This window comes from Photobacterium sp. ABD4_091 (assembly GCF_056160145.1).
Genome location: NZ_JBSWWQ010000001.1, coordinates 2,220,997 through 2,278,667, shown reverse-complemented (window position 1 = coordinate 2,278,667; position 57,671 = coordinate 2,220,997). Strand labels below are relative to the sequence as shown.

Here is a 57,671-nt window from a genome sequence, read left to right as displayed (position 1 = left end):
ACAAGAAAAATGCGCCAAATAGGCGCATTTTTCTTCATATAAGGTAAAGCTTGCAAATCAGGCTACACTACCAAGCTCAGGCTCTTTCAGCACTTTTGAAGGAGATAATGCCAGTTCGAACTCATCTTGCAACAAACCTTCTAATTTTGGATAAAAATCCTCTAACGTTTGCTGCACCGCTTTCTCATGCTTTGCCGGTACCGGATCCTTGATCCATTCTCCGGCATCATCGTAACGGCCAAAGCCATAGTGGTATTCAAAGCCTTCATCGTTGGCTTCAATGATAAACCACCAGCCCCAGAATTCGCGCTCTTCGGGTGCTTTTTTAGCACTGACACAGCTCGATAGGCAGTCAAAGAAAAAATGCCCTTCGGAGGACAGAGGCTGGCGCAGGTAAGGTCCCAAGGCCGTCAGCTTAGTCATCAAACGCCCGTGCGGCGGGAAAGTTTTTTCTGTCGTCATAATTATCTCCATCCCTAGTAATCAATTACCTATTCCATTTAAGCCACAAATTGCTTGCTTGGCAACAATTTATTTACAAAACAGGCGTATTGATAACACCGCCTACTCTGCAAGCTTGTCTTTAAGCCAATCGACAACTGTTGTCATCGCCCGGTGATAGCCGTCATGCAGTGGCTTTTCAGGTAAGGTCACCGCCTTGCCGCCGCGGCTCGACATCGCAATCAGCTGGTTGTCGAATTCGGAGCAAACAGGATCGCCCTTGAGGCCAATACCCAGCATCGGTACCTCGGTTTTACGGCGGCCCAGCAAGCCCTGGTGCTTGAGAGACCAGGCCGGGAGGTGGGACACCAAGCTAGACTTCGACACACCATGTTTGCCAAGGCGCGAGGCAAGCATATCAAGGTACATCCGTGGCATTGCATCAAGCCGTTTTGGGTCGGCCAGCCCGCTATGAATAATACCGCCGATGCTGATACAAGTTTTCAGGCGGGTTGGCTCCAGGAAACCAAGCCTAATTGCTGCATTGCCGCCGAATCGAAGGCCCAGCATCGCAACACGGGTATGATCGACCCATGGTACCTCTTTTACCTGCTGCAACAGCGCTTGGTGCAAGCGGCTGGTATCTTCGGTAAGGGACCAATGGCTGCTGTGGCCAACAGACGGCATGTCGAGGGTGATCATTGCAAAGCCAGCCGGCCCGAGGTATTTCTGGTACAGGCGCAAAAGATCTGACTGCAGGGTATCCAGGCCGCCGCTAACAATTACCGTCGGCAATAACTTGTCGGTCCGAGGCAGGTGGATAAAGGCTTGGAAGGTTTTGTTTTCGTATTTGACATCAATGGTACGCATCTGGTGCTGCATATTGTCTATGGCATCGCGGTAGGCTTGGTTGGCTTGCAGTTCAGCCTGGGCTGCCAAGTCGTCCCCTTTCAGGTGTGGGTAGGCCGCGATACTATAATACATACTGGCTGTAATAAGCTGCTCGGCCGCTTTTTCCTTCTCCCCCTGCTCCAGTAAAGCCCGCGCCGCCTTGTGGTATAGCCCACCCGGCTGGCACCACTCGTAAACCCAGTTTCCGGGCTTGTAGCCTATAACGGTATCGAGCAGGTCATCCCTTGTACGCGCCGCCTCACTGTGCGCTATCCGGGCGAGGATAGCTTCTAGCTCAATCGGGTCGATCCCCTGCCAGATCCACTGCGGCCGTCGCATCACCCGATACCAACCTATTTCAGTATCACCATCCAGTGCACTGTGGATCGGGGTATCAACGACGTTAGCCAATTTCACCAGGCTCGAGGTTTCTTTGGAGGTTTGCCTTGGGGCAAAGAGCTTTTCGGAAAGGTTGGTTTTGGACGGTTCAGACACGTTCTGCTCCATATCGGTTCACACATACCTACAGTGCAGGCCCGAGCGCTTCCGGACTATACTTGAGCTCTTGTGGCAGATAACAGCAGCTATTCAATTCCGGTTCGGCCACAGGGATGTGCTTATTGTGGTTATATTTTTCAAGTATACCACCCAACAGATACTTACTGTATGAGCCGACAGACAAATCGCACTTGTTGCAGAAGCAGTACTGAAGATATTCAGGAGTAAGCTATGCTTTTACTTACCTATCAGTACTTCATACGGTGGTAAGTATGCGATACGTCCTATGTCTCTGTGCTTCACTTTTTTTCTCTTCGTCAGTCCTCGCTTTTGGTAGCGGTGGCTCCCTGGGTGGCAACCCCGGAGAGGCATCAGGTGGCGTCAATGCCAAAACCCCACTTTGCCTTGATGTAACAGGCGAGCGAATTCCCGACAGCTACCAAACCAAATACCAACGCCAATGCAAGATAACCGGTAATACCATGGTTGATCTCATCAACTACAACAACTATTACCGCAACAAACCCAATGGCGAATCCCTGTCGGACATTAAAGCCAAAGCCAGCTAATACCCCGGAACAGCAGGCATAAAAAAAGGAGCCGATGGCTCCTTTTTTAGTCGCTAAAAGCGGTATTATTTTTTCGCGATAGGATCAACGAAAGTCACGGCCATATCCCATGGCTGCTCGATCCAAGTTTCCTGCGGGATGTCTACCACGTAGTCATCAACCAGGTGCTTACCTGCAGGCTTCGCACATACAGTTACGAATTTCGCTTTCGGGTACATGTGACGGATCATTTCCGCTGTACCGCCAGTGTCCACCAGATCATCGATAACGATGAAACCTTCACCATCACCTTCTGCTTGCTTCAGTACTTTCATCTCACGCTGGTGATCGTGGTCGTAGCTTGAGATACATACTGTATCAACATAACGAATACCAAGTTCACGCGCCAAAATTGCAGATGGAACCAAGCCACCACGGCTAACGGCAATGATACCTTTCCACTGATCTGCAGGAAGCAATTTCTCTGCTAGCTGGCGGGTATACATTTGCATGTTGTCCCAAGTGATGATGAACTTATTACTCATATCCGATGAACCTCTGAGTCAGCAGAAAAACTGCTGTATGTATTTATTTACTGTTATAGAAAAATAATTTTAGCAACAAATAGGGCTGCAATAACCCAAACGCTAATATTTACATCGCGACCTTTGCCACTCATCGTCTTGACGGCAGCGTAGGTGATAAAGCCAAGGCCAATACCTTCAGCGATGGAGTATGTTAACGGCATCAGTAGGCAAACTACAACTACTGGTGCTGCTTCTGTTAAGTCACGCCAGTCAACGCTAACCAAACCAGACATCATCAGGATGGCTACGTAGAACAGAGCACCTGCTGTCGCATAGGCAGGCACCATACCTGCTAGCGGCGCAAAGAACAATGCCAACAGGAACAAAACGCCAACCGTTACAGCGGTAAGACCGGTACGGCCGCCCACAGCGACACCCGAAACACTCTCAACATAAGAGGTCGTGTTCGATGTACCCAATACCGCACCCACAGAAGTTGCAGTACTGTCTGCCAGTAACGCACGGTTCAGGCGTGGTAGCTTACCGTCTTTGTCGATAAGTTCTGCTTTCGTTGCCACACCGACCAAGGTGCCCGCCGTGTCAAACAAGTCAACGAACAAGAACGCGAACACAACCGAAATCAAACCTACTTCCAATGCACCTGAGAAGTCCATCTGCATGAAAGTTGGCGCAATGCTTGGTGGCGCCGAGACAATACCGCCGTACGCCACTTCACCCACCAGCACACTGATTGCGGTAACGGCCAAAATCGCGATAAGTACCGCCGCTTTGTAACCACGGTGTACCAGGGCAATTGTCAGGAAGAAGCCCAAAGATGCCATCGCAGCCGGGAAGCTGGTGAAATCACCCACTTGTACCAGCGTTGCCGGGTTATCGACCACAATGCCAGAGCTCTGCAGGGCGATGAATGCCAAGAATAAACCAATACCCGCCGAGATCCCGATACGCAGCGCATGAGGAATGGAGTTGATAATCCACTCGCGAACTCGCAGTACACTCAGGGCAATAAAGCACAGACCCGATAGGAATACCGCCGCCAGCGCAACCTGCCATGTATGCCCCATGCCTAAAACAACACCGTAGGTGAAGAAAGCATTCAGGCCCATACCCGGCGCCTGGGCCACTGGGTAGTTAGCCACAAAGCCCATGATGAAACAGCCCACAACCGCCGCCAGACAGGTCGCGACAAATACCGCGCCTTGGTCCATACCCGTCGCCGACAGCATAGATGGGTTTACAAAAATGATGTAAGCCATCGTCAAGAAGGTAGTCAGACCCGCTAGCAGCTCGGTACGGACATCGGTACCGTTCTCTTTGAGTTTAAAAAGTTTCTCAAGCATTGCTCTCGATTCCTTGGAGATATTAAGCAATTGATATTGGTTTAAGGGATGAGCCGAAGCCGTTTCTCGGTTTCCACACATCACGAATTTTCAAGAAATAGAAAACGATTGCGTCTCTATTTTGGGTGGCGATTATATGCTCGATAATTGTCAATTTCCAGTAAATAACGCAATTATCATCAATGAATTCAAACAACCGAATAAAAAACCGACCAAGCAACACCAACTCAAAATTTAATGCATTAAAAACAACACCTTATGAATTTAACAGCATGGCTACATTTTACCCATTTAATATTTTACACCTATGCGCAAACGTTAATATCAGCCATCAAATTGCATGAATTAACAGTTAACACCTGATGTAATCGAATACACCCAAAAGGCATAAAACAAAGCGATCGATAACACAGGGAAGCATGTCGTAAAAGAGGGGGGAAGGATTCAGGAAGATAAAAAAAACGCCACTCCAAATGGAAGTGGCGTCAAGAATGTAACTATAAACCGAACAGCGGTTTTAAGAGATTCTTAAACAAAGGGGGTGAACAAAAAATTGACCACTCAGACCTGCCCGGTAATGTAGAGCCAGGCAAACCACAGAATTAGTAACCGAACGAGCTTGGGTATTTAAAGTTACCGGTGTATACAGCGCGGTTGTTCCAAAACTTGTTTACAGATTCAAATACTTTCATTTTTATCACCTTAACTATTAAGCAATGACTACACGCATAACGTGTTTGGCCGTCTTGGCCTGACTTAAACTCGGTTCCTTGGAGGCGATATCTCGGGCTCATCCTAGAGCAAATTTTTGCGTCGTTCGTCTTCGTTCAGAAGATGGTGCAAATATAACCTTCGCGTAATAAACTTTCAAGCTTTTTCTTTAACTGTGTCACATTTTTCTGATTATTGAGCGATGAGTCAAAAAAATCTGTAATTAAATTACATAACGCCAGCTCACAGTTTCACCATTTCGCGACCAAAGTGTAACCCCACCCCTCTTGAATCGCTACATGCTTACAACATACCTTATTCAACTATGCGCAATAATAAACCACAAGGATAGAGGTATAACATGGCAGCATTTCCCCTTCTCAGAAAAGTCCCTATCGGTAAGCGGCTTTATCTACTGAGCGTTATCGTGACTGTATTGACACTACTGCCGCTGGCGCTGTTTGTCGCCAATTACCAAACCAATATCATGGAACAAAAAAGGCTCAAGACCCGCCATCTGGTCGAAAGTGCCCACAGCCTTATCGGTTATTTCCACTCTCTTGAGCAACAAGGCACCCTTTCCCGTCCCCAAGCCCAGCAGCAGGCAGTGGCAGCCCTTGCCACATTGCGCTATGAAGAAAAAGACTACTTCTGGGTCAATGACATGGCTCCGACAATGGTCATGCACCCTTTCAAACCCTCTCTCAACGGGCAGCGCTTGGACAATTTCAAAGACCCCAACGGCACCGCCCTATTTGTCGAAATGGCCAACACTGTCCGCCAGCAAGGTCAGGGTTTTGTCGATTACTATTGGGAAAAACCCGGGTTTAGCACCCCCGTTGAAAAAATCTCCTACGTAAAAGGCTTTGCGCCTTGGGGGTGGATTGTCGGCTCGGGTATCTACGTCGATGATGTCACCGCCCTTTTTTATAGCGAGCTTAAACAATTTAGCGTTTTCCTTCTCAGCGCTTTGGCATTGAGTGGCTTGCTCGCCTGGCTCATCTCCCGCTCGATTACTATTCCCTGCCAGGAAACAGCACAAGCCATGCACGATATTGCCGAGGGAAATGGTGACCTGACCCAACGCTTGCCAAGCCAAGGGGATGACGAGCTCAGCCAATTGGCCCGTTCGTTCAATACTTTCGCCAGTCGCCTATCAGATATGCTCCGAGACATGGCCCCTGTCAGCGATCAAATCAGTTCGGCTGCCAGCCAGCTCAACAGTGTCGCGATCGAGACGGCCGATAGTGCCAACCAAGCCTACCGGGGGATAGATAGCGTGGCTGCCGCCATGAACCAACTCCACGCCAACAACCAAGATGTTGCCCAATCAGCACAGCAAGCTGCTGAGACAGCCGAGACGGCCCAGCAACACAGCAGCAACAGTATTGCCGTGGTGTCCACTTCCTCAAGGGAAATGCATGCATTGCTAACCTTGCTGGATGAGGCCAACCACAGTGCCCAGGCATTGGAGAAAGACTCACAGACGATCGGCTCAGTATTGGATGTGATCCGCGGTATCGCCGAGCAGACCAACCTGCTTGCCCTCAATGCGGCAATTGAGGCTGCGCGTGCGGGTGAGCAAGGCCGAGGCTTTGCCGTCGTGGCCGATGAGGTCCGCACCCTTGCGACCAGAACCCAGGCAAGCACCAACGAAATAGAAGCGATTATTGCCAACCTGCAGGACAGAGCCAACAGTGTCAGTGGCGCGCTGGTCAAGACCCGCGAGCAATCATCCAGTGCCGCAGAGCATGCCGATGAAGTCGCTCAGACCCTCACGGCGATTGGCGAACAGATCTCCACAATACTGTCACTCAACCAACATATTGCCGAAGCCAGTGATCAGCAGTCACAGGCCGCTGAGGAGATTAACCGGAACTTGCATCAGTTGACCGAGCATAGCCACCAGACCGTCGAGCATGGTGACCATATTGCGGCTGCCAGCACCCAGCTGTTAGCCAACGGGCAGAGCCTGGAAAACCATGTTAGCCACTTTAAGATTTAGCTGTTACCGTTTCGGGCACAGTGGTATCCTTGAGGTTAACCGCGATAGTTAATTGTTCTGAATAACTTTGCAATATAGTTAATTTCTCGCTAACTCATCGCCAATAACCAAAAGTTTATAAAGGAGACTGCTGTGTCAGAAATCAGTCAACTGTCACCTCAACCAGTGTGGCAATTCTTCGATCAGATCTGCTCTATCCCTCACCCATCCAAGCATGAAGAAGCGCTAGCCCAGCACATTATCCAGTTTGCACAAGGCGAAGGCCTTGAAGTACGCCGTGATGCTGTCGGCAACGTCTTCATCAAAAAACCTGCGACGCCTGGCATGGAAGATCGCAAGGGTGTTGTTCTTCAGGCCCACATCGATATGGTGCCGCAGAAGAACGAAGATACCGACCATGATTTCCTGACCGACCCTATCCAGCCGTACATCGACGGTGAGTGGGTGACCGCTAAAGGCACCACTCTGGGTGCTGACAACGGCATGGGTATGGCGGCATGTCTTGCTGTACTTGCTTCAAAAGACGTTGAGCACGGCCCACTGGAAGTGTTGCTGACTATCGACGAAGAAGCTGGCATGACGGGTGCCTTCGGTCTTGAAGAAGGCTGGCTGGAAGGTGATATCCTGCTGAATACCGACTCTGAGCAAGAAGGCGAAGTCTACATGGGCTGTGCCGGTGGTGTCGACGGTTCACTGGTTCTAGATATCCAGCGTGAATCAACACCTGCTGATTTCCAAGCAATTAAACTGGTTGTTAAAGGGCTGAAAGGCGGCCACTCTGGTTGTGATATCCACACTGGCCGTGGTAATGCCAACAAGATCCTAGGTCGCTTCCTGTTTGGTCACGCCGAAGAACTTGGCCTGCGCCTAACTTCTCTAACCGGTGGTAGCCTGCGCAACGCAATCCCACGCGAAGCAAGCGCGGTAGTTACCCTGCCTGCTGCTAACGTTGATAAGCTGAACGAGCTATTTGCTTACTACCAAGAGCTGCTTGTGGCTGAGCTTGGCCGTGTAGAAACGGACATCAACCTTTTCACTGAGACTGCAGAGCTTCCTGCTGATGTGCTAGTAGCCGCTGACCAGCAGCGTTTCATCAACATGCTGAACGCAACACCTAACGGTGTGATCCGCATGAGCGATGATATCGAAGGTGTGGTTGAAACCTCACTAAACGTGGGTGTGATCACCACAGAAGCTGACAAAATCACGGTATTGTGCCTGATCCGCTCACTGATCGATTCTGGCCGCAGCAATGTAGAAGGCATGCTGAAAGCCGTTGCTTCGCTTGCTGGCGCAAGCTGTGAGTTCTCTGGTACCTACCCAGGCTGGAAGCCAGATGCAGACTCTGAAGTCATGCACCTGTTCCGCGAAACGTACGAGAGCATCTACGGCCGCGTACCGAACATCATGGTGATTCACGCCGGTCTTGAGTGTGGCCTGTTCAAGAAGCCATACCCGAACATGGATATGATTTCCTTCGGACCTACTATCAAGTTCCCGCACTCGCCAGACGAGAAAGTCCAGATCGACACTGTCGCCCTATTCTGGGAGCAAATGGTTGCTATCCTGAAGAATATTCCGGTGAAAGCGAAGTCTTTACGCACTGAATAACCGATAACAAAAAAGCGAACTCCTGAGAGTTCGCTTTTTTTACTAGGAGGTTCCTAGATGCTAGTTCCTGGATCCTAGAGTTTAAATGCGGGTTCCGAGAAAGAGCGGTTCTGAATCTTGGAACTTACTTCTGCTCTTCGCTCTTCTATCTTTTCCCAGGAACTAGGATCCAGGTTCCGATCCTAATCCCTGCTCTCAAAACAACGAAAGCTGCTGCGCCCGCGTACCAAGTTCCAACCCGACACTGATGCCGATCAGGCGTATCTCCCTGTCCTGCTGCCGGGTTAGGGCTTCTTTTAGCAACCCTTCAAACTGCGCCTTGTCCAGTTTCGGCTGGGTATGCTCCACCGTGGTTTGCTGGAAGTCGGCAAACTTCACCTTTACCCCCTGCTTGGCAATATTCAGCTCAGGGCGTACTCGTTTGAGCCGCTTTTCCAGTTCGGGGAATAAGCGCTCGATGACCTCCCAGCATTGCTCGTAGGTGCTGATATTTTGCGAGAAGGTACGCTCGACCCCCACTGATTTACGCTCGCGCTCGACCACCACTTCCCGCTCGTCAATGCCGTGGGCCCGAGACCATAACGACTGGCCGAACTTACCAAACTGCTGCAACAGCAAATGCCTGTCGTATTGCTGCACATCTTTGCCGACATACAAACCTTTGTCGTGCAGTTTTTGGATAGTGACCTTGCCGACACCAGGGATCTTCTCGAGCTTCAAGTCTTCTACGAAAACGGGGATCTGATCCGGCGTCACGACATATTGCCCATCGGGCTTGTTGAGATCCGAGGCGATCTTGGCAATGAACTTTACAGGGGCAATACCGGCAGAAGCTGTGAGGTTGAGCTCTTCTCGGATAGCCCGGCGGATGTCTTCAGCAATCAATGTGGCCGAGCCATGGCACAGCTCGCAATCGGTGACATCAAGGTAGGCTTCATCGAGAGAAAGCGGTTCGATCTTATCGGTATAGCGCTGGAAAATTTCCCGTATCTGGCCCGACACTTCTTTGTAAACGCTCATGCGGCCGGAGACCAAGGTCAGGTGAGGGCACAGCTGCATCGCCCTGCCTGTAGGCATGGCCGAGCGCACCCCGTACTTTCGCGCCAAGTAGTTACAGGTACTGATCACCCCGCGCTGCTCGGAGCGCCCGCCAATCGCAATAGGAATGTCACGCAGCTCAGGGTTGTCACGCATCTCTACCGCCGCAAAGAAGCAATCCATGTCGACATGGATGATCTTTTTCTGCGCCTTGCCAGGCTTTTGGGGTGACAACAGAGACATTCGAGTGGCTACCTGATTACTGTTTTTTTATACAGCAACATTATAGAGGCTATGGCAGGCACTGTGAAGCCTAACAAAAAGCCCGGCAGTGCCGGGCTTATGATTCAATTGCGCGCATGCTGCTGATCAGATGATCTGGTTTTTCTTCCACTCAGCGGCACGAGCTTCACGCGCCTCACGCTTAAGGCGGGCATCACACGGCTCAGGGCAGTCACACTCTTTGGCAATGCCGATACCGTCAAGACCACCACAGCTGCCACTTACGCTTTTGCGCTGGAAGATGTAGCCAACAGCCATCGCAGTGATGACCAGCAAAAACACAGCAAAGGTAGTTAAATAGATAACCATTGTTCACTCTCTACTTTTGATTCATGTAAGGGGCAAAAGCATCCGAGGCGTATTCCTTGAAGCCTTGCTCTGTTTTCACAACCAACAGCAAAGGGATCTGCTCTTGGTTAGCCAATTCCAGCGCTTTTTCCTCACCCATCACAGAGAATGCCGTCGCCAGGGCATCTGACGTCATACTTGATGGATGCAGCACTGTTACCGATACTACATGGTTGGAAATCGGCATACCACTGTTCGGATCGATTAAGTGCGAGTAACGGACACCGTCTTCTTCAAAGTAGTTACGGTAATCACCCGATGTTGCCACCGCCATGTCACCCGGTTCAATCACTTCCTGAATAGCCCGGCTACCGTCTTCGGTTGGCTTTTCAATCGCGATGCGCCAAGGCACACCCTCAAGGTTATTACCTTTCAGGCTGAGCTCACCACCGATCTCAACAAGGTAGTCAGCGACACCTAGATCATCAAAGTAATCGGCGACCACGTCAACCCCAAATCCCTTGGCAATCGAGGACAGATCGACATACAGATCCGGGATATCCTTGATCAGGCTGTTACCTTCCACACTCAGGTGGTGAATGCCCACTACCTTGCGGCGCTCGGCCAGCTCTTGCTCGGTCGGTGTTTTCTCAGGACGCGCTTCCGGGCCGAAGCTCCACAAGTTGACAATCGGACCTACCGTCACATCCAAAGCGCCGTCGGTCAATTTTGCCAGGCGAATTGCCTCAGTCACGACCTTAGCAGTATCTGCCGACACTTCAAACGGTTCGCTCGAGCGCGACTGGTTAAATTGACTGAGCTCGGAATGCTTACGGTAAGTCGACATCTGGTCGTTAACCAGCTCTAATCGACGGTCAATTTCTGCCTGGATATCCGTGGCAGGCGGTAAGCCTTCCTGCTTAATCAACTTAATTGAATAGTAGGTTCCCATGGTCGAACCGTTCAGGTGGATCATCTCACGCTGATCACTACAGGCCGACAGGGTAATAACCATCGCAAGCATCAGCAGTGCGCGGTGCAGTAACGTCTTCATCCAACTACTCCCCAAATGAAAGACAGTCATTGTTATTTGTTATGGGTAAGCGCCAAGTATAAAACCTTAGCTTACATACCGTTATTATGCGCTTATTACGAAAAAAGGCTGACCCCGGTTGGGATCAGCCAGTTTTTCAGTGTGCAGCTAATTAGCCACCGAAGTCATCCAGTAGGATGTTTTCGTCTTCAACACCAAGATCTTTCAGCATGCCGATAACAGCTGCGTTCATCATTGGTGGACCACACATGTAGTACTCACAATCTTCTGGAGCTTCATGATCTTTCAAGTAGTTCTCGTAGATCACATTGTGGATGAAGCCTGTGTAACCATCCCAGTTATCTTCTGGTAGTGGATCAGACAGGGCTACGTGCCACTCGAAGTTCTCGTTGTCAGCCGCTAGCGTATCGAAATCTTCAATGTAGAACATTTCACGCTTAGAACGCGCACCGTACCAGTAAGTCATCTTACGCTTAGATTTCAGGCGTAGAAGCTGGTCGAAGATGTGCGAACGCATAGGTGCCATACCTGCACCACCACCGATGAATACCATTTCGTTGTCAGTTTCTTTCGCGAAGAACTCACCGAATGGACCAGAGATAGTACATGTGTCACCAGCCTTAAGTGACCAGATGTAAGATGACATTACGCCAGGTGGTACATCTGGGTTGTTTGGCGGCGGCGTTGCAATACGTACGTTCAGCTTGATCAAGCCTTTCTCTTCTGGGTATGACGCCATAGAGTATGCACGGATTGAGTGCTCTTTCACGATAGACTCGTAACGGAACAGGTTGAACTTGTCCCAGTCTTCACGGTATTCCTCTGGAATATCGAAATCAGAGTACTTAATGTGGTGCGGTTCAGCTTCGATCTGGATGTAACCACCAGCACGGAACGGTACTTCTTCGCCCTCAGGGATCTGAAGTACAAGCTCTTTGATGAAGGTTGCTTCGTTATCGTTAGAGATAACAGTACATTCCCACTTCTTAACGCCGAAGATTTCTTCTGGAAGCTCGATGTCCATGTCAGATTTCACATTAACCTGACACGCTAGACGCTCGCCTTCACGTGCTTCACCTTTAGTGATGTGGTCAAGCTCAGTCGGTAGGATATCACCACCACCAGACTTAACTTTAACGCGACACTGGCCACAAGAGCCACCGCCACCACAAGCAGATGAAACGAAGATGCCGCTTGCTGAAAGTGCATTAAGCAGTTTGCTACCGGCAGCGGTTGTAATCGCTTTTTCCGGATCGCCATTTACTGAGATAGTAATGTCACCTGATGGTACCAGCTTAGATTTAGCGAATAGGATCACTAGAACTAGAGCCAGGATAATCAGGGTGAACATGACTACGCCAAGAATAATATCCATTGATTATTCCTTTTATCCTGATTACAGCTGAACGCCGGAGAAGGACATGAAGCCCAACGCCATAAGGCCAACGGTGATGAATGTAATACCTAGGCCACGTAGACCTGGAGGTACGTCTGAGTACTTCATCTTCTCGCGGATACCCGCAAGAGCAACGATTGCTAGCATCCAACCGATACCAGAACCAAGACCGTATACTACAGATTCAGCGAAGTTATAATCACGCTGTACCATGAAAGATACACCACCGAAGATCGCACAGTTTACTGTGATCAATGGTAGGAAAATACCTAGCGCGTTGTATAGCGGCGGGAAGAAGCGGTCCAGAACCATTTCCAGGATCTGTACCAGTGCCGCGATAACACCGATGAACGTAATAAAGTTCAGGAAGCTAAGGTCAACGCCTGAAACAATGGCGCCGTCTTTTAGCAGTAGGTTGTAGATCAGGTTGTTCACAGGAACAGCGATCGTTAGTACAACGATTACCGCTACACCCAGACCGAAAGAAGTTTTAACTTTTTTCGATACGGCTAGGAATGTACACATACCTAGGAAGAACGACAGTGCCAAGTTCTCGATAAAGATCGAACGAACTAGAAGGCTTAGATAATGTTCCATGTTCCCCTTACTCCTTCGCTTCGACTTGTTCTGGACGGATGATACGGATAGCCCAGATCATGAAACCAATCAGGAAGAACGCTGATGGTGCTAGGATCATCATACCGTTTGGCTGGTACCAACCACCGTCAGATACTAGCGGCAGGATTTCCACGCCGAATAGTTTGCCTGAACCGAATAGTTCACGGAAGAAAGCTACAGTAATAAGTACGAAGCCGTAACCAAGGCCGTTACCAATACCGTCAACTAGAGATGGTAGAGGCTCGGACTTCATTGCGTATGCTTCAGCACGACCCATAACGATACAGTTCGTGATGATCAGACCAACGAATACAGAAAGCTGCTTAGAAATATCGTAAACAAATGCTTTCAGTACCTGGTCAACCACGATTACCAACGATGCGATGATCGCCATCTGTACGATGATACGTACGCTGTTTGGAATGTGGTTACGGATCAGAGATACGAACAAGTTAGAGAATGCACAAACGAATGTTACCGCTAGGGTCATTACGAATGCTGTCTCTAGTTTGGTTGTTACTGCCAGAGCAGAACAAACACCAAGAATCTGAAGCGCGATCGGGTTGTTGTCGATAAACGGCGCAAACAGAATCTTCTTCATTTCTTTAGTATCAGCCATTGTTTAGGCCTCCTTCACGAACTTTAGCCAGGAATGGACCAAAGCCCATGTCACCCAACCAGAAGTCGAAGGTGTGCTGAACACCATTTGCAGTTAGGGTTGCACCAGACAGACCATCTACACCGTGGATGTCACCTTCAGGTGCACCGCCTTTAACGACGCGGATAGCTGGCTTGTTGTTGCTGTCGAACAATTCTTTACCAACGAACTGTGCACGCCAGTTCGGGTTCTCAATCTCACCACCAAGTCCAGGAGTTTCACCCTGCTCGTAGTAAGTGATACCCGCAAGCGTGTTGCCGTCAGTTTCTACCGCGATGAATGCATACATCATTGACCACAGACCACCACCGTGTACCGGCAGGATCAGCTTGTCGACGTTGTCGTTCGCATCTTTCACTAGGTAAACTGTTGCAACATTGGCACGACGGATGATCTTCGCTAGGTCTTGGTCACCAGAAAGGCGGATAGACTGCGCTGGATCTTTCGCTGCGTCACGCTGGCTGTACTCAGATGCAGTTGCACCTTCTTCAGTCTGCTCTACGAACTCACCTGTTTCCAGATTAACAAGCTTAGGCTCGATGAACTGGTCGTAAGCTTCAGTGATGTTGGTGCCGTCTTGCAGAAGGCCCGCCACTGAAAGGATGTTACGCTGAACGTCAAGCACCGCATTCTTCTGCTGCAGTGGACGCAGAGCAACCGCCGCTGCTGATACCACGATTGAGCACACTAGGCTCAGTGCGATAACAACAATTAGCGTCTTTTTAATGCTATCGTTATTACTTGACATGACGAGCTAGTCTCCGCTTGATGTTGCCCTGAACTACTAGGTTGTCAAATAGAGGTGCGAATAGGTTAGCAAATAGGATTGCTAGCATCATACCTTCTGGGTACGCAGGGTTAACCACACGAACCATAACAGCCATTGCACCGATTAGTGCGCCGTACCACCACTTACCTTTGTTGGTAAATGCAGCAGACACAGGGTCGGTAGCCATGAACATCATACCGAATGCGAAGCCACCTAGAACTAGGTGCCAGTGCCATGGCATGCTGAACATTGCGTTGGTGTCAGAACCGATAATGTTGAATAGCGTCGCTGTCGCGATCATACCGATCATAGTACCCGCGATGATGCGCCATGAAGCGATGCCCATGAACACAATCATTGCGCCACCAAGGATGATAGCTAGCGTCGAAACTTCACCGATAGAACCAGGGATACGACCGATGAACGCGTCCATCCAGCTTACAGCATCGCCAGTTACAGTGTTCATCACTGCAGCCTGACCGCCGTGTGCCCACTGGCTTAGTGCTGTTGCACCAGAGAAGCCATCTGCCGCTGTCCATACTAGATCGCCAGAGATCTGAGCTGGGTATGCGAAGAATAGGAACGCACGACCTGCCAAAGCAGGGTTAAGGAAGTTACGACCAGTACCACCGAAGATTTCTTTAGCAACTACAACACCGAAGGTAATACCTAGTGCTGCCTGCCATAGTGGTAGTGTTGGCGGTACGATCAATGCGAAAAGGATAGAAGTTACAAAGAAACCTTCGTTAACTTCGTGCTTACGCACCATACAGAATAGGACTTCCCAGAAACCACCTACAGCGAATACCACTGCGTAAATAGGTAGGAAATAAGTCGCACCCAGTAGCATTTTGCTACCCCAGCCAGCGTCTGCTGACATGGTGCCGCCTAGCATTTCTGTTAGCCAGTAGTGCCAGTCACCTGCAATGATAGTTGCTAGCTGCTCACCCACATACATGTGGTTAAGTGCAGTGATTGCCTGGTGACCTGTGTTGTACATACCCCAGAACATCGCGGGGAATACAGCAAACCACACCATGATCATGATGCGTTTTAGGTCAACACTATCACGAACGTGTGCGCTTGTACGCGTTACCTGGCCTGGAGTGTACATAAGAGTTGCAAACGCTTCGTAAAGCGCAAACCACTTCTCGTGCTTACCACCTGGCTCAAAGTGATGTTCAACCTGCTCGAGTAAATTCTTGAGGCTCATGAATTACCCTTCCTTCTCAATTGTGTCCAAGCAATGACGTAGCATAGGACCAAATTCATACTTACCTGGGCATACGAAGGTACATAATGCTAGATCTTCTTCATCCAGCTCTAGTGCACCTAGCTGCTGAGCACTGTCAACGTCACCTGCACATAGGTCACGAAGAAGCAGAGTCGGCTCGATATCAAGCGGCATTACTTTTTCGTAGTTGCCGATTGGCACCATCGCACGCTCAGAGCCGTTCGTCGTTGTGGTCATGTTGAATAGCTGACCTGGGAAGAACTGGCTTAGGAAAGAGCGAGTAACAGAGAATTTGTTTTTACCTGGCGCGATCCAGCCCATGAATTCTTTTTCACGGCCTTCGCGAAGGGCAGAAATCTGCAGATGGTAGCGACCTAGGTAGGCGTGAGGGCCCGCCGCGTTAACACCGTTCAGCACTGAACCAGAAAGGATACGCAGTTCGCCTGGCATCATTTCAGAATCAGTGATCTGCTCGATAGACGCACCGATTTGGGTACGAACTAGACGAGGGTTGTTAACTACAGGGCCAGCCAGAGAAACCACACGGTCAGTGTATAGCTCACCAGTCAGGAACAATTTACCGAATGCGATAACGTCCTGGTAGTTGATGTGCCACGCCACGTTTTCGATGCTTGCACCGAACAACGTGTGGATGTGCGTACCAACCAGACCCGCAGGGTGCGGACCGTTGAATACGTGCTCTTCCACATTGGCTTCACTGCAGCGAGGTAGACTTGCACCAGACTTACAAACCAATACTTTACCGCTTGTTAGTCGTGACAATACTGTCAGACCAGCAGTAAACGCATCGTTCTGCTCGTTGATAACAACTTCTGGGTTAGCTGCTAGAGGGTTAGTGTCGATAGCCGTTACAAAGATAGCCTGTGTTTCAGCGTCGATCGCAGGGACCTTGCTGAAAGGACGCGTACGAAGCGCTGTCCACATACCAGACTCAACTAGCTGCTCTACCAGTGCAGAACGCTCAAGCTGAGCAATCTGACCAGCATCATAGCTGTTGAATGTAACCTGCTCGTCGCCTTCTACATCAATCACAACGGATTGTAGAACACGCTTTGCACCACGATTGATTTCTGCAACCTTGCCGCTGGCTGGAGCAGTGAACTTAACGCCTGGGTTCTTCTTGTCTTCAAAAAGAACCTGACCTTTTTTCACTACATCCCCTACGCGAATATGCATTGTAGGACGCATACCAACATATTCTTCGCCAAGCAAGGCGACACGTGTGATGGCCTTGCCATCATTTATCGCCTGGGTAGGAGTCCCTGAAATTGGGATATCCAGACCCTTCTTTATTGTAATCATACGCACTTGCACTACATTAACGGGAAAAAATTATTTTCTATTGCGCAATATTAGACACGACTTTCCTTCGTCCGAAGCCGGCTTGATCCGCTACCAGCAACGCAACATCCTATTCACTTACCTGTCACACTTTTAGCGACGAGTAATTTTGAGGCCGGAATTTTAGCACTATTTGGTTGGATTTTACCATGCCAAACCGCGCTAATCGGACTGAAAATCGGCTAACTATTTAAACGCAATATCTTAGTTGGGTAATATTTTTGAACTGACACACAAAAGTGATAATCATCTGGAATTATCATTTTTTTCTCATCGGCACCAGCAAGTTAATAAAAAACCAACAATTACCATACAGTCACAACAATGGGGCAAAAAGCCCCATTATTATATGTTTCAAATATGTCGCAATGTTAATCATTGTTAACATCTCGAGCAATATTAACCCTTTGGCGGAACAGTTATTTCCACCAAACAGTTAGTCAAAAACCGTAAAATTCTACCATTGGCGGGGAACATTACCGCTTGCCGGTTCCGACAGCAATACCCCTTTGGTACGTGCCTTTATGTTGAAGACAACAGCCCCAAGTATAGACAGCGAGGGCAAAAAGATAGCCCCAACTTGCCATATCAGGCCAATAAGCAGCAAATTGCCATTCCATTCATAAGCCGTACCCCTGCAATAGTACGAAATAGAAAATAAAAATAATGCCGTAAGTCTCAAAGATCCGGATAAAAAAACCGCAATTTATGCGGTTTGTTTTGTGGGTTCAGCTGCCAGTCAGCCCAGCTTGCTGCCACCCCGGCAGGCAGGTGAAGCAGGTGCACCGTCCTGCTGGCTGCGCCACTCGGTATCGGTATAGGTATGAATGGCCAGCGCATGAATATCATTGGCAAGCTCATCTGCCAACACACCATTAACGGCACGATGACGGCCAATCAGGCGCATTCCTTCGAATTGCTCACTGACCACAATGACTTTGAAGTGGCTCTCCGAGCCTTCAGGCACATTGTGCATGTAGCTTTCATTAATCACTTCAAGGTGAAGGGGGGCGAACGCTTGCTGTAATTTATCTTCTATACGTTCCTGGATCATGGTTTACCTTCTCCGACGGCAAAATCATCCCTGCCGCTGACAACTTAATCGGCAGTTGCGATAAATACCCTATAAAGACTGACATAAAATTTGTTTTAAGTAGAGGCGGGTTTTGCGAAAATACCAACCAATGAGTAAACATACCGTAAAGTAACCGTTAATGAAACCAGAGCTAACCCTTCACGAGCGAACGCTAACGCTGCAGCGTTACCCAGTAAGGAAGAATGAAACCCTGCAGGCATGGGACGCGGCAGACGAGTACCTAATTAACTACGTCAATGAGGCGGATATTACCCTCGAGCCGGCACGCCCTATCCTTATCCTTAACGACAGTTTCGGGGCACTGAGCTGCTGGTTTGCCAACGAAGGCAAAGTAACCACGGTTACGGATTCGTTTATTGCCAAACAAGCTTGCCTTGCCAACCTGGCAGATAACCAACTGCCACAGGTGAATGTTGTCGATTGCCTGGCTGAACTACCGGAAAATCCCCAGCTGGTACTCATGAAGCTACCAAAGAACAACCGCTTGCTGGTGTGGCAACTGCAGCAGCTTTGCCATCGGCTTCCGGCTGATTGCACCGTGGTCGCTGCCGCCAAAGCGCGAGATATCCACTCTTCAACCTTGAAGCTGTTCGAAAAGCACTTGGGAGAAACCAAAACCTCGTTGGCAGTAAAGAAGGCAAGACTGATTTTCTGCCAGGCTAACCCTGAGCTAGCGCAGCCGCTACCGGCCCCTCAGCAATGGGATGTGCCTGAGCACAATATCACCTTGAACAACCATGCCAATGTGTTTTCCAGTGACAGCCTGGATATTGGTGCTCGCCTGCTGCTGGAGCATATCCCGAGCGGTAGCCAGTACCAGGACATTATCGATCTCGGCTGCGGCAACGGGGTGATTGGTATCAAGGCAGCCCGCCTCAACCCGCAAGCCAATGTGGTTTGTGTCGATGAGAGCTACATGGCAGCGGCCTCCGCCCGTATGAACGCAGAGGCAAACCTTGACAACCCCTCGCAGCTCGAGGCCAAGGTCAACAACTGCCTTGACGGCTTCCCGGCCCAGAGTGCAGATCTGGTACTGTGCAACCCGCCATTCCACCAGCAGGCCGCCATCACCGACCATATCGCGTGGCAAATGTTCTGCGATGCCAAGCACGCCCTGCGCCCCGGCGGCAAGCTGATTGTGATTGGCAACCGCCACCTCGGATACGGTGGAAAACTCAAGCGATTGTTCGGCAATATCACTGTCATTGCCCAAAATAACAAATTTGTCGTTTATCAATCAGATAAGTAAATTACAATATCACCTTTTACGGGGAGCTTGCGCAGCCCCCGCCTTTACCCAAGGATAGAATAACTATGAAGAAGCTTCTTGTTGCTGCCTCCGTACTAGCCCTGACGGCCTGCTCTTCGCCATCAGAGCCCCAGCTTACAATCAACCCAGAGCCTGTCATCGCCTCGCAGCCAATGGTACAGGGCAAAAGCATGAACCTCGCTAGCCGCGATCTTCGTACCGCCCAGTTCATTGCGGTTGTTGATAGTGGCCGTGAGAACGTCCAGCCGCTGCACAGCAACGAAAACTTGCGTACAACGCTGGAAGATGCCCTGTCGCGCCAACTGACCTCGCAGGGTTATACCATTGCTGAAGACAGCGAAGGGACGTTGCGCCTTGATATCCTTGAGGCCATGGTCAACGTCAAGCACAGTGTGATGAGCCACGATCTTGGCAGCAAGCTACAGCTTCAGCTTGTGGTAGAAACGCCCAAGGGTAAATTCGTCAAGCGCTACTCTGGCAAATCTTCACGTAATGGTGCAATGAGCGCATCAGTCGAAGATATGGAACAAGCAATGAACAATTTGATCACTGCTGTGCTAAAAGACATCTATGCTGATCCAGAGTTGAACGCTTACCTGCAGGAGAACCTATAATGCGTCGTTTGTTATCGACCTTACTATTTTGCTTGGCACTTCCAGTGAGTGCAGCAACGCAAGTTTCTGTCACGACCAACCTTGGTGAATTCGTTATCGAGCTGGAGCAGGAGAAGGCCCCTGTTTCAAGCGAGAATTTCCTGCGCTACGTGGAAGACGGCAGCTATGAAGGCACTATTTTCCACCGGGTGATCCCAGGCTTTATGGCACAAGGTGGTGGTTTCGACAAAGATCTCAAACGCCGTTCGACTTATGAGCCAATCAAAAACGAATCCACCAACGGCTTAAGCAATGCCAAAGCGACCGTCGCGATGGCCCGTACCCAGGCACCTGACTCGGCGACCCGCCAGTTTTACATCAACTACCAGAACAACACCTTCCTAAATGCCCAAGGCAGCCGTCCGGGCTATGCCGTATTTGGCAAAGTTGTGAGCGGCTTCCCAGTTATTGAAAAAATGGCGGAAATTCCCACTACAACTATCCGCTCTATGGGTATGAAAGATGTTCCGGAGCAGCCTATAGTTATTGAAAGTGTCAAAATTATTAAAAATTAGACACAGGCTATTGTCACCTGATTACTAGCCTGTGATCAGGTGACGACCATGCTCAAACTTGTCTCTTCTAAACAAGACGCCCCTGCAGCCTTGATTAGCCAGCACATTGCTGATCATGCACCCGCCATTGCCCTCAGTGCCCTAGGCACTATCAACGGCAACGTCAATTATGATTCGATGAAAGTTACGGTTACTGAACACCTGCATGATTGGTGGAGGCTCTCAGTGCCTTCCGGAGTGCCCGACGACCACTACGAGTCTACCTACTGGTATCTGATCCACCTGCTGGAATCCCTGGAAGAGCATGAATTATTGGGCAATAACTTTATGCAGTACAAGGTCTCTTCAGCAGCACAATTTTTGCTCGGGATTGGTGAAAGACAGGAAAAAATGCAAGGGATCCGGCCATAACCTCACTAGGCTCACCTGCAATTGCGCTTTCTTTCTCCCCTGCTTTGTTTCCGCCATACACAAGTTTCATACTTTGCCATCACCTTTTACTGTATTTTTACTTAATTACCCGTTAGCTTGCGGGTATACCCTAACCGCTTGGGGTTATACTACTGGCTGCTGAATCAGAAAGACCTGAGGGATCCATGGAGCAATCGATTGAAAATGAAAAACTTGGCTGGCGCGTTTATCTAGAGAAAAAAGTCCTGATCATGCTGGCGCTGGGCTTTTCTTCTGGCCTGCCGCTCCTGCTGGTATTTGGCACCTTGTCTTTCTGGCTGCGTGAAGCCGATGTCAGCCGTACTGATATCGGTTTCTTCAGCTGGGTTGCCCTCGCCTACGGTTTCAAATGGGTGTGGTCGCCGCTTATCGACCGCTTCCCTATCCCGATCCTCTCATCCTTACTGGGACGCCGCCGTGGCTGGATGGTATTCTCGCAACTGCTGATCATCGCCTCACTGGTGGGCATGGCCGTCAGCAACCCGCAGGCCGACTTAGTGCAACTGGCAATATTTGCCGTCATCGTGGCATTTTCCTCGGCCTCGCAAGATATCGTCATCGATGCCTACCGGATTGAGTTGGCCTCCGAGCGGTTGCAGGCTGCTCTGGCTGCCGCCTACATGACAGGTTACCGCCTCGCGATGATCATGGCAGGCGCCGGCGCACTGGCCTTTGCCGCCTGGTTTGGCTCCAACACCGGCTACGATCCCGAAGGGTGGAAATACGCCTATTTCATCATGGCAAGCCTAATGGGAGTTGGCCTCATCACCGCACTGTGCATCCACGAACCCACCATCGACAGCTCAGCCATTGACAATGTCGAGCAAGAGTACCGCCAGCAGCTCATCAACGAAGGTAAATCCGCTCGCACCGCAAGGCTTATGGCTTGGTTCTATACCGCTGCGGTTATGCCATTCAAAGATTTCTTCGACCGTTATGGCAAACAGGCCCTGATCATCCTGGCCTTGATCGGCTGCTACCGGATCTCCGATGTTGTGATGGGCGTGATGGCCAACGCTTTTTACGTCGATATGGGCTTTACCAAGACCGAAGTCGCTTCGGTATCTAAAATCTACGGGGTCATCATGACCTTGCTAGGGGCTGGCCTCGGCGGGATCTTGGTCAGCAAGTATTCCACCATGCGCATTCTTGCCTTGGGGGCAGTACTCGCCGCCATCACCAACATGGCCTTTATGGTATTTAGCTACATCGGCAACAGCCTGCCGATGCTGACCTTGGTTATCTCGCTTGATAACCTCAGCGCCGGTATTGCGACAGCAGCCTTTATCACCTTTATGTCGAGCCTGACCAATGTCGCCTTCTCGGCCACTCAATATGCCCTGTTCAGCTCAATCATGTTGCTATTCCCGAAATTCATTGCCGGATTCTCGGGCCTTTATGTCGACATGTTCGGATACAACATCTTTTTCCTCACTACCGCACTTATCGGCTTCCCCGTACTGCTGCTGATCTATATCGTCAATAAGCAAAGTACCCACCTCGCTGCCGAGGAAAATTAGCAACACAACTGAGCGCTGACCCAAGACGCACTGAACCCGAAAGGAAGTATTCTGTTGAGCTGGAATACTTCCTTTTTTATTTTTACTCCTTTTCATCCCCATCAGGGATAGCAAAACGGCGCTTAGAGTGTGCACTTCACACTTAGTTCAGAAAAATTACCACCAATCGCACAAAAAACACGCTAAAGATCACTTTTACTAGTATTTGTAATCGATTACAGTCGATCAAGATCACATTTAGCAAAGGATTGCGCAATCGTTACATTCACAAAGGTGACATAAAACAATAAACTCACCGCCAACAGAACACGGGCAGACAAAAGTCCGGTCTTAAAACACAATTAGCGAGAGTTCACCCCATGCGTAAATCACTAGTAGCACTAAGCGTTCTAGCTGCTTCTGCTGTTCCAGCAGTTAATGCGGCAGATTACTCTGACGACATCCACAAAAACGACTACAGCTGGTCTCAGTTCAACCTGATGATGGCTGTTGACGAACTACCAGGCGAATCAACTCACGATTACCTTGAGATGGAATTCGGCGGTCGTTCAGGTATCTTCGACCTATACGGTTACGTTGACGTATTCAACCTAACTAGTGATCCAGGCAGCGACAAAGCTGACGCAGAAAAGATCTTCATGAAGTTTGCACCGCGTATGTCTCTTGACGCGGTAACGGGCAAAGACCTGTCTTTCGGTCCTGTGCAGGAACTATACCTAGCAACTGTTATGGAGTGGGGCGGCAACTCTGGCGTAAACTCACAGAAAGTAGGTCTGGGCTCTGACGTAATGGTGCCATGGTTGGGCAAAATCGGCCTGAACCTATACGCAACTTACGATTCAAACCAGAAAGACTGGAACGGTTACCAGATCTCTACCAACTGGTTCAAACCTTTCTACTTCTTCGACAACGGCTCGTTCATCTCTTACCAGGGTTACATCGACTACCAGTTCGGTATGGATGATGACGCAGCAGGTTCATCTTCACACGGCGGTGCAATGTTCAATGGTCTTTACTGGCACTCAGACCGTTTCTCTGCTGGTTACGGCCTGAAAGCGTACAACGACGTTTACGGTATCAAAGACTCAAGCAGCTTCAAGTCAAGCGGCGTTGGTCACTACTTCAGCATTGGTTACAAGTTCTAATATTGAATTTGCCAGTTGCGAAAAAAAGCACCTTCGGGTGCTTTTTTTGTTACTTATGCCTTCCATTCATACCTACCTCTCAAATCTAAGATAGAAATTACTTTCGAGACACGCAGTCTTTGTTATTCATTTCTGGCACATTTTTCCAGCATTAAGATTTTCATACGCAAGATCCTTGCCGCAGTTACAAGACAATGCCCCAGCCATAACGCATTCCGCTAGCCTTTAATTAGCCCTGGACTACGCCAGACAACATGGCAACCCAGCGCTCAATAGGCAATGGCAAATGGCTAGCGAGACATTATCATGTATAAAACCCTGACCGCTTTGAGTATCAGCGCAGCATTGATGCTGCCAACCCAATGCTTTGCTATCGATTACTCCGATGATATCCGCAAAAACGACTATAAATGGATAACATTTAACCTGATGCAGAGTATCGACAACAAAATCCCTTTTGGATTTCAAGATGACACCTACTTTGAAATGGAATTCGGCGGCCGATCCGGGTGGCTCGACGTATATGGCTACCTTGATGTCTTCGACATATTCAACTCCAGCACTTCAGACCGCAACAAACCGCAAGGCAGTGACGACTTTGCCGACAACTTTTTCTTCAAGTTTGCCCCCCGCCTTTCTATTGATGGCATGACCAAAAAAGACCTCTCTTTTGGCCCTGTACAAGAACTCTACATAGCAACCGTGACCAATGTCGGTGACAATGCTCTGTTTGAACACTACATTGGGCCTGGCTCAGATATCGTCGTCCCTTGGTTTGGCAAAATGGGCTTCAACGCCTATGCCAGATATGTGCGTGAAAACTTCGGGGCTGATAATGAGGGGAAGTGGGACGGATACATGGTCTCGACCAACTGGTTTAAACCCTGGTACACCTTTGCCAGCGGTCATTTTGTCACTTATCAAGGGTACCTAGATTACAAATTTGGTGCTTCAAAAATAACCGACGATCCAAACCGAAGCACCACTTCACTGGAGTGGTTCAATGGGATTTATTACCACACGCCACAGTGGGCCTTCGGTTATGGTCTCAAGTACTATGACAATATGGCACTATTCAAAGATGGTGGCATAGCAGGCGAGACCACTGGCTTTGGCCACTATTTATCGGCTAACTATAAATTCTAGCTATACGAATAACTTTCCTTTTTATCGTCCGCTCAAGGATGAGCGTAGCCCTCTCCTCTTTGTTCCACCAGTGTTATCATCACTCAACCGATACGAAACACGGAAGCACGTTGTGAACATTACGATTATTGGTGCCGGCGCCGTTGGCAGGCTATGGGGCTGCAAACTAGCCAGCAAGCACAAAGTCCACTTCTGGACGCGTGATAACAGCCAGCACCTCCCCATTGAGTTATCTGGCACTGAGGCAACAAGCGCCCTCACCCCCAAAGGGGATTTTCTGTTTGATGCTAACCAACCCCATTTGCTGACCAACAGCGAACTGGTGTTAGTGACCGTCAAAGCCTTCCAGGTAGAAGCCGCTATTCAGGCGGTCAAGCCCTACCTCAAGCCAGAAACCGCAATCGTCATCATGCATAACGGCATGGGCAGCCAGCAAACCGTGATGGCATTGCTGCCCGATAACCCAATCATTTACGCCACGACCGCACAGGCAGCATTCCGGCCTAATAAACAAAACATCTGCCATACCGGCATTGGCCCTACATTGCTCGGACTAGTCACACCCCAAACTATCACAACACAGGCAATCACATCTCCCACTGTCGATTATCAATCACTAGGGCAGCTATTCGATGATGCCCTCCCCCCTTGCCAGTGGCAGGACGATATCAACCAACCACTATGGCGTAAGCTGGCGATCAACTGTGCGATTAACCCGTTAACCGCCCTTCATAACTGCAAGAACGGCGAGCTGTCTAAACAAGATTTTGATCGCGAATTGGCTGGCGTTTGCGAGGAAGTTGCAGGGGTAATGACTGCGGAAGGATACCCTGTTACTGCTATTGAACTCAGGCACCAGGTTGATACGGTGATAAATGCAACGGCTGATAACTTTTCTTCCATGAATCAGGACGTTTGCCATCAAAGGCAGACAGAAATCGACTATATTAGCGGGTATCTCATTGCCCGGGCGAAAGTGCACAATATCCGTGTCCCACACAACCAACGCTTGTGGCAGGCTATAAAAGAACTGGAGAAAAAATACCATGACCAATGACAGCGCCACCCCGAAACCGATCAAGGTCGCAGTGTGCATTGCCCCGGGCACCGAAGAGATGGAAGCCGTCACCACCATCGATATGCTGGTACGGGCCGGGTTTTCGGTCACGACGGCCAGCGCAGCCTCTGATGGTGCATTGATCATGGAAGGCTCGCGCGGCATCAAGCTGGTCGCCGATACCGCTCTGGTCAACATTGCCGATGAACCTTTCGATTGCGTGGTACTGCCGGGCGGGATTGGCGGCGCTGAATGTTTCCGCGACAGCCCGCTGCTGGTCGAGTTCGTCAAGCAACACAAATACGACGGCAAGCTGGTGGCGGCAATCTGCGCCGCTCCCGCGGTGGTACTTGAGCACCACCAGCTCTACCCTGAAGCACTGATGACTGCTCACCCGGGTTTCCATGACCAGATCCCAACTGATCGCCTGCGCACCAAGCGCGTGGTTTATGATGTCAACAACCGTCTACTGACCAGCCAAGGTCCGGGCACCGCGATGGAGTTTGCGTTTGAGATCATCAACCACCTAGCCGGAAAGGAAAAAGCCGCCGAGGTCGCAGAGCCAATGGTGGTATGGCCGAATATGCATTACACAGTGTTACCGAGAAAATAGCACCAAGGAAATAGGGCATTCCCCAGCGATAGGCAAAAAAAACGAGAGCGAATGCTCTCGTTTTTGTTTAAGGTTCGAGTTCCTAGATCCTGGTTCCTAGGGCGCGCGCCCAATTTAGGATCTAGGATCTTCTTCTCCTAGAACCTGCTCTTAAGGACGATAAACCTTCACGTTGTCAAAGCCATTCTCTTTCAGGTATAGCGCCTGAAGGCGGCTCATTACGCCTCGGTCACAGTACAGCAGGTAAGTCTTGTCCTGCGGAAGGTCACCGAATTGGGTCGCCAGCTTGTAGAATGGAAGGTGCTTCACGTCGACGTTGTCGATTTCAAGCGGGTTCTCATCTTCCTCATCCGGACTGCGGATATCGAGCACGACGGCATCAGTTTCGATCTGGTCTACCAGTTCGATTTCCGGCGCCTGCTCCTGGCTTTCTTTTTCGATGTCACGGATATCAATCACACGCGCCTCGGTTACCACTCGCTCAAGAACAGTGAAATCGAACTTCGCTTCCTCGGTCTCCAGCTTCTCTTTCACCGCTTTCACCGTCGGGCTCTTGGAGATCACACCACAGAACTCAGGCATGGTCTTGGCGAAATCTTCAGTACCGATTTCACGGGCAACATCAATGATGTCTTCTTTATCCCAGTTGATCAGCGGACGCAGGATCAACGTGTCTGTCACGTTGTCGATATGGCGAAGGTTTGTCAGCGTCTGGCTCGATACCTGACCCAAAGCTTCACCCGTTACCAGGGCTTCGATACCAAAGCGCTCGGCAACCATACCAGCGGCACGCATGAACATACGTTTTAGCACGACGCCCATTTGGCCGTCATCAACCTTTTCAAGAATCTCGCCAACAACCGGTTCGAAGTCGATGGCAATAAACTTCACCTTAGCGGATGAACCGTATTTCTTCCACAGGAAGTGGGAAACCTGCTTCACACCAATTTCGTGCGCCGGGCCACCTAGGTTGAAGAAACAGTAATGCACTTTACTACCGCGTTTGATATGCAAGTAGCTAGATACACCCGAGTCAAAGCCACCAGAAATCAGGCTCAATACGTCTTCCTGGGTACCCAGAGGGAAACCACCCAAGCCTTTATGGCGGGCCAGGATCTGGTTCAGCTTGTCGTTCTGCACTTCGACACGAACAGTCACGTCAGGGTTCTTCAGCTTCACCGAGGCAGACTCAATCGCCTGGTTCAGGCCACCACCGACATAGCGCTCAAGCTCAATCGAGGTAAAGTCATGCTTACCGGTACGTTTGGCACGTACACAGAACGTCTTGCCATCTAGGCTGTCACCAACATGGGCCAGTGTCTGCTCGTAGATATCATGCAGATCAGTAAAATCTGTCTGCTTAACTTCCAATGTATGGTGAATACCCGGAGTCTGGGTCAAGACAGCCAGCACTTCATCGCGCAGGCTCGCGTCTTTTGGCACCACTTCAATGTGGCTGCGGCGGTTGTATACCGCAATAGAATCAGACAGACGCTGAAGGATAATGCGAATGTTACATTCTAAGATTCTGGTAAAACGCTTACGTACGGATTCACTCTTTACGAAAATCTCAGGATGGGGTTTAACGATAAATTTCATAACACGCTTCGCTACACTGGGCCAAACAATACCAAAAAGGATCAAAGGCGCGGATTATACAGCAAGCAGGCTGTTGCTGAAACAAGGATATATAGTCAAGCTACTTAAATATAGTGTAGGCATATTTTCATTTAGCGTTAACCAGTTGCTCATAACCGGATAAAACAAAGGCCGCCTCCTGCTAGAGAGACGGCCTGTAAAACATGCCTAGCTTGGCTTACTGCGTACTGCGGCTGGAGATTTCTTCGCTATAGTGCGGTTCGCCTTGCATGATGGATATTTCCACCCGCCGGTTGGCTTTGCGCTCGTCCGGGGTGCGATTTTCGTTCAATGGCTGGGTACCGGCCAGGCCGACAACCCGCAGCCTCTGGGAGTCAAACCCGTCGACCTGCTCCATTTCCTGCGCCACAGAGACTGCCCGCTGGGCAGAAAGATCCCAGTTTGAGCGGTAAAGCTCCGAGTCCAGTTTCTGGTTATCGGTATGCCCACTAACCCGGATCACACCCGGCACATCTTTTACTAGGTCAGCCACCTGGCGCACTAATGGCCGGAATTTCGGCTGCAGAAAGGCCGAACCTTCAGGGAAGGCCCCTTTTTCTTTAATACGGATCACCACCTGCTGACCTAGGTTCTCGACCTCAATCGCCCCTTCTGCTATTTCCCGGTTCAGGGCCTGCTTGAGGACTTCGAGCAACTGCTCCTGCGCCTCAGACATTTCCGACTCGTTATTCTGGTTCTGCTGGGTCGCCACTTCAGCACTTTGCCCACCGGTCAGCTTGCCGGCATCACGTTTGGTGCCCCCTGCTCGGTCGGAATCCCCCTCGTGGAAATCTAGGGTTCGCTGGGTCATATCAATGGTCTGCTGCATGATCACCTCAATCGGTGTCGGCTCCGGACGGCCGGGGCGGAATTCCTGGGCGATCACACTGGTTCCCTTGGGGATATCTTTAACTTCCAACATATTCTGTACGCCGAAAGCAAACTTCATCGAACCCGCAATCTGCTTAAACTTGAGCACATCCATCTCGGAGAATGATAACAGCAGAACAAAAAAGCACATCAGCAGCGACATCAGGTCAGCGAAGGTACCCATCCACTGTGGCAAGCCCGGAGGGGGGCATTTATGTTCTTCTTCCATCAGCCTTCCCTAGTCGTCAACGTTAATAGAACGTTTTTTCTCGTTGAGGTAGTTCTTCAGGTAGCTGTCGATCACCCGTGGGTTCTGGCCATCCTGGATGGCCAATACGCCATCCAGGATCAGTCGGCGGTTGAGCTTTTCCTCGTCCTTGCGCAGCCCCAACTTGGCAGCAATGGGCAACATCACCATGTTGGCCAAGATCGCACCGTAGAGCGTAGTCAAAAGCGCAACAGCCATTGCTGGGCCGATGGATTTGGGGTCGTCCATATTCGAGAGCATGGCAACCAGGCCGATAAGTGTACCAATCATCCCCATCGCAGGGGCAACGTCGCCTAGGGCTTTGAAGATACTGATCCCCTGCTCGTGGCGCTCATTAGTCAAGGCAATGTCTTTTTGCAACGTCGCCCTCACCACATCGGCATCATGGCCGTCTACCAGCAGGTCTACGCCCTTGCGCAGAAAGCTGTTGTCGACTTCCATCTCCTCGAGTGCCAGGAAGCCCCCTTTGCGAGCGGCATCTGCCATTTCGACAATTTTGGCAATCAAGTCTTCCGGGTTGTCGTTCTTGAACATAAATGCCTTAACGGCAATTTTGGTGGCGCCAAAGAACTGTCCGATGCTGTATTGCATCAAGGCAACAAACAACGAGCCACACAAAACAATCAGAATTGACTGGGTATCAACGAACATGCCAAAGCTGCCGCCGAGCACCATGGCCATAATGACAAAAGCAAATGCCCCAATTAATCCTATAAGGGTCGCCAAATCCACTTGGTAGTCTCCAGTTCGTTGCACTCGTAAATCGATCTCGAGCGAACATTGTATCTAGCCCCATGATAGCTTTCAAAGCCACAATGCCAAAAGGGCTGCATTCGTTCATTATTCGGGCTTTTGGTGACCCCAGTATGAAGCCAACCCGCCAAATATCATTACTGCAAACTATTTATCGGCACTCTGCTGCTTAGGTTTAGCCTGCGGGGGGAGAAAAAAAGAAAAATCCTGTTTGAGACACAGATTACTGTGAGATAATTTGACCCTGATTACGCTCTACGCTATTTTTCGAGCACTTATATAAGAAACGACACCACTATGGCAGCCAAAAAACCTGAAAATATGGCTTTTGAAGCCGCACTGGATGAACTCGACGCGATCGTCAATGAATTGGAATCCGGTGACATTGCGCTTGAAGATGCGCTGAAAAAATTCGAACGCGGCATTGCACTTGCCCGTACCAGCCAGCAGAAGCTAACCCAAGCCGAACAGCGCGTGGAAATCCTGCTTCAGGCAGATGACGAAGCACCTCTGACTAAGTTTGATGCTAATAATGAATAACACGCCATCACTGTCGCAATCCCTTCAATTTTACCAGACGCGCAGCAACCAGCAGCTCGGCCAGTGGATCGACGCCCAGCCATTTGCTGATTTGCCGCTCATCAAAGCAATGAAACACGGCACCCTGCTGGGTGGCAAGCGTGCCAGGCCGTTCCTGACATACGTAACCGGTGAGATGCTCGGAGCCGAAACGGCTGATCTCGATACCCCGGCTGCTGCAGTTGAGTGTATTCATGCCTACTCGTTGATCCATGATGATCTCCCGGCAATGGATGACGATGACCTGCGCCGTGGTCAACCGACCTGCCATATTGCCTTTGATGAAGCCACCGCCATCCTCGCCGGTGATGCCTTGCAAACGCTGGCGTTTGATATTCTCGCCTCTGGCCAACTGAGCACTGATGGCGAAGCCAACCGGGTGGCAATGATCAGCGAGCTCGCCAAAGCCTCCGGTGCCAGCGGGATGTGCATGGGCCAGGCGCTGGATCTGGATGCCGAGGGCAAACAGGTCGGCCTTGAACAGCTGGAAACCATCCACCGCCATAAAACCGGTGCGCTGATCCGCTGCGCGGTTCGCCTGGGTGCAATGGCGGCCGGGGAAAAAGGCCTTGCCGTTTTGCCCCAGCTCAATGACTATGCCGATGCAATTGGTTTGGCGTTTCAAGTCCAAGACGATATTCTTGACGTAATAAGTGATACTGAAACCTTGGGCAAGCCGCAAGGTTCGGATATCGAGCTGGAAAAAAGTACCTATCCTGCTCTTCTCGGGTTGGATGGCGCCAAGGCAAAAGCTCAACAACTGTACCAACAGGCACTACACGCATTGAGTGCAATACCTTACAATACAGAACAATTAGAAGTTTTTGCCCGATACGTCATCGAGCGCAATAACTAAAAACAGCAAAGCGCCGTGAATGTTATGACACTGGATATTTCGAAATACCCTCATCTGGCGTTGGCCAACACCCCAGATGAGTTACGCCTGCTGCCAGCGGAAAGCCTGCCAGCGGTGTGCGACGAGCTACGTACCTACCTACTGAACTCCGTCAGCCAGAGCAGTGGCCACTTCGCCTCTGGACTGGGTGCTGTCGAGTTAACCGTCGCTCTGCATTATGTATACAACACCCCGTTCGATCACCTGATCTGGGATGTCGGCCACCAGGCTTACCCCCATAAGATCCTTACCGGTCGCCGGGATAAGATGCCTACCATCCGCCAGAAAGACGGGGTACACCCTTTCCCATGGCGTGAAGAAAGCGAGTATGACGTTCTGTCTGTCGGCCACTCATCGACCTCGATCAGTGCTGGACTCGGGATGGCTATTGCAGCGGAAAAAGAAGGCCAGGGCCGTAAAGTCGTCAGTGTCATTGGTGACGGTGCTATTACCGCAGGTATGGCCTTTGAAGCAATGAACCATGCCGGCGGTGTTCACTCAGATATGCTGGTGATCCTCAACGACAACGAAATGTCGATTTCGGAAAACGTTGGTGCCCTGAACAACCACTTGGCTCGCCTGCTATCAGGCAACCTGTACACCACCATCCGCGAAGGTGGTAAGAAGGTCCTATCCGGCGCTCCACCAATCAAAGAATTGGTCAAGCGTGCTGAAGAACATCTCAAGGGCATGGTTGTGCCTGGCACCATGTTCGAAGAGCTGGGTTTTAACTATATCGGCCCAGTTGACGGCCATGATGTCGAAGAGCTGGTGAAAACCCTCAAGAACATGCGTAACCTCAAAGGGCCGCAGTTCCTGCATATCATGACCAAGAAAGGCAAGGGCTATGCCCCAGCCGAGGCAGATCCAATTAATTACCACGCGGTACCTAAATTTGATCTGACCCAGAACCCAATTCCAAAAGCGAAAAGCCAACCGACCTTCTCCAATGTCTTTGGCGATTGGCTGTGCGACATGGCAGAGCAAGACGAGAAGCTGATGGCAATTACCCCTGCCATGCGCGAAGGCTCTGGCATGGTACGCTTTTCCAAAGAGTACCCATCGCAGTACTTCGATGTAGCGATTGCCGAGCAGCATGCCGTGACATTAGCGACCGGTATGGCAATCGGCGGCTACCACCCTGTTGTGGCAATCTACTCGACCTTCCTGCAGCGTGGCTACGACCAGCTGATCCACGATATCGCCATTATGGATCTGCCGGTTATGTTTGCCATCGACCGCGGTGGCCTTGTCGGCGCTGACGGCCAAACTCACCAGGGGGCTTTTGACATGAGTTTCATGCGCTGTATCCCGAATATGGTGATCATGGCGCCTAGCGACGAAAATGAATGTCGGCAGATGCTCTACACCGGCCACATGCACCAAGGCCCTAGCGCAGTTCGCTACCCTCGTGGCAGCGGCACAGGTATTGCGCCAGAGCGTGAAATGACAGCACTGCCAATTGGCAAAGGTATTGTTCGCCGCGAAGGTGAGAAAGTGGCTATCCTGAGCTTCGGTACTATGCTGGGTTATGCCCTGGAAGCTGCCGAAAACCTCAACGCTACCGTGGCCGATATGCGATTTGTCAAACCACTGGATGAAGCACTGATCCTCGAGCTGGCTGCCAGCCACGATGTACTGGTGACGGTTGAAGAAAATGCCATTGCCGGTGGTGCCGGTAGCGGGGTCAATGAATTCCTGATGAAGCAGAAAGTGCTCAAGCCGGTTCTGAACCTCGGCCTGCCAGACCGCTTCATCGAGCAAGGCACCCAAGCCGAGCTTCATGCGATGCTGGACATCGACGGCCCTGGGCTTGAGAAACAGATCCGCGCCTATATCGACTAAGCCATTTTGTTAGATAAACGCCCCAAACAATTTCGTTGCTTGGGGCGTTTATTATTTATCTTTGCTCAGCCCTTCTCAATATCATTCCCTGATACCCGCCAAGTACCACTGTCTCTACCTCAGGCCCAAAGCTGCCATCGAAGTTAACTTGCTGGTAATTGCCACCCAGGGTGACTTCCTGCGGCTTAACGGAGAAAAAGGCAGTATTGTTGCGCTCCCTGCTCCCGCGGTAAAGCACCAAGCCTTTGCTATAGCGACGGGCAATGACACCTTGGTCGGGAAAACCGCCAAACCAGCCACTGCGCTGCAGCCAATACCAGCCTGAGGGCTCTAGCGGGATCCCACCGATAGCCGCAGCAGCAGAGTCAGCCTCTATTCCTTTGTTATCAAACACCACGAGCTCTGCTCCTGGCGGGGCTGGCTCGGGGATACCAAGGTCGACACCCAGCATCGCTGTCGGTTGGTAAGCAATATTCTTGGCAAAGCCCGGCAGTGCCCAATTGTTGGCATCGGTATGGCCGCTGCCGTAACGGTAGCTCTGGTTCCAGCTGTGGTAGTAGGTCTGACCGGGAATATTGAATAGGTAATAGAGCGCTAGGCCAGTTTCGATATCCGTCTGCCATGCCGAAAGGCTGGATGGTGACAACTGGCTCCTCCCCCCTTTGGTCGAAGCCATGATCAGGCTCTTGTCCTGTTGGCCTGCCAGTGCAAAGTTATCCCAATAACGCTGAAGCCGTCCCAGTCCGATTGCTGGTGTGAGGTAGTGTTCACGCAACCAGACATCAATCACCTCCCGCAACTCAGGGGGCCACGGCGCATAGTGCCATACATTGAGCTCGGAAATATTCGCCGCCAGCCACTGGGTACCGGTTAGGGCTTTCACCTGCTGGAGAAAGCCCGCAAGCTGCAAGGCATATTCATATTCTGCCTGCTGGCTACCCGCTACATAGAGCAGCTCTTGGATTCTGCCGCCTGACAGCACCTTGAACTGGTTGCTCCCGAGCAGCTTTGCCATGTCATCATTGTAGGCACCGGCAAGCCCCTGCTGCTGCCAATCCAGCTGGTACCACTGGGCATGGAGTTTATTGACCGCGTTATCGAGGAAATTAACCCGGTACCAGCACGTTCCCGGCCACAGGTAACCGGCGGGAATGAGCCTGGCCTGATGACGAAAACGCGCCGATGCCTTACGGTTGGCACGCGAGGCAAACTCACGTCCATCAACATACCCGTCGCTATTCTTGTCATTACCGGGATCCCAGCCGGGAATGGAAAGCGACAGCTGTTTCCCACTTCGGGTTATTTCAAGCCAAGGGATAATTGCCAGGCTTTCCACCCGGCTGGCTTGCTGCCACGACAGCGACAACATCCATACCCTTAAGCCTGCTGCCAAGCCGGGCTCACCACTGTTGAGCTCCCGGCCTTGATATGTTGGCTGAGCACTTTGCCAAGTACCGTTCCACTCAAGGAGCCCGGTATACTTTATGCTCCAGTCATCGCCAGTTTGTATGTGCCACTCAACGTCAGCAGGCTGCCATCGACTGACAATCCCCTCGTCATTAGTCTCATGCCGGGAGAGTTCAGGCAGCCTGTCTGCTTTGAGTGATACCCCTTCAAAAGGGTAAGAGGCTATAAGCACTATCTGGTCATTTGGCTGTAGTTCAATGGGCAAGCGTGCTGTTGAATACTGCCCGTCACGGATGAGTAGCAGATGGTAAGGCTGCCCCTTGAGCAAATAATCCAACCCACTACTGGGGTTATCTACTATCAGCTCAGTATCTTGCGAAAAATGCAGGTAAGCATCTTCTATATCTGCCCCTGACTGGAACGCCTGCTGGCTTAGCCACGCTTCTTGCTTGCCCGGGCGGCAGTCGAACTTGTGGGCATACATATAGCCCATCGCATTCATCTTCTGGTTCATCGCCCGGTTTTGCATGCTGCCAAACACCACGTCAGCATGCTGGCTTTCCCACAGCTTCAATTGCGCGGCGGTAAGTGGGCTACCGTCAACGACTGTGTCTTGCCAGCTACCCGGCAGTACCCACGCCGTCCCGGTCGATGGATACACCTGGGCCAGAGTAAACGGTGATAACAGCGCAAACCCAACAAACCAATAAACTCGCATCAGTATACTCACCCGGCAACCTCCCTATCTTCACCTCTATCCACTCACCTCAACCCGCTAGCACTTAAAGCTTAGTCTATTGAATTAAAAATAAAAAAAACCGCGCAACCGCGCGGCTTTTCTATCTGTTCATAGGTAGAGAGGTTACTACCAGCCCAGCCAGTGACCGAGGCCCCACAGAGCAATCATTGCCATGAAACCCGCCAGGATATCGTCGATCATAATGCCAAGCCCGCCATGGACATGCTTGTCCAGCCAGCTGATCGGCCATGGCTTGACCATATCGAAAAAGCGGAACAAGACAAACCCCGCCAGTACCCATTGCCAGCTCACAACCGGCGCTATAGCCATGGTGATCCAGAAGCCGACAAACTCGTCCCAGACAATGCTGCCGTGATCATGGACACCCATGTCGTCAGAGGTTTTCTGACAGATGGTGATACCAATCAGGGCTGCGACCAGGGTGATCAGCAAGTAAACTGTAAATGGCAGTTGCGCCATCAGCAAATAGAGCGGGATCGCTGCAACAGTGCCCATGGTACCCGGAATGATAGGTGAAAGGCCGCTACCGAAACCGGTCGCCAAGAAATGCCATGGATTTTTCAGGTTAATCTTATCTTTTGGGTTTGCCACAATTTACTCCGCAAAATGATCATATCCGTGCAGCTGCCAATTCAGCGGCTGGCTATTGCGTACCAAAGTAATTCCCTGCCCTGGGCGCAATTGACCAACACAGGTTGCCTTTACGCCACTATGGGCCAAGGCGGTATCCACTGCACCCCGATTCTGCTCCGGAACAGTAAAGCACAGTTCATATTCTTCACCACTGGCCAATGCTAGCTGCAACGCTTTATCCCGCTCAGGCTCAAAGGCTTCCAGCTCTGGCGAAAGAGGTAGTTTATCAACGTCAATTTCTGCTGCCACCCCAGAACGTTTCAGAATATGTCCAAGATCGCTGATCAGACCATCGGAAATATCCAATGCCGCCGACGCAATGACACGCAGCGCTTGACCTGCCAGAATCCGGGGTTCAGCCTTGTGGTGGCGCTCAAGCAAAGTCGCTTCAAGCTCAGGGGAACCAACCTCTTTCTGGCCGAGCAACAACGCCAGACCGGCCGCGCTATCCCCCAAATTACCAGTGACATAAATCCAATCACCAGAGCTTGCGCCACTGCGGGTCAGGGCCTGACCGTACGGCACGAAACCATGCACTGTCAGCGTAATGCTCAAAGGCCCCTTGGTGGTATCACCGCCCACCAGCTGGACATTGTAGTATTCGGCCAGAGCAAAGAAGCCCTCGCAGAAACCAGCCAGCCAAGCTTCATCAGGCTCAGGCATCGTCAAAGCCAATGACACCCAGGCCGGTGTGGCGCCCATAGCTGCCAGATCACTGAGGTTCGACGCCAAAGCCTTATGAGCAACCCATGCCGGATCGGCCTCAGCCAAGAAATGGGTTCCCGCCACCAAAGAGTCGGTGCTGACGGCCAGTTGGCTTCCTTCCGGAACCTCCAGCAAGGCGCAATCGTCGCCGATCGCTAAAGGCACATCTTTTCGTTTCACGGCCTGGTGTTCGAAGTACCGGGCTATCAAATCAAATTCGTTCGCCATATTCTTCTTTTCGTAGATAGAAAAAAGGCCAGCATTGCTGGCCTTTTAAAATCGTATTGTGATTACTTCTTGCGAAGTGATGGCGCAGCCTTGTCCAGTACACCATTCACAAACTTGTGGCTATCTTCAGCACCGAAGGCTTTTGCCAATTCGATCGCTTCGTTGATAACAACCTTATATGGTACGTCATCGCGCTTAGTCATCTCGTACATAGCAAGACGAAGCAGCGCTAGTTCCATCTGATCCAAGTCCTGTAGAGGACGAGACAGGTACGGACGCATTTTGCTGTCCAGTTCCTGATGGTTCAGCACAACACCTGTTAGCAGATCACGGAAGTAAGCAACATCTGTATGTGGTGCTGCAAGCGCCGGGGCTTCCGCCTGGTGCTCTTCTTCTTCGAACTTGTCGTCAGAAAGAAAATGTTGCTCAATATCAGCAACATTACCTTTGGTAATTTGCCAAGAATAAATTGCTTGTACAGCAAAATGACGTGCATTACGACGTGCGGCTGGTTTCACACTAACCCCCATTAGGATTCAATTTGGGACAGGACATTAACCATTTCAAGCGCGCTTAGTGCAGCCTCTGCCCCTTTATTACCAGCCTTGGTACCGGCACGCTCAATGGCTTGTTCGATAGAATCTACAGTCAGAACACCGAATGCTACTGGAGTGTTGTACTCTAGAGCAATCTGAGCCAGACCTTTGTTACACTCACCGGCAACATAATCAAAATGTGGCGTACCGCCACGGATCACAGAGCCAAGCGCAACAATAGCATCATAACGATCGCTCTTAGCAACCTGCTGAGCAACAAGTGGTAGCTCGTATGCACCTGGGCAACGAACAACAGTGATGTTGTCATCACTAACTTGACCCTGACGTTTCAGAGCGTCTAGCGCGCCTTCTAGTAGGCTTTCGTTGATAAAGCTGTTGAAGCGTGCAATTACGATAGCAACTTTTGCGTTTGGTGCCGCGATGGCGCCTTCAATTACCTTCATGGGCCTTCCTGTGACTATGTCTTTTCCGGTATGAGAAACCGCGGGAGTCTATCACACTTTATGCGTTATACCAATTGGCATATTCAAGCGCTTTCCCGCCTCATACCGACAATGTTTGGGGTTGATTAAATGGAAATAGGTTTCGAGCAAAAGCGGGCACTGGCCCGCTTTAATTATTCGCAAATGTATTCAACCGCTTCGAGACCAAAGCCCGATAGCGAATGGTAACGCTGAGTGCTTGATGATAACAGGCGCATCTTAGATACACCAAGATCTGACAAGATCTGAGAACCGACACCCACCTGACGCGACTGGTCTTTAGGATTCAGTTTCACACCCGGCTTGCCTTCTTCCTGCGCAGCCATGTTCTGAACCTTGGTGATGATAGAGTCCTGGCTTTCTGCCTTGCTCAGTACTACCAGCACACCGCCTTCATCAGCAATGCGCTTCATCGCTGACGGCAGTGTCCACTGGGTTGCACCCGAGTGAAGAATATCTTTAAAGGTATCTTGCAAGTGGACACGGACCAAGGTCGGCTCACCGTCAACAACCTCGCCTTTTTTCAGGGCGTAATGAACCTGGTTGTCGATGGTGTCACGGTAAGTGATCATCTCGAAATCACCGAACTCGGTTGGCAGGGTGCACTGCGCAACACGCTCAATGGTGGTTTCGTTGTTGTTGCGGTACTCAATCAGGTCCGCCACGGTTCCCAGTTTCAGGCCATGCTGCTCAGCGAACACTTCAAGATCCGGGCGACGCGCCATGGTGCCGTCTTCGTTAAGGATCTCGACAATGACACTCGATGGCTCAAGGCCTGCCAGGCGAGCGACATCACAGCCGGCCTCAGTGTGGCCAGCACGGGCAAGAACGCCGCCTTCTTGGGCCATCAATGGGAAAATATGGCCTGGCATCACGATATCAGCAGGCGACGCATTCGGTGCTACCGCCGCCTGTACCGTCACCGCGCGGTCTGATGCTGAAATGCCCGTCGTCACACCTTCAGCCGCTTCAATCGACACAGTAAAGTTGGTGCTGAACTGCTCGGTGTTGTCCTGCACCATCAATGGCAGTTTCAACTGCTGGCAGCGTGACTTGGTCAGGGTCAGGCAGATCAAGCCACGGCCATGGCGGGCCATGAAGTTAATTGCCTCTGGGGTAACTTTTTCCGATGCAATGATCAGATCGCCTTCATTTTCACGGTCTTCGTCATCCATCAGGATAACCATTTTACCTAGGCGGATATCTTCGATGATTTCCTTTGCGCTGCTTAGAGCCATATCGATACCTTAATTCTTGTTAATCTTCTGTCTGTTTATCGAAGGAACCCGCTGCGAGCCAGCAAATCCATAGAAACTTCTGACTTCGGCTCTGCCGCCTTCTCGCCCATCATCAAACGCTCGAGGTAGCGGGCAATCACATCAACTTCCAAGTTAATCTTGCGGCCAGCGGTAAATGCTTCCATCGTCGTTTCCGATGCGGTGTGTGGCACGATGGTCAGTTTGAACTCATCGCCACGAATCGCATTGACCGTCAGGCTGATGCCATCAACAGCAACCGAGCCTTTTTCCGAAATATACTTCGCCAAATGCGCCGGTGCTTTTAACCAGAACTCGATGGCACGGCCAGTATGTGAGCGTTCAATCACCTCGGCGACATCGTCGACATGGCCAGAGACCATGTGGCCACCAAAACGGGTGGTCGGCAGCATCGCTTTCTCAAGGTTTACCTTCTGCCCCGCACGGTAAGTGACAAATGCGGTTCGCTTTAGGGTTTCCAGTGACAAGTCAGCCACATAGCCCGAGCCTGTCAGCTCAACCACAGTCAAACACACACCATTGGTTGCGATACTGTCACCCAATTTTACATCGGATAGGTCCAGCTTGCCGGAGTCCACCGTCACAGAAATGTCTTTGCCTTTTGGGGTCAGGGCAGTAATTGTACCCACGGCTTCAATAATGCCAGTAAACATGTCAAACCTTATTCTTTGTCTGCATTGAGTAAATCAGCTTGGATGCCATTCTGAATACGGGAGGTGATTCGAACATCACCACCCACCATCCGTACATCCAAGATGCTCAGTTCGGGAACCTGTGCCATCGACACCAGTCCATTAAGATCCATCAGTCCGCGGCTATCGCTGCCCATCAACTTGGGCGCTTGATAGAGGATCAACTCATCGACCAATCCAGCTTGCAGCAAGCCACCTGCAAGGCCAGCGCCTGCTTCCACCCAAATGTGGTTGATATTGTGCTTTGCCAACTCAACCATCAGCGCATTGAGATCGATCCCCTCGCCTTCTGGCATAACCAGTTGCTCTACATCCTGAGGCCATGCCTGCGTGTCAGCTTGTTTCCTTGCCAGGATTGTTTTGCCCGGCAGGCTGACTAAGCGGTGGGCTGGGGTGACTCGGTTTTTACTGTCGATGATCACCCTCACCGGCTGGCGCAGTTCAGTTTCAGGGTATCCCTGCTGCACCTCATCGCCTAGCTCCTGCCAGCGAACGTTCAACGACGGGTCATCAGCCAACACTGTCGCGCTAGTCGACAGGATTGCTCCGGCCTTGGCGCGGTAGCGTTGAACATCGGCCCTTGCGGCAGGGCCGGTGATCCACTTGCTCTGGCCATTGGCCAATGCGGTACGACCGTCAAGGCTCGCCGCCAGCTTAAGCTGGACATACGGCAGGCCAGTCTTCATCACTTTGATAAAGCCCGGGTTCAACGCCTCGGCATCTTGCTCGAGCAAGCCAGTTTGTACTTCGATTCCTGCTTGCGTAAGCATAGCAATGCCACGGCCAGCAACCTTCGGGTTGGGGTCAACCATCGCACAAACTACCCGCTTCACACCGGCTTTGACCAGCGCTGCGGCACAGGGCGGCGTGCGGCCGTAATGAGAGCAAGGCTCCAGCGTGACATAGGCTGTTGCGCCTTTCGCCTTATCTCCAGCGGCACGAAGTGCAAATACTTCGGCATGGGGCTCGCCGGCACGGTAATGATAGCCTTCACCGACAATTTCATCGCCGTGGGCAATCACACAGCCGACATTCGGGTTGGGAGTAGTGGTGAACTGACCGTTTTTCGCCAACTTGATTGCGCGGAGCATCATGGCGTGGTCGATAGATGAGAACATGAGACTTCAGTATTGGTTAGAAAAGCCGGCACATCACGTCCGGCCTCAATTATTTTTCCAGTTTAGCGATTTCTTCACCAAACTCACGAATGTCTTCAAAGCTGCGGTACACAGAAGCAAAACGGATATAAGCCACTTTATCCAGCTCTTTCAGCGCTTCCATCACCAAATTACCGATCATTTCCGATGGCACTTCTCGCTCACCGGTCGCACGCAAGCGCGATTTGATGGTATTGATCGCACGCTCGATATCATCGGCACTGACAGGGCGTTTTTCCAACGCACGCTGGATCCCACCGCGCAGCTTATCTTCATTGAACGGGTCACGGTTACCATTGGTCTTGATCACCCGTGGCAACACCAGCTCAGCGGTTTCAAACGTGGTGTAACGTTCGCTACAAGCCAGGCACTGACGGCGGCGACGAACCTGGTGGCCATCGGCCACCAAGCGGGAATCTATTACTTTGGTGTCATTGGCACCACAAAAAGGACAATGCATCTTGCCTCCTCAACTTCGTCGCACCAGTGTAACTCATTTCACTAACGGGGGGAGACTATTACCCGTAAATTTCTGGCGAAAATGCCACCTAATGGCCATAAAAAAAGGGCCTGCAACCAGCAGGCCCTCTTTTCATTCAATCCTGTCACCAAACGGCATCAGTACTTACGCGTAAACCGGTAGGCGCTTACAGATTTCCAGCACCTTGGTCTTGGTTGCTTCAATCACTTCTGGATTGTCGATGTTGTCCATCACGTCACACATCCAGTTAGCCAGTTGCTTGGCATCTTCAACGGTAAAGCCACGGCGGGTAATAGCAGGCGTACCAACACGGATACCTGAAGTCACAAACGGGCTGCGCGGGTCGTTTGGCACGCTGTTCTTGTTAACCGTAATGTTGGCCGCGCCCAGTGCCGCATCCGCTTCTTTACCTGTGATGCCCTTGTCGATCAGATCAACCAGGAACAGGTGGTTTTCGGTGCTGCCCGAGACGATCTTGTAACCACGCTCAAGGAACTCACCAACCATTGCTTTGGCATTCTCAACCACGCGTGCCTGGTAGTCTTTGAACTCCGGCTCCATCGCTTCTTTGAATGCCACCGCTTTAGCTGCGATAACATGCATCAGAGGACCACCCTGGCCACCAGGGAAAACTGCTGAGTTCAGTTTCTTGTATAGGTCTTCGCCGCCATTAGACAGAACTAGGCCGCCACGAGGACCGGCAAGTGTCTTGTGCGTTGTTGTTGTTACTACATGAGCATGTGGAACCGGGTTCGGGTAAACACCTGCAGCAATCAGACCGGCAACGTGCGCCATATCAACAAAGAAGTACGCGCCGACTTTGTCTGCGATTTCACGCATGCGCTTCCAGTCAACAATCTGAGAGTAGGCAGAGAAACCACCGATGATCATTTTTGGCTTGTGCTCAAGCGCCAGTGCTTCAACTTCGGCGTAATCAATCTGGCCCGCTTCATCAATGCCGTAAGGGATGATGTTGTATAGCTTGCCCGAGAAGTTTACTGGCGAGCCGTGAGTCAAGTGGCCGCCGTGTGCCAGGCTCATACCCAGAACGGTATCGCCTGCATTTAGAAGTGCCATGTACACTGCGTTGTTGGCTTGAGAGCCAGAGTGAGGCTGAACGTTGGCGTACTCGGCACCAAATAGCTCACAAGCACGGTCAATAGCCAGCTGCTCGGCTTTATCCACGTACTCACAACCGCCGTAGTAACGCTTGCCCGGGTAACCTTCTGCATACTTGTTGGTTAGCTGAGAGCCCTGAGCTTCCATCACGCGAGGGCTGGTGTAGTTCTCAGAAGCAATCAACTCGATGTGCTCTTCCTGACGCGCCGTTTCTTCCTGAATCGCTGTAAATAGTTCAGCATCGTAATCGGCAATATTCATGTCGCGCTTTAGCATCTGTATCTCCTGACTCAGATTGTTTTAGTCCTTTTTGTCTCTGGTTGACCAGTCAATGGCCGAGCCGACAAAGAGGCGGTAAACACACAAAATTGGCAAAAAACGGAAAATCCGCAAAGCTAGGCGCCACGTGGACGCAAACGTTTTCGTCTCGCCTGTAGATAACGTAGTATTTTACAGAATTTGATCTAAATCAGATACCCCTAATGTGACTTTTTATTGGTATTTATTTCATTTTTGGTATGAATTGTTTTCAAGTTGTTCACTCCCTCGTCATGGGCAACCAAAACTAAAATATCCACATTACAAGTAATGAGTGAAATTAATTTTTTACGACCTCGTAATATTATTTGTACACCGGCAGGCAAACAGATTTATCGCCTGCTATCACACTTGCCACCAATGCCCTATATCATGTCGCCTCTATACATAAGGAGTGTTGTCTTGAGCGGTTATCATCATTCACTGAAAGAAAATATCATTGCTATTCTTACCGGTACTTTCATCGTTGCCCAAGGGGTTTTCTTTCTCCAGCAAGCTGATCTTCTCACCGGCGGTACCACTGGTTTGGCCCTGCTTGTCAGCCAGTTTGTCGATCTGTCGTTTGGTCAGCTGTACTTTATGATGAACTGCCCGTTTTACCTGATGGCCTGGTTCCGTATGGGCAAGAGCTTTGCGATCACCAGTGTGATTTCCGGCGGTCTGGTATCTATCATTACCGACAACCTTCACCACGTGCTGGAGATCAGCCGCCTCGAACCGCTTTACTGCGCCTTGATCGGTGGCCTGCTGATGGGGCTGGGTATGCTGATCCTATTCCGCCACAAAACCAGCCTGGGCGGCTTCAACGTACTGGTGCTGTTCCTGCAGGAAAAAATGGGCTGGTCGGCTGGCAAACTGCAGATGGTTATTGATATCACCATCTTGGTGGCGTCATTCTTCCTTGTTAGCCCAATGGTGCTACTGTTCTCGGTTGTCGGTGCCTTCATGCTGAACCTGGTCCTGGCAATGAACCACAAACCGGGCCGCTACAGCGGTGAGCTAAAGCCGCAGGCTGGATAATAGAGATCCTGGATCCTAGGTGCTGGATCCTGGGAGCTCGATTGAAAACATAAAAAAGAGGCCGCTCCCTGCGACCTCTTTTTTTGTGCCTAATTCCCGTTGGTATTGCAATGCTTAGTGGTTATAAGCGGTAAGCATCCACATCAACTTCTCTTGCTCGCGGATGTAGTCACCCATGATCGCGGCAGTACCTTCGTCATCGGCTTCACCAGCCAGGGCAAGAATACTACGCTGCATACCCAGCACTGTTTGGAACCCCTGTTGCAGGCCGCCAACACATTCATCACCTGTATGTGCGTTAAGGTGCTCTTTGATTTCGCTCACTTCTAGGTAGTGGCTGAAGCTGTGCGTTGGTGTCGCCCCAAGTGTTAATACACGCTCAGCAAGCTCATCGATTTTCACCTGCAGGTCGGTATAAACCTCTTCGAATTTCACATGCAGCTCAAAGAACTCTTTACCCTTGATGTTCCAGTGGTAACCGCGCGTGTTCATGTACAGTACCTGATAGTTCGCCAGCAGTTTGTTGAGTTCAACCGCTAACTCTTCAGACTTAACGCTATCCAGACCAATCATATTGTGTGTCGACATAATCATTTCCCCCTTGGTTTGCATCAATAATACGGGCGGAGATAACCTGGCTCCATTCGTATCGATTTATACATTCGATAGATAAAACCTATTGATTTGGGGTGCTGGGGTGCTGGGGTGCTGGGGTGCTGGGGTGCTGGGGTGCTGGGGTGCTGGGGTGCTGGGGTGCTGGGGTGCTGCAAAATGTTGAAAAGGCCATTAAGCATCAAGCGATTTCTTTGCTTTTTGATCTTCCGAGGTCCAAGGACCCGCTCTTCCTAGGGCCACTCTGGTTAAGGTGTTTCATTCTCTGGCTAAGAGGGAGCGCGGAGTTTGAATTGAGCAATTGAGATGAGGGCAAAGGGATTTCGCTCAAGAACGCAGAGGGAGCGCGGAGTTTATACGCATAAATGAGCACTCCCGATAAAGTTATTGAGCGAAATAACGCAGCTATCATCTTAATTTAGATAGCGTCTTCGTCTTCCTCACCAGTCCTGATACGCACCACGCGATCCACATCGAACATGAAGATCTTGCCGTCACCGATCTTACCAGTTTGGGCGGTTTCGATGATGGTGTCGACGCACTGGTCGGCCACTTCATCGGCGACGACGATTTCGAGCTTCACTTTTGGCAGGAAGTCGACCATGTACTCGGCGCCGCGGTAGAGTTCGGTGTGGCCTTTCTGGCGACCGAAACCTTTGACTTCTGAGACCGTCATACCGGTGATACCGACATCGGCTAGTGCTTCGCGGACATCATCAAGCTTGAATGGCTTGATGATAGCTTCAATTTTTTTCATTCTCATCATCCTTTGCTGAGCAAGGTAGCGCTGGCAGAGGCTTTTGGGGAAACTGCCAACGACCTGTTTAATTTAAGCTGAAGTATATCAAAAGCCTGCTGCTGAAAGATCAGCGTTTCAGTATTTTTCTACCGAGAAGATGACATCATTGTCCATCATTTTCAGCAGCAGCAGGACGGCAAAAAGCAATACGCTACTGTTGAGGAAAAAGACGGTCATGCCACGAAACTCGGGGGCGACTAACTGCGGCAGGTAGGGGATCAGGCTGTAGTTGAAAAACATGGTGATCGCGGGAATAAAAAAGTACAGCGGGATGAATCCCCAGCGGTTACCTCGGCTGAGTCCGAGCACGGCACCGATACCGGAAAGTAGGACCAAGATAGCGATATAGCTCGGCACGATACCGACCTGATTCAAGCTGAAGATCAGGGCGAAACTATCGGCATATCTTACCAGGCATATCATTACTAGCACTGCGAGGCCCTTGGCAGCCAGGCGCAGTCCACGACGTGTTACATCCATTATTGTCTCTCTTCCATGAGGTAATGACAGACTGGGAAAAAATAAGCGCATATTCTATGCGGGTATTTTAACCAGTACAACAATTATTCAATTTATTCTTGAGTTCGTTCTCCTCCTTTTGTTTAGACCTTGGTTTGGCAATAGGTTCCCTCCCTTGCTAGTAGTGTACGGTGACGAGATCCACCAGCCCCTCAAGGCTCCGCACCACCCGGGTCGACACCTTAGTATCGAGCTTGTACCGATTGAGCCATACCGCCTTGAACCCCAGTTCATTCGCCGCTGTCGCATCATTGAGCGGGTGATTGCCGATATACCAGCATTCAGCGGCCGACTTACCGGATAACTTCAATGCATGCTGGAAAATTTTTGGGTCAGGCTTGGCTGCCCCAACTTGTTCCGAGATCACCAGATACGAGAAAAATTCCCGGATCCCTGTCGCCCTGAGCTTGGCTTCTTGGTGATAAGTAAAGCCATTGGTGATAATGGCAAGCGGGGCGACATTGCGCAGCTTCTCCAGCGCTGGCTGGACATCGGGAAACAAGCGCCAGTATTGGCGGTAATTGGCGTAGTACTCTGCAATCAGCTCGTCCGCCAGATCTTCACTGAGCGGGCGGCGGAACAAGGCACTGATCCTAGCCCGGCGCAGCCCTTCGAAGTTGAGCTTCCCTTCCCGCCACTGCTGGCGCTTTTCGTCAGTAATTGCCCGCCACACCGCCTCGATGCCGTCTGGGCAGTCAATAATTTCATCTTGGTAACGCTTGGCGAAATCACGAATGGCATCTTGTTCCGCGCCATCATGATCAAGCAGGGTATTGTCGAGATCGAAGAAAATCATTGCACCTCCAGCAGCCACTAAGGGGTATGCCCCATTGATTATTCACCAGATGGATAACTTCAGCTTAATCATAGTCTTGCATTTGTTGCTACTTTTATTTCCTAAAAATGATACAGATAATAAAAAACCGCTCACTGGGAGCGGTTTTTTTCATCAATATTAAGCGATTAGCTTATTAGCCGATATTCACGCGAGCATTGCGGAACATGCGCATCCATGGGCTGTTCTCGCTCCAGTCATCTGGGTGCCAAGAGTTAGCCACGGTACGGAACACACGCTCTGGGTGAGGCATCATGATAGTCACACGACCATCTTGCGTTGTCAGACCGGTGATAGCGTTTGGCGAACCGTTCGGGTTGTTCGGGTACTGCTGGGTTGGGTTACCGTGGTTGTCCACGTAACGTACCGCAACCGTACCAGATGCTTCAATCGCTGCCAGGTGGTCGGCATCACGTACTTCGACGCGACCTTCACCGTGAGATACTGCGATTGGCATGCGAGAACCTTCCATACCATTGAAGAACACAGAATCAGACTTCTGTACTTCAACCAGGCTGAAACGCGCTTCGAAGCGCTCAGATTCGTTACGAACAAAACGCGGCCACAGGTCAGCACCCGGGATCAGCTCTTTCAGGTTCGATAGCATCTGACAGCCGTTACATACACCTAGCGAGAAGGTATTGTCACGGTTGAAGAAAGCCTGGAACTGCTCGCGAGCCTGGCCATTGAACAGGATAGACTTCGCCCAACCTTCACCGGCACCCAGTACGTCACCGTAAGAGAAACCACCACACGCTACTAGGCCGTGGTACTCATCCAGTACCGCTTGGCCTGTCAGGATGTCGCTCATGTGGATGTCTGTTGCTTCAAAGCCAGCACGGTCAAAAGCAGCCGCCATTTCAACATGAGAGTTTACGCCCTGCTCACGCAGAATAGCCATCTTAGGCTTAGCACCCGTGTTTACCATAGAAGCGGCAATGTATGGTGCAGCTACGTCTTCGTTGATATCGAAGCTTAGCTTGGTGTTAAGGCCTGGGTCAGTGTTGTCTTTCTTCGCTTCGAATTCTTGGTCGGCACACGCTGGGTTGTCACGAAGGCCCTGCATCTTATGCGTAGTTTCAGCCCAGATAGTACGAAGCTCGGTACGAGAGCGCTCAACTAGCACAGCATCACCTGAAGTGATAGCAATGCTGTCAGAAGCTTCAACGCTACCGATAACGTGCGAGCAAGCTTCTAGGCCATTTGCTGCCAGTACCGCTTTAACCGCTTCAAGGTCGTCGTTCTTCACCTGAACAACCGCACCTAGCTCTTCGTTAAATAGCGCAGCAAGAGCATCAGCGCCTAGACCAGCAATGTCTGCTTTCACACCGCAGTGGCCGGCAAACGCCATTTCAGCAAGCGTTACGAATAAGCCACCATCGCCTTTATCGTGGTAAGCCACCAGCTTGTCGTCACGAACTAGCGTTTGCATTGCATCAAAGAAGCCTTTTAGCTGCTCTGCGTTGTCAACGTCAGCCGGCTTGTCACCTAGTTGCTTGTAAACCTGCGCCAGTGCCGTTGCACCCAGGCGGTTTTTCCCGTTACCTAGGTCAACAAGAAGCAGAGAAGACTCGCCTTTGTCAGTGCGAAGCTGAGGTGTCACCGTCTTGCGTACATCTTCAACACGGCCGAACGCAGTGATGATCAATGAAAGCGGAGAAGTGACTTCTTTGTTTTCGCCGTTCTCTTCCCACTTGGTCTTCATCGACATGGAGTCTTTACCAACTGGGATAGTCAGGCCAAGCGCCGGACACAGCTCTTCACCGACAGCTTTAACGGCTTCGTAAAGGCCAGCATCTTCACCTGGGTGGCCCGCAGGGGACATCCAGTTAGCAGATAGCTTGATACGCTTGATATCACCAATATCAGTACCGGCAATGTTAGTTAGCGACTCACCCACAGCAAGGCGTGCTGAAGCGCCGAAGTCTAGCAATGCAACCGGTGTACGCTCACCCATCGACATGGCTTCGCCGTGGTAAGAGTCGTAGCTTGCTGCGGTTACTGCACAGTTCGCTACAGGTACCTGCCAAGGGCCAACCATCTGGTCGCGCGCCACAAGGCCTGTTACCGTACGGTCACCGATAGTGATCAGGAACGTCTTCTCTGCAACCGTTGGCAGGCGAAGGACGCGGTCAACCGCATCGTTCATTTCAATGCCTTCACGCACAATCGCAGGGCTGTCTACTTTCAGCGTTTTCGCTTCACGGTGCATCTTCGGCGTTTTACCAAGCAGGATATCCATCGGCATATCGATTGGCGTATTGTCGAAGTGTGAGTCTTCAAGTTTCAGTTCACGCTCTTCCGTGGCAATACCCACGACTGCATATGGTGCACGCTCACGCTTACAGATCGCATCGAATGCCGCCATGTTTTCCGGAGCAACCGCCATCACGTAGCGCTCTTGCGATTCGTTACACCAGATTTCCAGCGGGCTCATGCCCGGCTCGTCGTTAGGTACATCACGCAGCTGGAAGATACCGCCACGCTCACCGTCGTCGACAAGCTCTGGCAATGCATTAGAGATACCGCCCGCGCCCACATCGTGGATAAACGCGATTGGGTTGTCGTCGCCTAGCTGCCAGCAACGGTCGATCACTTCCTGGCAGCGGCGCTCCATTTCTGGGTTCTCACGCTGTACAGAAGCAAAGTCCAGGTCTTCTGCCGACTGGCCTGATGCCATTGACGATGCCGCACCGCCACCAAGGCCGATGTTCATCGCAGGGCCACCCAGAACGATTAGGCTTGCGCCTACTGGGATCTCTTTTTTCTGCACATGCTCGTCGCGGATGTTACCCATACCACCAGCAATCATGATTGGCTTGTGGTAGCCACGTACTTCTTCGCCCGCATGTGACGTCACTTTTTCTTCGTAAGTACGGAAGTAGCCAAGAAGGTTCGGACGGCCGAATTCGTTGTTGAATGCCGCTCCGCCTAGTGGGCCTTCCAGCATGATATCCAGCGCATTAACAATGCGGCCTGGCTTGCCGAAATCTGTTTCCCATGGCTGCTCGAAACCTGGAATACGCAGGTTAGAGGTTGTGAAACCAACAAGACCAGCTTTTGGCTTACCGCCAATACCTGTTGCGCCTTCGTCACGGATTTCACCACCAGAACCTGTCGAGGCACCCGGCCACGGCGAAATCGCAGTTGGGTGGTTGTGCGTCTCAACCTTCATCAGGATGTGCGCATCTTCGTTGTGGTAGTTGTACTGGCGAGTCTCTGGGTCTGGGAAGAAACGGCCAACCTTCGAACCTGTCATTACCGCTGCGTTATCTTTATAAGCAGACAGTACATGGTCAGGTGTCGTTTCGAAGGTGTTCTTGATCATTTTGAACAGGGATTTTTCCTGCTTAACACCGTCGATTGTCCAATCTGCGTTGAAGATCTTGTGACGACAATGCTCAGAGTTCGCCTGGGCAAACATCATCAGTTCGATATCTGTTGGGTTACGCTCAAGCTTAGTCACAAAGCTTTCTAGCAGGTAATCAATCTCGTCTTCGGCCAGTGCAAGACCGAGTGTTACGTTTGCTTCTTCAAGTGCTTTACGGCCACCAGACAGAAGATCAACATCGGCAACTGGCGCCGGCTCTGCCACTTGGAACAGCGCAGCGGCTGAATCGAATTCAGTGAAGACAACTTCCATCATGCGATCGTGGATCAGGCCTTTCAGCTCTGTCACTTGCAACGCAGACAATTCAGTAGACGTTTCGATGTAGTAAGCCGTACCGCGCTCAAGACGCTTAACCTGAGCCAAAGCACAGTTGTGGGCGATATCAGTAGACTTTGATGACCATGGGGAGATTGTACCCGGACGCGGGGTAACCAGTAGCAGTAGGCCTGATGGCTCGTGCTCTGCAATCGTAGGGCCGTAAGTTAGCAAGCTTGCCAGCTTTTCTTGCTCTTCGGCACTCAATGGCGCAGACAAATCTGCAAAGTGCATGAACTCAGCATAAATACCTGACACAGGCAGATCCAATTCGCGGCAACGCTCTAGTAGCTTATTAACGCGAAACTCAGACAGTGCGGGTGAACCACGCAAAATTTCCATGTGCTTACGTCTCTCGATTAGCAGTTTAATGAAGGTGATATTGGCCTAATTCCCGGAGCCCTCCGGGCAAATTACGTCAATGCCACCTCGCTTACCCGACCCTAGGTGAGGCGAAGTGCTCATGATGGGGCGTAGTATAAGGGAATTTTTTTTGTGACGTAACACCTGACGCAACCGTTTGCGTGTTTTTTTTTCAATCAGCACCAAAAACATTGAGATATCGCTCTCCCTTCTCCGGCCAATCACATTTATTTACGATTTCAGGTTTAAGAAATGCGTATTGCCGCAGCAAACCCGCCGTCAAAGCGCTGTGATTATTTTGCGGTTCGGTCAAGCTTTGGTATAAAGGACGTCCTAATTTTACCAAGGGCGTACTTCGTTGAGCATTCTTCGACCGAAATCAAGTATCAAACATTTCATTGCCTTACTATTGAGCGTTTTTGTCCTCAATGGCTGCCTGTGGCAAGAAGAGCCCCAGTCCGATCTTGAGCGGATCCGCGAGGAAGGTGTACTGCGGGTGGGTACGCTCAACAACCAGCTGTCTTACTATATCGGTAACGAAGGCCCAACCGGCTTGGACTACGAACTGGCACGGCGCTTTGCCGACAAGCTTGGCGTCAAACTGGAAATGAAGGCCATGTTTACCCTGTCTGGGCTATTCCCGGGCCTGGAGCGAGGCGATGTCGATATCCTTGCCGCCGGGCTGACCATGACCGATGAACGCCTGGCCCAGTTCCGCGCCGCACCGGCTTATTACTACGCCAGCCAGAAAGTGGTCTATAAAAAGGGCCAATGGCGCCCACGCAGCATTGAAGACCTGGCCGAGAACAAAGGTACCCTGGCGGTCGTCAGCGGCTCTAGCCACGAGAAAACCCTGCAAGCACTCAAGCTAGAACACCCAACCCTTGAATGGCAGTCGGTGGAAGAAATCGACAGCGATGAGCTGTTGCGCCAAGTGGCAGTCGGCGAGCTCGACTACACCCTCGCTGACTCGGTGGATATCGCCCTCAACCAGCGCATCCTGCCGGATGTCACGACCGCGCTGGAGCTGACCGAAGATGAACCGATCGCCTGGTTCGTTAACCAGAACAACGACGATAGCCTGTATGCACTGCTGATCGAGTTCTTCGGTGAAGTCCAGCAGAGTGGTGAGCTCGCCAAGCTGGAAGAGAAATACCTAGGCCATGTCGACAAATTTGATTATGTCGATACCCGCGCCTTCCTGCGTGCAGTCGAAGGCAAGCTGCCGAAGTGGGAAGGGTTGTTCAAGCAATATGCCAACGAATTCGACTGGCGCCTGATTGCCGCCTTGTCTTATCAGGAATCCCACTGGAACCCTCGTGCAGTTTCACCAACGGGGGTACGCGGTATGATGATGCTTACCCTGCCGACCGCGCGTTCGGTGGGCGTGAAGAACCGGCTTGATCCGGAGCAGAGCATCCGCGGCGGTACCGAGTACCTGCGCAAAATGATCAACCGCATCCCGGACAGCATCGAAGAGCACGAAAAAGTGTGGTTTGCCCTTGCCTCCTACAACGTCGGCTTCGGCCATATGATGGATGCGCGCCGCCTGACCCAGTCGCAGGGCGGCAACCCCGATGCCTGGAGTGATGTTAAGCAACGCCTGCCGCTGCTGCGCCAGCGCAAGTTCTACAAGCAGACCCGCTATGGTTATGCCCGCGGTGACGAGGCCTTGCACTATGTGGAAAATATCCGCCGTTACTACCAGAGCATCATCGGTTACGAGCAAACCCACAGCCAAGAGCCGCAGCTTGAAGATATCGAGCTGATAGACGGGCTGCATACTATTACCCCGACTCCTGAAGCCCTGGCGCAACAGCTACCAGCCAGTGCAGAGCCCCAGCTAGAGCCAGAAAGTGTCACCCCGAACAAAACCGCCAGTAATTAACGCCCTCCCCCTGCCCTAGCAGGGGGAGCTTGCTCACACCTTCCTATTCTTGTTTGCAAGAAATGATCGCAAAGCGTGACCGCTATCGTTAGATATATAGTGGAGTTAAGAGATACTCACTCTACAGGTACGATTTCCAGCGTGAACCGAGCAATTCTAAAGGAGGAGGCTCTATGCACTTTTCAAAGAAAAAAACGATCAGCAATATGCGTAAACGGATGGCATCTGCAGCCACCCGCAGAAAACGGCTCAGCGCCAACATCCGCAAAAAAATCCTTTGGCGCCAGCGCAGCTACGTTCTCAACAGTACAGCAGGGATATAATTTCCCTTTGCTGCTTCGCTGGGAGGAGTGAGTTTCAGGATGGCTTCTCTTCAGCTTGCTGCAAAGCTTGCTGGCGGGCTTTCTTTTCCGCCTTTTTCTCGGCACGGCGGCGCTTGAAAAATGCCTGCAACTGCTGGCGGCACTCGTCGGCCAACACACCGGATTCAATCGCGACATGGTGGTTAACCTGCTCATAGCTGAGCAAGTTCATGATGCTGCCCGCGGCTCCGGTTTTTAAATCATGGGCACCAAAAACCACTTTGCCAATTCGGCTATGAACCATCGCACCGGCACACATCGGGCATGGCTCAAGAGTGACATACAAGGTGGCGTCTATCAGGCGATAGTTCTGCAACACCTGGCCAGCTTGGCGCAAGGCCATGATCTCGGCATGGGCGGTAGCATCGTGCTGGGTGATCGAGCGGTTCCAGCCTTCGCCAACAACCTGCCCCTGGTACACCACTACCGCACCAACCGGCACCTCACCTGCCTCTTCCGCCCGGGCGGCAAGCTCCATGGCACGGCGCATAAAATCTTCGTCGCTGTATTCCGGAAGGACTGGTGTTGTGGATGGCTCGGTCATGGAACATTTTCTCGCTATGGCTTAAGGCCGCTGATTATACCCAAATGCTTGCAGGATGCGAGGCGCTAGGACAAAGACTGGGCCAAGAAATCCACCAGCAGGCGTACCTTGGGTGAGAGGTGGCGGTTATGGGGATACAACGCCCAGATGCCCTCTTCCGGCTCGCGGAATGTATCAAGTACCGTCACCAGATCCCCTTTCGCCAAATCATCACTGATGTAATAGTCCGGAAGCTGAACCAAGCCCAGTCCTTTGAGGGCTGCATCACGCAATGCATGGCCGCTGGCACAATGCAGGTTGCCGTCCACCTTGATGCTGCGCTCTTTGCCCGCCTCCTGGAAGCGCCAGTGGTCATAGTTGCCCACCAGGCAATTATGGTGGCGAAGCTCAGAAAGCGAATGGGGCACACCATACTTTTCCAAGTATGCTGGTGAAGCACAGACATACTGGATGCGGCTGGCCAGCCGCTTGGCCATCATGGTTGAACTACTGAGCTTACCGAGGCGAATAGCCAAGTCATAGCCGCCTTCGACCAAATCCACCGTCTGGTTGGTCAGGTTCATTGCCACATCCACCTCAGGGTACTGCTGCATGAAATCCACCACCAGGGGCATGATGTACTGCTCACCATAGGTCACTGGTGCTGTCAGCTTCAGGCTCCCCTGCGGGGTATCCCGCCGATCACTGATCGCCCGCTCGGCCTCTTCCAGCCCATCCATCAGGCGGCGGCAATGCTGGTAATAAATGGTTCCCTCTTCTGTCAGCGACACCTTGCGGGTAGTCCGGTAGAACAACTTGGTATTGAGCCGGTTTTCCAGCGCACTGACCTGGCGGCTTACCTGGGCTGTTGAAATACCAAGCTGCTTGGAAGCTGCAGTGAAGCTTTCCGCCTCCGCCACCGCCACAAACTCACTGACGCCTTCCCACAAAAACATATCGCACCATTATTACCTGACAGAAAAAGTTATTTGCATTATAGAGTAATTATCATCAACGAAGAAATAAATAATAATAAGCCCATCACAACAAGGCAGCAAAGCAATCAATCACTGCGTCTTAGTTAAAAATCTCTTCTACTGTTAAATCAGCAGTAGGAACAGCAAAGGGCTTAGAGCCCACTTATCATAAGAGAGAATTTAAATGTCTGAGCAATTTATCAAATCCAAAGCGGCTATTGCATGGGGGCCTAACCAGCCACTTTCTGTTGAAGAAGTTGATGTGATGCTGCCGAAAAAAGGCGAAGTTCTGGTCCGCATCATCGCAACCGGTGTTTGTCACACGGATGCCTTCACCCTATCTGGTGATGATCCAGAAGGGATCTTCCCGGCAATCCTTGGCCACGAAGGCGGCGGCATTGTTGAAATGGTCGGCGAAGGCGTGACCAGTGTTGAAGTGGGCGATCACGTAATTCCCCTTTACACCCCAGAATGTGGCGAATGCAAATTCTGTAAATCAGGCAAAACCAACCTGTGCCAGAAGATCCGTGAAACCCAAGGTAAAGGCCTGATGCCAGACGGCACTACCCGTTTCTACAAAGATGGCCAGCCAATCTTCCATTATATGGGCTGCTCGACTTTCTCTGAGTACACCGTACTGCCTGAAATCTCACTGGCGAAAGTGAACAAAGAAGCTCCTCTGGAAGAAGTTTGCCTATTAGGCTGTGGTGTCACCACCGGTATGGGTGCCGTCCTAAAAACAGCCAAAGTACAAAAAGGCGATACCGTCGCGGTATTTGGTTTGGGCGGCATTGGCTTGTCTGCCATCATCGGCGCAACCATGGCCGGTGCCAGCCGCATCATCGGTGTGGATATCAACGAGAGCAAATACGCCCTAGCCAAAGAGCTTGGTGCGACTGATTGCATCAACCCAAATGACTACGACAAGCCTATCCAGGAAGTGATTGTCGAAATGACCGACGGCGGCGTGGACTTCTCGTTCGAATGTATCGGTAACGTCAACGTGATGCGCTCAGCACTTGAGTGCTGCCACAAAGGCTGGGGTGAGTCGGTGATCATCGGTGTTGCCGGTGCCGGCCAGGAAATCTCTACCCGCCCGTTCCAGTTGGTAACAGGCCGAGTATGGCGCGGCTCTGCATTCGGTGGGGTAAAAGGCCGCTCTGAGCTGCCTGAAATTGTTGAGCGTTACATGGCAGGAGAATTCAAGCTGGATGACTTCATCACCCATACCATGGGACTGGATGCCATCAACGAAGCCTTTGACCTGATGCATGAAGGCAAGAGCATCCGCTCTGTTATCCACTACGACAAGTAAAACGCATAGCTAGGCTCCTTCGGGAGCCTAGCCACGTTGGCAACGAAAGAGACACTAATGACTATTGAAAACGTAAGCTGGAACAAAAGCTTTGGCGGCTGGCACAAACAATATACCCATCATTCGTCTGTGCTGAACTGCGACATGCGCTTCGCGATTTTCCTGCCGCCGCAAATCGCCCAGGGAACCAAAGTGCCAGTGCTTTACTGGCTGTCAGGTTTAACCTGCACTGACGAGAATTTCATGCAAAAAGCCGGGGCGCAGCGATTGGCAGCCGAGCTTGGCATTGCCATCGTCGCCCCAGATACCAGCCCGCGCGGTGAAGGGGTTCCGGACGATCCGGAAGGCGCGTATGACTTCGGCCTAGGTGCTGGCTTCTACGTCAATGCCACCCAGGCACCATGGAACCGCCATTACCAAATGTATGATTATGTGGTCAATGAATTGCCAGCATTGATCGAAGAGCATTTCCCGGTCAGCAACAAGCGGGCAATCAGCGGCCATTCAATGGGCGGCCACGGTGCCTTGATGATTGCCCTGCGCAACCCATCACGCTATAGCTCGGTATCGGCATTTAGCCCGATCAGCAACCCGGTCAACTGCCCTTGGGGTGAAAAAGCACTGGGTGGCTACCTCGGTGAAGACCGAACCAACTGGCTGCAGTACGACACTACCGAGCTGTTAAAGCAAAACCAGCAACCGGTACCGGCGCTGGTAGACCAAGGCGATCAGGACAGCTTCCTGGATGAGCAGCTCAAGCCGGGCGTACTGGCAGAAGCAGCCCGGGGCGTTGACTACCCGCTAGAGCTGCGTATGCAGGAAGGCTATGACCATAGCTATTACTTCATCGCCAGCTTTATCGAGGATCACCTGCGCTTCCATGCCCAGCATTTATTGTAAGTAAGCCTTTATGAGTGACCATAAAAAACCCCGCATAAAGCGGGGTTTTGTTTAACTAAAGGGTCAGCTGCCGTTAGAAGCCTAGTGGAATGTTGAAGGCAAAGAACGCAACCAGTACCGAAGTCCACACCGTCAGGAATGCGACCGAGTAAGGCACCATCATCGCAATCACGTCACCGAACGATAGCTCAGGCTTGTATTTACGCATGAAGGCCAGAATAACACCCGCGTAGCTCATCATTGGTGTGATGATGTTGGTGGAAGAATCCGCTACACGGTAAGCCGCTGTCACAAGATCCGGGGTCATGTTCGGGTTTACCTGGTACAGCATAGGTACGAAGATCGGACCTAGCAGCATCCACTTCGATGTCATGCCGCCCACGAACAGGTTGATAACCGCAGTGGTCAGGATGAAACCGATGATCAGCAGG

Annotated in this window: 55 protein-coding genes (1 of these 55 running past the window's edge); 20 read left to right on the top strand and 35 right to left on the bottom strand. The window is 51.1% G+C overall.

Annotation, left to right across the window (positions count from 1 at the left end; all coding sequences use genetic code 11):
- Positions 1-57: 57 nt before the first annotated feature.
- On the bottom strand, positions 58-462 hold the full coding sequence (gene crl, locus ACXAGQ_RS10525) for a sigma factor-binding protein Crl (protein ID WP_475253826.1): 405 nt from the start codon (positions 460-462) through the stop codon (positions 58-60).
- Positions 463-564: 102 nt separating this feature from the next.
- The gene (gene frsA, locus ACXAGQ_RS10520) at positions 565-1,827 is read right to left on the bottom strand and encodes an esterase FrsA (RefSeq protein ID WP_475253824.1); all 1,263 of its coding nucleotides are present in this window, start codon (positions 1,825-1,827) and stop codon (positions 565-567) included.
- Between the two features lie 275 nt (positions 1,828-2,102).
- Here frsA and ACXAGQ_RS10515 point away from each other — a divergent pair, with 275 nt between their 5' ends.
- Positions 2,103-2,399: a hypothetical protein gene (locus ACXAGQ_RS10515; RefSeq protein ID WP_475253822.1), complete on the top strand. Its 297-nt coding sequence runs from the start codon at positions 2,103-2,105 to the stop codon at positions 2,397-2,399.
- A 65-nt stretch (positions 2,400-2,464) separates the two neighbouring features.
- On the opposite strand, the gene gpt is transcribed toward ACXAGQ_RS10515, so the two are convergent.
- Both gpt and ACXAGQ_RS10505 read right to left on the bottom strand, forming a co-directional pair.
- Positions 2,465-2,923 (bottom strand): xanthine phosphoribosyltransferase, encoded by a 459-nt coding sequence (gpt, locus tag ACXAGQ_RS10510; protein WP_107299254.1) that lies wholly within the window; start codon positions 2,921-2,923, stop codon positions 2,465-2,467.
- A gap of 53 nt (positions 2,924-2,976) precedes the next feature.
- Complete coding sequence (locus ACXAGQ_RS10505; protein ID WP_317524021.1) at positions 2,977-4,266, bottom strand: NCS2 family permease; 1,290 nt, start codon at positions 4,264-4,266, stop codon at positions 2,977-2,979.
- Between the two features lie 1,072 nt (positions 4,267-5,338).
- Between ACXAGQ_RS10505 and ACXAGQ_RS10500 the strand changes: the two genes are divergently transcribed.
- Positions 5,339-6,982: a methyl-accepting chemotaxis protein gene (locus tag ACXAGQ_RS10500; protein WP_475253821.1), complete on the top strand. Its 1,644-nt coding sequence runs from the start codon at positions 5,339-5,341 to the stop codon at positions 6,980-6,982.
- Positions 6,983-7,114: 132 nt separating this feature from the next.
- Entirely contained in the window at positions 7,115-8,593 is a 1,479-nt protein-coding gene (locus ACXAGQ_RS10495) for an aminoacyl-histidine dipeptidase (RefSeq protein WP_475253819.1), read from the top strand.
- A gap of 195 nt (positions 8,594-8,788) precedes the next feature.
- On the opposite strand, the gene dinB is transcribed toward ACXAGQ_RS10495, so the two are convergent.
- From dinB to bolA, 10 genes are all read right to left on the bottom strand, one after another.
- Positions 8,789-9,874: a DNA polymerase IV gene (dinB, locus tag ACXAGQ_RS10490; RefSeq protein WP_475253818.1), complete on the bottom strand. Its 1,086-nt coding sequence runs from the start codon at positions 9,872-9,874 to the stop codon at positions 8,789-8,791.
- Positions 9,875-10,000: 126 nt separating this feature from the next.
- Positions 10,001-10,222, bottom strand: a complete 222-nt coding sequence (gene nqrM, locus ACXAGQ_RS10485; protein WP_107299250.1) for a (Na+)-NQR maturation NqrM — start codon at positions 10,220-10,222, stop codon at positions 10,001-10,003.
- Between the two features lie 10 nt (positions 10,223-10,232).
- Complete coding sequence (locus ACXAGQ_RS10480; protein ID WP_475254721.1) at positions 10,233-11,225, bottom strand: FAD:protein FMN transferase; 993 nt, start codon at positions 11,223-11,225, stop codon at positions 10,233-10,235.
- Positions 11,226-11,406: 181 nt separating this feature from the next.
- Complete coding sequence (nqrF, locus tag ACXAGQ_RS10475) at positions 11,407-12,630, bottom strand: NADH:ubiquinone reductase (Na(+)-transporting) subunit F (RefSeq protein ID WP_475253816.1); 1,224 nt, start codon at positions 12,628-12,630, stop codon at positions 11,407-11,409.
- Positions 12,631-12,651: 21 nt separating this feature from the next.
- On the bottom strand, positions 12,652-13,248 hold the full coding sequence (nqrE, locus tag ACXAGQ_RS10470; protein WP_039460611.1) for an NADH:ubiquinone reductase (Na(+)-transporting) subunit E: 597 nt from the start codon (positions 13,246-13,248) through the stop codon (positions 12,652-12,654).
- 7 nt (positions 13,249-13,255) lie between these two features.
- Positions 13,256-13,888: an NADH:ubiquinone reductase (Na(+)-transporting) subunit D gene (locus ACXAGQ_RS10465; RefSeq protein WP_187462226.1), complete on the bottom strand. Its 633-nt coding sequence runs from the start codon at positions 13,886-13,888 to the stop codon at positions 13,256-13,258.
- On the bottom strand, positions 13,881-14,675 hold the full coding sequence (locus tag ACXAGQ_RS10460) for a Na(+)-translocating NADH-quinone reductase subunit C (protein WP_475253814.1): 795 nt from the start codon (positions 14,673-14,675) through the stop codon (positions 13,881-13,883). Before ACXAGQ_RS10460 ends, ACXAGQ_RS10465 begins: the two co-directional genes overlap by 8 nt.
- Positions 14,665-15,909 (bottom strand): NADH:ubiquinone reductase (Na(+)-transporting) subunit B, encoded by a 1,245-nt coding sequence (locus tag ACXAGQ_RS10455; RefSeq protein ID WP_475253812.1) that lies wholly within the window; start codon positions 15,907-15,909, stop codon positions 14,665-14,667. Before ACXAGQ_RS10455 ends, ACXAGQ_RS10460 begins: the two co-directional genes overlap by 11 nt.
- Before the next feature lie 3 nt (positions 15,910-15,912).
- Positions 15,913-17,253 (bottom strand): Na(+)-translocating NADH-quinone reductase subunit A, encoded by a 1,341-nt coding sequence (locus ACXAGQ_RS10450; RefSeq protein WP_475253810.1) that lies wholly within the window; start codon positions 17,251-17,253, stop codon positions 15,913-15,915.
- Between the two features lie 778 nt (positions 17,254-18,031).
- Positions 18,032-18,346 carry a transcriptional regulator BolA gene (gene bolA, locus ACXAGQ_RS10445; protein WP_475253808.1) on the bottom strand — a complete coding sequence of 105 codons (315 nt, stop codon included), beginning with the start codon at positions 18,344-18,346 and terminating at the stop codon, positions 18,032-18,034.
- Between the two features lie 160 nt (positions 18,347-18,506).
- Between bolA and ACXAGQ_RS10440 the strand changes: the two genes are divergently transcribed.
- The 9 genes from ACXAGQ_RS10440 to yajL all read left to right on the top strand — a co-directional run bounded on the left by ACXAGQ_RS10440 (position 18,507) and on the right by yajL (position 26,757).
- On the top strand, positions 18,507-19,637 hold the full coding sequence (locus tag ACXAGQ_RS10440; RefSeq protein ID WP_475253806.1) for a methyltransferase: 1,131 nt from the start codon (positions 18,507-18,509) through the stop codon (positions 19,635-19,637).
- Between the two features lie 65 nt (positions 19,638-19,702).
- Complete coding sequence (locus ACXAGQ_RS10435) at positions 19,703-20,272, top strand: YajG family lipoprotein (RefSeq protein WP_475253804.1); 570 nt, start codon at positions 19,703-19,705, stop codon at positions 20,270-20,272.
- A complete protein-coding gene (locus tag ACXAGQ_RS10430; RefSeq protein ID WP_475253802.1) occupies positions 20,272-20,826 on the top strand; it encodes a peptidylprolyl isomerase in 555 nt (184 codons plus the stop codon). The genes ACXAGQ_RS10435 and ACXAGQ_RS10430 overlap by 1 nt, the downstream gene beginning before the upstream one ends.
- Positions 20,827-20,874: 48 nt before the next feature.
- Complete coding sequence (locus ACXAGQ_RS10425; RefSeq protein WP_475253800.1) at positions 20,875-21,237, top strand: hypothetical protein; 363 nt, start codon at positions 20,875-20,877, stop codon at positions 21,235-21,237.
- 185 nt (positions 21,238-21,422) lie between these two features.
- The gene (locus ACXAGQ_RS10420; protein ID WP_475253798.1) at positions 21,423-22,796 is read left to right on the top strand and encodes an AmpG family muropeptide MFS transporter; all 1,374 of its coding nucleotides are present in this window, start codon (positions 21,423-21,425) and stop codon (positions 22,794-22,796) included.
- A gap of 359 nt (positions 22,797-23,155) precedes the next feature.
- Positions 23,156-23,941 (top strand): nucleoside-specific channel-forming Tsx family protein, encoded by a 786-nt coding sequence (locus ACXAGQ_RS10415; RefSeq protein ID WP_475253796.1) that lies wholly within the window; start codon positions 23,156-23,158, stop codon positions 23,939-23,941.
- A 306-nt stretch (positions 23,942-24,247) separates the two neighbouring features.
- Positions 24,248-25,087, top strand: a complete 840-nt coding sequence (locus ACXAGQ_RS10410; protein ID WP_475253794.1) for a nucleoside-specific channel-forming Tsx family protein — start codon at positions 24,248-24,250, stop codon at positions 25,085-25,087.
- 112 nt (positions 25,088-25,199) lie between these two features.
- Positions 25,200-26,144: a 2-dehydropantoate 2-reductase gene (gene panE / locus ACXAGQ_RS10405; RefSeq protein WP_475253792.1), complete on the top strand. Its 945-nt coding sequence runs from the start codon at positions 25,200-25,202 to the stop codon at positions 26,142-26,144.
- A complete protein-coding gene (yajL, locus tag ACXAGQ_RS10400; RefSeq protein WP_475253790.1) occupies positions 26,134-26,757 on the top strand; it encodes a protein deglycase YajL in 624 nt (207 codons plus the stop codon). The genes panE and yajL overlap by 11 nt, the downstream gene beginning before the upstream one ends.
- 150 nt (positions 26,758-26,907) lie before the next feature.
- Here yajL and thiI read toward each other — a convergent pair whose 3' ends face one another.
- The 3 genes from thiI to pomA form a co-directional block, all read right to left on the bottom strand.
- Positions 26,908-28,356, bottom strand: a complete 1,449-nt coding sequence (gene thiI, locus ACXAGQ_RS10395) for a tRNA uracil 4-sulfurtransferase ThiI (RefSeq protein ID WP_475253788.1) — start codon at positions 28,354-28,356, stop codon at positions 26,908-26,910.
- Between the two features lie 217 nt (positions 28,357-28,573).
- Positions 28,574-29,494: a flagellar motor protein MotB gene (locus ACXAGQ_RS10390; RefSeq protein WP_475253786.1), complete on the bottom strand. Its 921-nt coding sequence runs from the start codon at positions 29,492-29,494 to the stop codon at positions 28,574-28,576.
- 9 nt (positions 29,495-29,503) lie between these two features.
- Entirely contained in the window at positions 29,504-30,265 is a 762-nt protein-coding gene (gene pomA, locus ACXAGQ_RS10385) for a flagellar motor protein PomA (protein WP_475254720.1), read from the bottom strand.
- 318 nt (positions 30,266-30,583) lie between these two features.
- Between pomA and xseB the strand changes: the two genes are divergently transcribed.
- From xseB to dxs, 3 genes are read left to right on the top strand one after another with little or no spacing between them, the layout of a single operon-like run.
- Positions 30,584-30,826 carry an exodeoxyribonuclease VII small subunit gene (xseB, locus tag ACXAGQ_RS10380; protein WP_475253785.1) on the top strand — a complete coding sequence of 81 codons (243 nt, stop codon included), beginning with the start codon at positions 30,584-30,586 and terminating at the stop codon, positions 30,824-30,826.
- Positions 30,819-31,721 (top strand): (2E,6E)-farnesyl diphosphate synthase, encoded by a 903-nt coding sequence (gene ispA / locus ACXAGQ_RS10375; protein ID WP_475253783.1) that lies wholly within the window; start codon positions 30,819-30,821, stop codon positions 31,719-31,721. The genes xseB and ispA overlap by 8 nt, the downstream gene beginning before the upstream one ends.
- A gap of 24 nt (positions 31,722-31,745) precedes the next feature.
- Positions 31,746-33,605 (top strand): 1-deoxy-D-xylulose-5-phosphate synthase, encoded by a 1,860-nt coding sequence (gene dxs / locus ACXAGQ_RS10370; protein ID WP_475254719.1) that lies wholly within the window; start codon positions 31,746-31,748, stop codon positions 33,603-33,605.
- Between the two features lie 55 nt (positions 33,606-33,660).
- Here dxs and ACXAGQ_RS10365 read toward each other — a convergent pair whose 3' ends face one another.
- From ACXAGQ_RS10365 to glyA, 10 genes are all read right to left on the bottom strand, one after another.
- Positions 33,661-35,742: a hypothetical protein gene (locus ACXAGQ_RS10365; protein WP_475253781.1), complete on the bottom strand. Its 2,082-nt coding sequence runs from the start codon at positions 35,740-35,742 to the stop codon at positions 33,661-33,663.
- Positions 35,743-35,877: 135 nt separating this feature from the next.
- Positions 35,878-36,363 (bottom strand): phosphatidylglycerophosphatase A, encoded by a 486-nt coding sequence (gene pgpA / locus ACXAGQ_RS10360; RefSeq protein WP_475253779.1) that lies wholly within the window; start codon positions 36,361-36,363, stop codon positions 35,878-35,880.
- A gap of 3 nt (positions 36,364-36,366) precedes the next feature.
- Entirely contained in the window at positions 36,367-37,338 is a 972-nt protein-coding gene (gene thiL / locus ACXAGQ_RS10355) for a thiamine-phosphate kinase (protein WP_475253777.1), read from the bottom strand.
- Between the two features lie 62 nt (positions 37,339-37,400).
- Positions 37,401-37,868, bottom strand: coding sequence for a transcription antitermination factor NusB (gene nusB, locus ACXAGQ_RS10350; protein ID WP_187462241.1), 468 nt, complete (start codon positions 37,866-37,868; stop codon positions 37,401-37,403).
- Complete coding sequence (gene ribH / locus ACXAGQ_RS10345; protein WP_107301464.1) at positions 37,868-38,338, bottom strand: 6,7-dimethyl-8-ribityllumazine synthase; 471 nt, start codon at positions 38,336-38,338, stop codon at positions 37,868-37,870. Before ribH ends, nusB begins: the two co-directional genes overlap by 1 nt.
- A gap of 173 nt (positions 38,339-38,511) precedes the next feature.
- A complete protein-coding gene (gene ribBA, locus ACXAGQ_RS10340) occupies positions 38,512-39,615 on the bottom strand; it encodes a bifunctional 3,4-dihydroxy-2-butanone-4-phosphate synthase/GTP cyclohydrolase II (RefSeq protein WP_475253775.1) in 1,104 nt (367 codons plus the stop codon).
- Positions 39,616-39,650: 35 nt separating this feature from the next.
- Positions 39,651-40,307, bottom strand: a complete 657-nt coding sequence (locus ACXAGQ_RS10335; RefSeq protein ID WP_475253773.1) for a riboflavin synthase — start codon at positions 40,305-40,307, stop codon at positions 39,651-39,653.
- An 8-nt stretch (positions 40,308-40,315) separates the two neighbouring features.
- Positions 40,316-41,464 carry a bifunctional diaminohydroxyphosphoribosylaminopyrimidine deaminase/5-amino-6-(5-phosphoribosylamino)uracil reductase RibD gene (gene ribD / locus ACXAGQ_RS10330; protein ID WP_475253771.1) on the bottom strand — a complete coding sequence of 383 codons (1,149 nt, stop codon included), beginning with the start codon at positions 41,462-41,464 and terminating at the stop codon, positions 40,316-40,318.
- Positions 41,465-41,513: 49 nt separating this feature from the next.
- Positions 41,514-41,963: a transcriptional regulator NrdR gene (gene nrdR / locus ACXAGQ_RS10325; RefSeq protein WP_475253769.1), complete on the bottom strand. Its 450-nt coding sequence runs from the start codon at positions 41,961-41,963 to the stop codon at positions 41,514-41,516.
- 165 nt (positions 41,964-42,128) lie between these two features.
- Positions 42,129-43,379: a serine hydroxymethyltransferase gene (glyA, locus tag ACXAGQ_RS10320; protein WP_475253767.1), complete on the bottom strand. Its 1,251-nt coding sequence runs from the start codon at positions 43,377-43,379 to the stop codon at positions 42,129-42,131.
- Positions 43,380-43,823: 444 nt separating this feature from the next.
- Here glyA and ACXAGQ_RS10315 point away from each other — a divergent pair, with 444 nt between their 5' ends.
- A complete protein-coding gene (locus ACXAGQ_RS10315; RefSeq protein ID WP_475253765.1) occupies positions 43,824-44,441 on the top strand; it encodes a YitT family protein in 618 nt (205 codons plus the stop codon).
- Positions 44,442-44,555: 114 nt separating this feature from the next.
- Here ACXAGQ_RS10315 and ACXAGQ_RS10310 read toward each other — a convergent pair whose 3' ends face one another.
- The 5 genes from ACXAGQ_RS10310 to purL form a co-directional block, all read right to left on the bottom strand.
- Positions 44,556-45,029 carry a Dps family protein gene (locus tag ACXAGQ_RS10310; protein WP_475253763.1) on the bottom strand — a complete coding sequence of 158 codons (474 nt, stop codon included), beginning with the start codon at positions 45,027-45,029 and terminating at the stop codon, positions 44,556-44,558.
- Between the two features lie 442 nt (positions 45,030-45,471).
- Positions 45,472-45,810, bottom strand: coding sequence for a nitrogen regulatory protein P-II (gene glnB, locus ACXAGQ_RS10305; RefSeq protein WP_107301208.1), 339 nt, complete (start codon positions 45,808-45,810; stop codon positions 45,472-45,474).
- 117 nt (positions 45,811-45,927) lie between these two features.
- Positions 45,928-46,332: a hypothetical protein gene (locus ACXAGQ_RS10300; protein ID WP_475253761.1), complete on the bottom strand. Its 405-nt coding sequence runs from the start codon at positions 46,330-46,332 to the stop codon at positions 45,928-45,930.
- Between the two features lie 157 nt (positions 46,333-46,489).
- Positions 46,490-47,167 (bottom strand): HAD family hydrolase, encoded by a 678-nt coding sequence (locus tag ACXAGQ_RS10295; protein WP_475253759.1) that lies wholly within the window; start codon positions 47,165-47,167, stop codon positions 46,490-46,492.
- 175 nt (positions 47,168-47,342) lie between these two features.
- Positions 47,343-51,254 (bottom strand): phosphoribosylformylglycinamidine synthase, encoded by a 3,912-nt coding sequence (purL, locus tag ACXAGQ_RS10290; protein WP_475253758.1) that lies wholly within the window; start codon positions 51,252-51,254, stop codon positions 47,343-47,345.
- Between the two features lie 385 nt (positions 51,255-51,639).
- Here purL and mltF point away from each other — a divergent pair, with 385 nt between their 5' ends.
- Both mltF and ACXAGQ_RS10280 read left to right on the top strand, forming a co-directional pair.
- Complete coding sequence (gene mltF, locus ACXAGQ_RS10285; protein ID WP_475254718.1) at positions 51,640-53,163, top strand: membrane-bound lytic murein transglycosylase MltF; 1,524 nt, start codon at positions 51,640-51,642, stop codon at positions 53,161-53,163.
- A 173-nt stretch (positions 53,164-53,336) separates the two neighbouring features.
- On the top strand, positions 53,337-53,486 hold the full coding sequence (locus ACXAGQ_RS10280; RefSeq protein WP_475253756.1) for a hypothetical protein: 150 nt from the start codon (positions 53,337-53,339) through the stop codon (positions 53,484-53,486).
- A 34-nt stretch (positions 53,487-53,520) separates the two neighbouring features.
- Here the strand turns inward: ACXAGQ_RS10280 and tadA are convergent, their stop codons facing one another.
- Entirely contained in the window at positions 53,521-54,069 is a 549-nt protein-coding gene (gene tadA / locus ACXAGQ_RS10275) for a tRNA adenosine(34) deaminase TadA (RefSeq protein WP_475253755.1), read from the bottom strand.
- 65 nt (positions 54,070-54,134) lie between these two features.
- The gene (locus ACXAGQ_RS10270) at positions 54,135-55,004 is read right to left on the bottom strand and encodes a LysR family transcriptional regulator (protein ID WP_475253753.1); all 870 of its coding nucleotides are present in this window, start codon (positions 55,002-55,004) and stop codon (positions 54,135-54,137) included.
- 205 nt (positions 55,005-55,209) lie between these two features.
- Between ACXAGQ_RS10270 and ACXAGQ_RS10265 the strand changes: the two genes are divergently transcribed.
- Together ACXAGQ_RS10265 and fghA are read left to right on the top strand one after the other, a co-directional pair.
- A complete protein-coding gene (locus tag ACXAGQ_RS10265; protein ID WP_475253751.1) occupies positions 55,210-56,340 on the top strand; it encodes an S-(hydroxymethyl)glutathione dehydrogenase/class III alcohol dehydrogenase in 1,131 nt (376 codons plus the stop codon).
- Positions 56,341-56,397: 57 nt separating this feature from the next.
- The gene (fghA, locus tag ACXAGQ_RS10260; RefSeq protein WP_475253749.1) at positions 56,398-57,240 is read left to right on the top strand and encodes an S-formylglutathione hydrolase; all 843 of its coding nucleotides are present in this window, start codon (positions 56,398-56,400) and stop codon (positions 57,238-57,240) included.
- 73 nt (positions 57,241-57,313) lie between these two features.
- On the opposite strand, the gene ACXAGQ_RS10255 is transcribed toward fghA, so the two are convergent.
- On the bottom strand, positions 57,314-57,671 hold the final stretch of the coding sequence (locus tag ACXAGQ_RS10255) for an AbgT family transporter (protein ID WP_475253747.1). It continues 1,199 nt past the right edge of the window; 358 of the gene's 1,557 nt are visible here — the last part of the coding sequence; the start codon falls outside the window, past its right edge; it ends in the stop codon at positions 57,314-57,316.

Excerpts from the sequence above, each read along its gene's own strand:
- ACXAGQ_RS10465 (WP_187462226.1), bottom strand. The coding sequence starts at position 13,888 with ATGGCTGATACTAAAGAAATGAAGAAGATTCTGTTTGCGCCGTTTATC.
- ACXAGQ_RS10265 (WP_475253751.1), top strand. The coding sequence starts at position 55,210 with ATGTCTGAGCAATTTATCAAATCCAAAGCGGCTATTGCATGGGGGCCT.
- ribBA (WP_475253775.1), bottom strand. The coding sequence starts at position 39,615 with ATGGCTCTAAGCAGCGCAAAGGAAATCATCGAAGATATCCGCCTAGGT.
- ACXAGQ_RS10430 (WP_475253802.1), top strand. The coding sequence starts at position 20,272 with ATGCGTCGTTTGTTATCGACCTTACTATTTTGCTTGGCACTTCCAGTG.
- purL (WP_475253758.1), bottom strand. The coding sequence starts at position 51,254 with ATGGAAATTTTGCGTGGTTCACCCGCACTGTCTGAGTTTCGCGTTAAT.
- thiL (WP_475253777.1), bottom strand. The coding sequence starts at position 37,338 with ATGGCGAACGAATTTGATTTGATAGCCCGGTACTTCGAACACCAGGCC.
- nrdR (WP_475253769.1), bottom strand. The coding sequence starts at position 41,963 with ATGCATTGTCCTTTTTGTGGTGCCAATGACACCAAAGTAATAGATTCC.
- ACXAGQ_RS10300 (WP_475253761.1), bottom strand. The coding sequence starts at position 46,332 with ATGGATGTAACACGTCGTGGACTGCGCCTGGCTGCCAAGGGCCTCGCA.
- ACXAGQ_RS10440 (WP_475253806.1), top strand. The coding sequence starts at position 18,507 with ATGAAACCAGAGCTAACCCTTCACGAGCGAACGCTAACGCTGCAGCGT.
- ACXAGQ_RS10335 (WP_475253773.1), bottom strand. The coding sequence starts at position 40,307 with ATGTTTACTGGCATTATTGAAGCCGTGGGTACAATTACTGCCCTGACC.
- bolA (WP_475253808.1), bottom strand. The coding sequence starts at position 18,346 with ATGATCCAGGAACGTATAGAAGATAAATTACAGCAAGCGTTCGCCCCC.
- ACXAGQ_RS10310 (WP_475253763.1), bottom strand. The coding sequence starts at position 45,029 with ATGTCGACACACAATATGATTGGTCTGGATAGCGTTAAGTCTGAAGAG.
- tadA (WP_475253755.1), bottom strand. The coding sequence starts at position 54,069 with ATGACCGAGCCATCCACAACACCAGTCCTTCCGGAATACAGCGACGAA.
- ispA (WP_475253783.1), top strand. The coding sequence starts at position 30,819 with ATGAATAACACGCCATCACTGTCGCAATCCCTTCAATTTTACCAGACG.
- nqrE (WP_039460611.1), bottom strand. The coding sequence starts at position 13,248 with ATGGAACATTATCTAAGCCTTCTAGTTCGTTCGATCTTTATCGAGAAC.
- ACXAGQ_RS10500 (WP_475253821.1), top strand. The coding sequence starts at position 5,339 with ATGGCAGCATTTCCCCTTCTCAGAAAAGTCCCTATCGGTAAGCGGCTT.
- ACXAGQ_RS10450 (WP_475253810.1), bottom strand. The coding sequence starts at position 17,253 with ATGATTACAATAAAGAAGGGTCTGGATATCCCAATTTCAGGGACTCCT.
- gpt (WP_107299254.1), bottom strand. The coding sequence starts at position 2,923 with ATGAGTAATAAGTTCATCATCACTTGGGACAACATGCAAATGTATACC.
- dxs (WP_475254719.1), top strand. The coding sequence starts at position 31,746 with ATGACACTGGATATTTCGAAATACCCTCATCTGGCGTTGGCCAACACC.
- ACXAGQ_RS10295 (WP_475253759.1), bottom strand. The coding sequence starts at position 47,167 with ATGATTTTCTTCGATCTCGACAATACCCTGCTTGATCATGATGGCGCG.
- yajL (WP_475253790.1), top strand. The coding sequence starts at position 26,134 with ATGACCAATGACAGCGCCACCCCGAAACCGATCAAGGTCGCAGTGTGC.
- ACXAGQ_RS10435 (WP_475253804.1), top strand. The coding sequence starts at position 19,703 with ATGAAGAAGCTTCTTGTTGCTGCCTCCGTACTAGCCCTGACGGCCTGC.
- ACXAGQ_RS10425 (WP_475253800.1), top strand. The coding sequence starts at position 20,875 with ATGCTCAAACTTGTCTCTTCTAAACAAGACGCCCCTGCAGCCTTGATT.
- glyA (WP_475253767.1), bottom strand. The coding sequence starts at position 43,379 with ATGCTAAAGCGCGACATGAATATTGCCGATTACGATGCTGAACTATTT.
- fghA (WP_475253749.1), top strand. The coding sequence starts at position 56,398 with ATGACTATTGAAAACGTAAGCTGGAACAAAAGCTTTGGCGGCTGGCAC.
- crl (WP_475253826.1), bottom strand. The coding sequence starts at position 462 with ATGACGACAGAAAAAACTTTCCCGCCGCACGGGCGTTTGATGACTAAG.
- nusB (WP_187462241.1), bottom strand. The coding sequence starts at position 37,868 with ATGGGGGTTAGTGTGAAACCAGCCGCACGTCGTAATGCACGTCATTTT.
- ACXAGQ_RS10480 (WP_475254721.1), bottom strand. The coding sequence starts at position 11,225 with ATGCTTGCGATGGTTATTACCCTGTCGGCCTGTAGTGATCAGCGTGAG.
- thiI (WP_475253788.1), bottom strand. The coding sequence starts at position 28,356 with ATGAAATTTATCGTTAAACCCCATCCTGAGATTTTCGTAAAGAGTGAA.
- ACXAGQ_RS10410 (WP_475253794.1), top strand. The coding sequence starts at position 24,248 with ATGTATAAAACCCTGACCGCTTTGAGTATCAGCGCAGCATTGATGCTG.
- ACXAGQ_RS10390 (WP_475253786.1), bottom strand. The coding sequence starts at position 29,494 with ATGGAAGAAGAACATAAATGCCCCCCTCCGGGCTTGCCACAGTGGATG.
- ACXAGQ_RS10460 (WP_475253814.1), bottom strand. The coding sequence starts at position 14,675 with ATGTCAAGTAATAACGATAGCATTAAAAAGACGCTAATTGTTGTTATC.
- ACXAGQ_RS10415 (WP_475253796.1), top strand. The coding sequence starts at position 23,156 with ATGCGTAAATCACTAGTAGCACTAAGCGTTCTAGCTGCTTCTGCTGTT.
- ACXAGQ_RS10280 (WP_475253756.1), top strand. The coding sequence starts at position 53,337 with ATGCACTTTTCAAAGAAAAAAACGATCAGCAATATGCGTAAACGGATG.
- xseB (WP_475253785.1), top strand. The coding sequence starts at position 30,584 with ATGGCAGCCAAAAAACCTGAAAATATGGCTTTTGAAGCCGCACTGGAT.
- ACXAGQ_RS10505 (WP_317524021.1), bottom strand. The coding sequence starts at position 4,266 with ATGCTTGAGAAACTTTTTAAACTCAAAGAGAACGGTACCGATGTCCGT.
- nqrM (WP_107299250.1), bottom strand. The coding sequence starts at position 10,222 with ATGGTTATCTATTTAACTACCTTTGCTGTGTTTTTGCTGGTCATCACT.
- glnB (WP_107301208.1), bottom strand. The coding sequence starts at position 45,810 with ATGAAAAAAATTGAAGCTATCATCAAGCCATTCAAGCTTGATGATGTC.
- nqrF (WP_475253816.1), bottom strand. The coding sequence starts at position 12,630 with ATGGATATTATTCTTGGCGTAGTCATGTTCACCCTGATTATCCTGGCT.
- ribD (WP_475253771.1), bottom strand. The coding sequence starts at position 41,464 with ATGTTCTCATCTATCGACCACGCCATGATGCTCCGCGCAATCAAGTTG.
- ribH (WP_107301464.1), bottom strand. The coding sequence starts at position 38,338 with ATGAAGGTAATTGAAGGCGCCATCGCGGCACCAAACGCAAAAGTTGCT.
- dinB (WP_475253818.1), bottom strand. The coding sequence starts at position 9,874 with ATGTCTCTGTTGTCACCCCAAAAGCCTGGCAAGGCGCAGAAAAAGATC.
- ACXAGQ_RS10455 (WP_475253812.1), bottom strand. The coding sequence starts at position 15,909 with ATGAGCCTCAAGAATTTACTCGAGCAGGTTGAACATCACTTTGAGCCA.
- ACXAGQ_RS10515 (WP_475253822.1), top strand. The coding sequence starts at position 2,103 with ATGCGATACGTCCTATGTCTCTGTGCTTCACTTTTTTTCTCTTCGTCA.
- ACXAGQ_RS10420 (WP_475253798.1), top strand. The coding sequence starts at position 21,423 with ATGGAGCAATCGATTGAAAATGAAAAACTTGGCTGGCGCGTTTATCTA.
- ACXAGQ_RS10270 (WP_475253753.1), bottom strand. The coding sequence starts at position 55,004 with ATGTTTTTGTGGGAAGGCGTCAGTGAGTTTGTGGCGGTGGCGGAGGCG.